This is a genomic window from Blastococcus sp. LR1 (genome assembly GCF_020166105.1).
GTDB lineage: Bacteria > Actinomycetota > Actinomycetes > Mycobacteriales > Geodermatophilaceae > Blastococcus.
The window spans coordinates 56,330-113,746 of record NZ_JAIUJY010000001.1 but is presented as its reverse complement, the minus strand read 5'-3'; the positions used below and the strand labels follow the sequence as shown (position 1 = coordinate 113,746).

Below are 57,417 nucleotides of genomic sequence, written 5' to 3'. Positions count from 1 at the left end.
CCCGGATCTCCTTCGAGCTGGCGGCCAAGCGGCTCTCCGCCGACGTCATCAACTTCTCCGCCAAGGGCAGCAGCGTCTCCAAGGGCGAGAGCCTCAAGGACACCGCGCTGACCTTGGAGGCCATGGGCGCCGACGGCGTCGTCGTCCGGCACTCGGCCTCCGGAGCCCCGCACCGGCTGGCGAACTGGGTGCGCGGCAGCGTCGTGAACGCCGGCGACGGCACCCACGAGCACCCCACCCAGGCCCTGCTGGACGCCTACACGATCCGCCACCGGCTCGGCCGCCTCGAGGGCGTGCGGGTCACGATCGTCGGCGACGTCCTGCACAGCCGCGTCGCCCGTTCCAACGTGCGCCTGCTGCACACCCTGGGCGCGGAGGTCACGCTGGTCGCCCCGCCGACGCTGCTGCCCGTGGGTGTCGGGGCCTGGCCCGCCGAGGTCGGCTACGACCTGGACGCCGTGCTGCCCAAGAGCGACGTCGTGATGATGCTGCGCGTGCAGGCCGAGCGGATGAACGCCTCGTTCTTCCCCAGCGCCCGCGAGTACAGCCGCCGCTACGGGCTGGATGCCCGCCGCATGGGCGCGCTGCCGGACGACGCGATCGTCATGCACCCCGGGCCCATGAACCGCGGGATGGAGATCGCCGCCGAGGTGGCCGACTCCGTCCGCTCCACGATCGTCGAGCAGGTCGCCAACGGCGTCTCGACCCGCATGGCCGTGCTCTACCTGCTGCTCGGAGGCGCTCCCCAGTGACGAACTACCTGATCAAGGGCGCGAAGCCCCTCGGTGGCGACGCCGTCGACATCCTGATCGAGGACGGTCGGATCGCCGCGATCGGCGACTCGCTGTCCGCGACCGGGGCCGAGGTCGTCGAGGCCGCCGGGCTGATCGCGCTGCCGGGCCTGGTCGACCTGCACACCCACCTGCGCGAGCCGGGCCGCGAGGACGCCGAGACCGTGGAGACCGGCTCCCGCGCCGCGGCGCTCGGCGGCTTCACCGCGGTGCACGCCATGGCGAACACCGACCCCGTCGCCGACACCGCCGGCGTCGTCGAGCAGGTGTGGCGGCTGGGCCAGGAGGCCGGTCTGGTCGACGTCGTCCCGGTGGGCGCGGTGACCGTCGGCCTGAAGGGCGAGCGGCTGGCCGAGCTCGGCGCGATGGCCGACTCCGCGGCCCGCGTCCGGGTCTTCTCCGACGACGGGCACTGCGTCTCCGACCCCGCCCTGATGCGCCGGGCGCTGGAGTACGTGAAGGCCTTCGACGGCGTCGTCGCCCAGCACGCCGAGGAGCCGCGGCTCACCGTCGGGGCCCAGATGCACGAGGGCGACCGCTCGGCGAAGCTCGGCCTCACCGGCTGGCCGGCCGCCGCGGAGGAGGCGATCATCGCCCGCGACGTGCTGCTGGCCGAGCACGTCGGCGCGCGGCTGCACGTCTGCCACGTCTCGACCGCCGGCTCGGTGGAGATCCTGCGCTGGGCCAAGTCCCGCGGCGTGCAGGTCACCGCCGAGGTCACCCCGCACCACCTGCTGCTCACCGACGCGTGCGTGGAGGCCCGGGAAGGAGTGGGTGGATACGACCCGGTCTTCAAGGTGAACCCGCCGCTGCGCACGGACGCCGACATCGAGGCGCTCCGGGCCGGCCTGGCCGACGGCACGATCGACGCCGTCGGCACCGACCACGCGCCACACGCGGTGGAGGACAAGGAGAGCGAGTGGGCCTCGGCCCGGCCCGGCATGCTCGGGCTGGAGCAGGCGCTCTCGGTGGTCATCGAGACCATGGTCGAGCCGGGCCGCCTCGACTGGGCCGGTGTCGCCGACCGCATGTCGGTGCGGCCCGCGCAGATCGGCCGCCTCGCCGAGCACGGTCGTCCGATCGCTCCCGGCGAGCCCGCCAACCTGGTGCTCGTCGACCCGGCCGTCCGCTCGACGGTGGACCCCGCGGCGCTGGCCAGCCGCAGCCGCAACAGCCCCTATGCCGGCCGGGATCTCCCCGGCCGGGTGGTCGCGACGTTCCTGCACGGGGCGCCGACCGTTCTGGACGGAAAGGCACAGAAGTGAGTGAGGCTCTGCTCGTCCTCGAGGACGGGCGCACGTTCCGGGGCGAGTCCTACGGCGCTCCCGGGACGACGGTCGGGGAGGCGGTGTTCGCCACCGGCATGACGGGCTACCAGGAGACGCTGACCGATCCCAGCTACGCCGGTCAGATCGTGGCCATGACCGCACCCCACATCGGCAACACCGGGGTGAACGACGAGGACGACGAGAGCCGCCGCATGTGGCCGGCCGGCTTCGTCGTCCGCGACCCCGCCCGCCGCACGTCCAACTGGCGGTCGACCGGCAGCCTGGACGACGAGCTGGTCGCCCAGGGAATCGTCGGCATCAGCGGGATCGACACCCGCGCGCTCACCCGCCACCTGCGCGACCGCGGCGCGATGCGCGCCGGGATCAGCACCGAGCTGGACGCCGAGGCGCTGCTGGCCCGGGTCACCGCCGCAGAGGGCATGACGGGCGCCGACCTCGCGCCCACGGTGAGCACGACCGAGGCCTACGTCGTCCCGGCGGAGGGGGAGAAGCGCTTCACCATCGCCGCCCTCGACCTCGGCATCAAGACCGCCACCCCGCGGCACCTGGCCGCGCTCGGCGTGGAGACCCACGTGCTGCCCTCCACGGCCACCGCCGACGAGCTGCTGGCCGCCGGCCCGGACGGGGTCTTCCTCTCCAACGGCCCGGGCGACCCCGCCGCCGCCGACTACGCCGTCGCCGCGGTCAAGGGCGTCCTCGACGCGCGCCGTCCGCTCTTCGGCATCTGCTTCGGCAACCAGATCCTCGGCCGCGCGCTGGGCCTGGGCACGTACAAGCTGCAGTTCGGCCACCGCGGCCTGAACCAGCCGGTGCTCGACCGGGTCAGCGGCACCGTCCGCGTGACCAGCCACAACCACGGCTTCGCCGTCGACGCGCCGCTCGACCGCCCGACCGACACTCCCTACGGGCAGGTGGAGGTCAGCCACGTCGGGCTCAACGACGACGTCGTCGAGGGGCTGCGCTGCCTCGAGGTACCGGCGTTCAGCGTGCAGTTCCACCCCGAGTCGGCCGCCGGGCCGCACGACGCGGCGCCGCTGTTCCAGCGCTTCGTCGACCTGATGGAAGAGGCCCGCACAGGCGAGGTCCACGCCGGCGGGCCCGCCCCGGTCGTCGAGCACAGCACCGGGGAGAAGAACTGATGCCCAAGCGCACCGACATCCAGCACGTCATGGTCATCGGCTCCGGGCCGATCCTCATCGGCCAGGCCGCCGAGTTCGACTACTCCGGCACCCAGGCCTGCCGCGTCCTGCGCGCCGAGGGCCTGCGGGTCAGCCTGGTCAACAGCAACCCGGCGACGATCATGACCGACCCGGAGATCGCCGACGCGACCTACATCGAGCCGCTGACGCCGGAGTTCGTCGAGAAGGTCATCGCCAAGGAGCGGCCCGACGCGCTGCTGGCCACCCTCGGCGGGCAGACGGCGCTGAACATCGCGATCGGCCTGTACGAGAACGGCGTGCTCGAGAAGTACGGCGTCCAGCTCATCGGCGCCGACGTCGACGCGATCAACCGCGGCGAGGACCGGCAGCTGTTCAAGGACATCGTCCGCTCCATCGGCGCCGACGCCCCCCGCTCGCGGGTCTGCGGCACCGTCGAGGAGGCGCTGGAGACCGCCGCCGAGGTCGGCTACCCGGTCGTCATCCGGCCCAGCTTCACCATGGGCGGCCTCGGCTCCGGCTTCGCCACCGACGAGCCGATGCTGCGCCGCATGGCCTCCCACGGCCTGGCCGACTCCCCGGTCCACACGGTCCTCATCGAGGAGTCGGTGAAGGGCTGGAAGGAGTACGAGCTCGAGCTGATGCGCGACCGCAGCGACAACGTCGTCGTCATCTGCTCGATCGAGAACATCGACGCGATGGGCGTGCACACCGGTGACTCGGTGACCGTCGCCCCGGCGATGACGCTCACCGACGTCGAGTACCAGCGGATGCGCGACGTCGGCATCGCGGTGCTGCGCGAGGTCGGCGTCGACACCGGCGGCTGCAACATCCAGTTCGCCATCAACCCGGCCGACGGCCGCCTCGTCGTCATCGAGATGAACCCGCGGGTCTCCCGGTCGTCGGCGCTGGCGTCGAAGGCCACCGGCTTCCCGATCGCCAAGATCGCCGCGAAGCTCGCCATCGGCTACACCCTCGACGAGATCACCAACGACATCACCGGCGTGACCCCGGCGGCCTTCGAGCCGACGCTGGACTACGTCGTCGTGAAGATCCCGCGGTTCGCCTTCGAGAAGTTCCCCGGGGCCGACCCGCGGCTGACCACGACGATGAAGAGCGTCGGCGAGGTCATGTCGATGGGCCGCAACTTCGCCGAGGCGCTCGGCAAGGCCATGCGGTCCACCGAGACCAAGGCGTCGGGCTTCTGGACGACCGCGCCGGAGACCCGTTCCGCCGAGGAGCTGCTCGAGGCGCTGCGCACCCCGGTCGACGGCCGGCTCTACACCGCCGAGGCCGCGCTGGCCGCCGGCGCCACCGTCGAGCAGGTCGCCGAGGCCAGTGGCTTCGACCCGTGGTTCGTGGACCAGATCGCGCTGGTCCGCGAGATCGGGGACGCCGTCGCCGAGGCGCCGTCGCTCACCCCGGAGCTGCTGCGCCGGGCGAAGCGGCACGGCCTGTCAGACCGGCAGATCGCCGTGCTGCGGCCCGAGCTGGCCGGTGAGGACGGCGTCCGCGCGCTGCGCTGGCGGCTGGGCGTTCGGCCGGTCTACAAGACGGTGGACACCTGCGCCGCCGAGTTCGCCGCCCGGACGCCGTACCACTACTCCTCCTACGACGAGGAGACCGAGGTCCAGCCGCGCGAGAAGGAGGCGGTGCTGATCCTCGGGTCCGGGCCGAACCGGATCGGGCAGGGCATCGAGTTCGACTACTCCTGCGTGCACGCCGTCATGGCGCTGCAGGACGCCGGCTACGAGGCGGTGATGGTCAACTGCAACCCCGAGACCGTCTCCACCGACTACGACACCGCCGACCGGCTCTACTTCGAGCCGCTGACCTTCGAGGACGTCCTCGAGGTGGTCGAGGCCGAGCGCGCGGCCGGCCCCGTCGCCGGGGTCATCTGCACCCTCGGCGGGCAGACGCCGCTGGGCCTGGCGCAGCGGCTCAAGGACGCCGGCGTCCCGGTGCTGGGCACCTCGCCGGAGGCGATCGACGACGCCGAGCACCGCGGCGCCTTCTCCCGCGTGCTCGCCGACACCGGGCTGCTCGCCCCGAAGCACGGCATGGCGACGACGTACTCCGAGGCGCACGAGATCGCGTCGTCCATCGGCTACCCGGTGCTCGTGCGGCCCTCCTACGTGCTCGGGGGGCGCGGCATGGAGATCGTCTACGACGACGCGACGCTCGAGGCCTACATCGCCAAGGCCACCGACGTCAGCGCCGCCCACCCGGTGCTGGTCGACCGGTTCCTGGAGGACGCCGTCGAGATCGACGTCGACGCGCTCTACGACGGCATCGACCTGTACCTGGGCGGGGTCATGGAGCACATCGAGGAGGCCGGCATCCACTCCGGCGACTCGGCGTGCGCGCTGCCGCCGATCACCCTGGGGTCGGCGGACCTGCTCAAGATCCGCGCGGCGACCGAGAAGCTCGCGGCACGGATCGGTGTCCGCGGGCTGATGAACGTCCAGTACGCGATCAAGGACGACATCCTCTACGTCATCGAGGCCAACCCCCGGGCCAGCCGCACGGTGCCGTTCGTCTCCAAGGCGACGGCGGTGCAGCTGGCGAAGGCCGCGGCGCGGATCGCGGTGGGGGAGTCCATCGCCTCGCTGCGGGTCGCCGGGGTGCTGCCGACGACCGGCGACGGCACCGACCTCCCGCCGCACGCGCCGATCGCGGTGAAGGAGGCGGTCCTGCCCTTCAACCGGTTCCGCACCGTCGACGGCTACGGCGTGGACACCGTGCTCTCCCCGGAGATGAAGTCCACCGGCGAGGTCATGGGCCTGGACGCCGAGTTCGGCACCGCGTTCGCCAAGTCGCAGGCCGCCGCCTACGGGTCGCTGCCCACCGAGGGCACGGTCTTCGTGTCGCTGGCCAACCGGGACAAGCGGTCGGCGGTCTTCCCGATCAAGCGGCTCGCCGACCTCGGCTTCACGCTGCTGGCCACGGCCGGCACCGCACAGGTCCTGCGCCGCCACGGCGTCGCCGCGGAGGTCGTCGGCAAGTTCAGCGAGGGGCCGGGGAACATCGTCGAGGCGATCCTGGCCGGCACGGTCGACCTGGTCTTCAACACGCCCTTCGGTGCCCCGGGCAACAGCGGCCCGCGCCTGGACGGCTACGAGATCCGCACCGCCGCGGTCTCCGCCGGCATCCCGTGCATCACGACGGTGCAGGGCATGTCGGCCGCGGTGCAGGGCATCGAGGCGCTCCGCCAGGGCAACATCGGCGTCCGCAGCCTGCAGGAGGTCCACGCGGCGCTCGCCGGACCCCGCCCGTGACCGAGCCGCTGCGGGAAGAGCTCGTCGGCCGGGGTCTGGTCGACGGGCTGCCCGCGGCGTTCCAGGCGGGGGTCACCCGGTTCGGGCGACCCCCGCAGGCGGAGCTGGACCGCCTGACCGCTGACGTCACCGGCCTCGCCGGGCGCCTCGCGTCCGGCGAGGCGGGGGACGGCGACCTGCCACTGCTGACCAGGGTCCTGTACTTCGCCGGGCACGCCGACCTGCTGGCCGTCTCCGGCGTGCCCAGCCCGATGTACGACGTCCTGGGGTCCTTCCGGGAGAACCTGGCCCGCCCGCTCGGCCCCCGGCTGTCCGAGCGGCCGACCACGGAGCGGCGCTGGACGCTGCTCGGCCGCACCATCGGCTTTCCGATCGGGATCCCCGCGTGCGTGCTCAACGGCAGCGAGGCGTGGGTGCGGCACAACGTCGCCAACGGCTGGAACGTGCTGACGTACAAGACCGTCCGCGGCCGCGCCCACCCGCCGAACGAGCAACCCAACTGGGCGTTCGCCGCCCGGGAGACCGCGAGCCTGGCGCCCGGGGCGGCGGCCGATGTCGTCGCAGACCCGTGGGACTGGGTCGCGCCGGGCTCCACCGCGGTGAGCAGCGTCAACTCCTTCGGCGTCCCCTCTCCGGAGCCCGAGGAGTGGATGGCCGACCTCGCGCGGGCCCTGGCGGCCGTGGGCGAGGAGCAGCTGCTCCTGGTCAGCGTGATGGGGGAGGGCGACGACCTCGCGGCGGACTTCGCCCGCACCGCGCGGATGGCGGAGGAGGCCGGAGCGACGGTGGTGGAGCTCAACCTGTCCTGCCCGAACACGCTCAGCACGGCCGGGGTCAAGCCGCCGCTGTGCCTCGACCCCGACGCGACGGTCGCCGTCGTCGAGGCCGTGCGGCGCGAGCTGGACGACCGCACCGCCCTGGTCGCCAAGCTCTCCTGGCTCGACGAGCAGCGCCTGGCCGCGCTCGTGCCGCGGCTGGCCCCGCTGGTCGACGGGATCGCCGGGATCAACACGGTCCAGTCGCGCGTGCGCCGCAGCGACGGCACCCCGACGTTCCCGGGTCGTGAGCTGGCCGGGCTCTCCGGCATCGCGGTGCGCGACCCGGCGCTGGACTTCACCCGGCGGCTGGTCGCGCTGCGGCAGTCCGGCGGCGTGCGCTTCGACGTCCTCGCCATGGGCGGGGTCACCGATCCGGCGTCGTTCGAGGCGCTGTTCGCCGCCGGCGCCGACGCCGTGCAGTCCGCCGCCGGCGCGTTCGCCGACCCGCTCCTCGCGCGGAAGTGCATCACCGAGCTGGGAGAGACCCTGCCCCGAGACCTGGAGAACCCGTGACCGAGCCGTTCGGACAGCGCCTCGCCGACGCCGTGGCGGCCCGCGGGCCGCTGTGCGTCGGCATCGACCCGCACGCGCCGCTGCTGGAGGCCTGGGGGCTCTCCGACGACGCCGACGGGCTGGCGCGGTTCACCGACGCCGTCGTCGACGCCCTCGCCGGCACCGTCGCCGTCCTGAAGCCGCAGCTGGCGTTCTACGAGCGGCACGGCTCGCGCGGGCTCGCCGTCCTCGAGGAGGCGACCGCCCGAGCCCGCGCGGCCGGAGCGCTGGTGCTCCTGGACGCCAAGCGCGGTGACATCGGCTCCACGATGGACGCCTACGCCGACTACCTGCGCCCCGACCACCCGCTCGCGGTCGACGCGATGACGGTCAGCCCCTACCTCGGACCGCGCTCCCTGCAGCCGGCGGTGGACACGGCGCGGCAGTTCGGGGGCGGCCTGTTCGTCCTGGCCCGCACGTCGAACCCCGACGCCGGCACGCTGCAGCACGCGGTGGTGGGGGACCGGTCGGTGGCGCAGGTCGTCGTCGATGCCGTGCGCGGCTGGAACACCCATGACGGGCAGGACCAGGCGAGCCGCTTCGGCCCGACCACCGGCTCCTTCGGCGTGGTCGTCGGCGCGACGCTCTCCGAGCTCGACGTCGACCTGGCCGGTCTGGGCGGGCCGGTGCTGGCCCCGGGTCTGGGGGCGCAGGGCGGGACCGTGAGCGACCTGCGCAGGCTGTTCGGCGCCTCGTCGGCCGTCGTCCCCACCGTCTCCCGCGACGTGCTCGGAGCGGGTCCTGACCGGGCCGCACTGCGTGCCGCGGCCGAGCGCTGGGCCGAGGCGCTCGCCGCCTGAGCACGTCGTCTGCGCTTCTCCTACGGCGTGTCGGATCGTGGGCGTGTCGAGAATTCTGCGCCGACGGAGTGACCTATCCAGTTCCGGTACCGAACCGGGCGAGTTCGTCCCTGAACAGGGTGAATCACGCTGTGTCACTGCCGCTATGGCTTCCGTAGGGACGGCGACACGCCGCACTCGACAGGGTGTCGGCTCGGGGCCTGTGACCTGCGAATTTGCTCAGATCTCACCAGACGGACACGCTGCGGGAAGCACGTTGCACGTCCTCGGTACCAGCGAAAACACGGTCGGCCCCCGGGCCGACGTCGACACGATTGGGTTGCGCCATGCCCCTGCCTGACCTCTCACCTGAACAACGCGCAGCAGCACTGGAGAAGGCCGCCGCCGCCCGCAAGGCCCGCGCCGAGCTGCGCGAGCAGCTCAAGAGCAAGGGCGCGACGGTCGGGGACGTCCTCAAGCAGGGCGAGACCGACGAGGTGATCGGCAAGATGCGCGTCTCCGCCGTCCTGGAGTCCCTGCCGGGAGTCGGCAAGGCCCGGGCTGCGAAGATCATGGAACGCCTGGAGATCTCCCCGACGCGCCGCGTGCGGGGTCTGGGCGCCAACCAGCGCCGTGCGCTGGAGTCCGAGTTCGGCGGCGACCAGGTCGTCTGACCCGGGCCGCCGACGCACGCACGAACCGGGCGAGGACGACGAGTGGTAGCAGGAACACCGGCACGACTGACAGTGCTCTCCGGGCCCTCCGGGGTCGGCAAGGGCACCGTCGTCGCCGAGGTCCGCCGCCGGCACCCGGACGTGTGGGTCTCGGTGTCGGTGACCACCCGCCGTCCCCGCCCCGGTGAGGTGCACGGCGGCCACTACCACTTCCTCACCGACGCCGAGTTCGACCAGCTGATCGCCACCGACGGCCTGCTGGAGTGGGCCGAGTACGCCGGCAACCGGTACGGCACCCCGGTCGCGCCGGTCCGCGAGCAGCTGGCCTCCGGCCGCCCGGCGCTCCTGGAGATCGAGCTGCAGGGCGCCCGTCAGGTCCGGGCCCGCGCCCCGGAGGCGCAGCTGGTCTTCCTGGCCCCGCCGTCGTGGGGCGATCTGGTCAGCCGGCTGGCCGGTCGTGGATCGGAATCGGCCGACGTCCAGTCCGAGCGCCTGCGCATCGCGCAGGCCGAGCTGGACTCCTCCGGGGAGTTCGACGTGGTGGTCGTCAACGACGACGTTTCCCGCGCGGCCGATGAGTTGGTAGGATTGCTGACTGCGCCGTCGCCCGACCTGCACCAGGGGGCCGGCGCTCACGAGTGAGATGGCGGCGGAAGGTCGTCGCCGCCCCGCTCACTCCCGCCGAATTGACTGAGGAGCACGCCCGCCCGTGTCCGGAGTTGCACCCGCCCCCGAGGGCATCACCAACCCCCCGATCGACGAGCTGCTCGAGCGCACCAGCAGCAAGTACGGCCTGGTCATCTTCGCCGCCAAGCGCGCGCGTCAGATCAACGCCTACTACAGCCAGCTCTCCGAGGGCCTGCTCGAGTACGTCGGCCCGCTGGTCGACACCGCTCCGCAGGAGAAGCCCCTCTCGATCGCGCTGCGCGAGATCAACGAGGGCCTGCTGGCCCACACCGCCGGCGAGAACTAGGCCGGCTGCCTCGTCCGAGGCACCCCAGAAGTGATGAGAAGGCGCCCGGCTTGTGCCGGGCGCCTTCTCGTATTGGGAGGATGACGCGGTGAGTCGCATCGTGCTGGGCGTCAGCGGTGGCGTCGCCGCCTACAAGGCCGCGCTGTTGCTGCGCGCGTTCACCGAGGCGGGGCACGACGTCCGCGTCGTCCCCACGCCGAGCGCGCTGCACTTCGTCGGCGCCGCCACCTTCGAGGCGCTGTCGGGCAACCCCGTCAGCACCGACGTCTGGACCGACGTCCCCGAGGTCGCGCACGTTCGGATCGGTCAGCAGGCCGACCTCGTCGTCGTCGCCCCGGCCACGGCCGACCTGCTCGCCCGCGCCGCGATGGGCCGGGCCGACGACCTGCTCACCGCCACGCTCCTCACCGCGCACTGCCCGGTGGTCTTCGTGCCCGCGATGCACACCGAGATGTGGCTGCACCCCGCGACTCAGGACAACGTCGCGACGCTGCGCCGGCGCGGCTCGATCGTGCTGCCACCCGCGGTCGGCCGGCTGACCGGGCCCGACTCCGGTCCGGGCCGGCTGCCCGAGCCCGCGGACATCGCTGCCCTGGCGGCCGTCGTGCTGGAGCACGGCGCCGCTGCGCTCGCCCAGGACCTGACCGGTCGCCGGGTGGTCATCAGCGCCGGCGGCACGCGGGAGCCCCTGGACCCGGTGCGCTACCTGGGCAACCGCTCCTCGGGCAAGCAGGGCTGGTCGCTGGCCCGCGTCGCCGCCGCCCGGGGCGCGGACGTCGTCCTGGTCGCCGCCAACGTCGAGCTCCCCGCGCCCTTCGGCGTCCGCGTCGTGCCGGTCGGCACCGCGGAGGAACTGCGGACGGCGATGCTGGCCGAGGCGGGAGAGGCCGACGTCGTCGTGATGAGCGCCGCGGTCGCCGACTTCCGGCCGGCCGAGGTTGCCGCCACCAAGATGAAGAAGGGGTCGGCGAGCGAGCCGGACTCGGTTCCGCTCGTACGCAACCCCGACGTGCTCGCCGAGCTTGTCGCGAAGCGGCCCACCGGGCAGCTGGTGGTCGGGTTCGCCGCCGAGACCGGCGACGGCGACGGCGGCGTGCTCGACCACGCCCGCGCCAAGCTGGCCCGCAAGGGTTGCGACCTGCTCGTGGTGAACGACGTCTCGGGCGGCCAGGTGTTCGGCCGGAGCGACAACGCGGTCGTCGTGCTGGGCGCCGACGGCTCGGTCACCGAGGTGCCGGAGAGCGGCAAGGACGCCGTCGCCGCCGGGATCTGGACCGCCGTGAGCCCGCTGATCGGCGCCCCGCCGGTGCGCTGACACCACGCCGTCGCACCCGCCGTCGTATCCCGGCGGTAACGTGCGCACCCGGTACGGCCGTTCGCGCCGGACCACCCGACCCACCCCAGCTCCACCCGTGCCCGCCGACACCCCAGGGAGTACCGAGTGCCACGCCGCCTCTTCACGTCCGAGTCGGTGACCGAGGGCCACCCGGACAAGATCGCCGACCAGATCAGCGACGCGATCCTGGACGCCATGCTGACCCAGGACCCGCGCAGCCGGGTCGCGGTCGAGACCCTCATCACCACCGGTCAGGTGCACATCGCCGGCGAGGTGACGACCGGGGGCTACGTCGACATCCCGGCGATCGTCCGCGAGACGGTGCTCGGCATCGGTTACGACTCCTCCCGCAAGGGCTTCGACGGCGCCTCCTGCGGTGTCAGCGTCTCCATCGGCGCGCAGTCGCCCGACATCGCGCAGGGTGTGGACACCGCCTACGAGGCGCGCACCTCCGGCGGCGCCGAGGACGACGCGATCGAGCGCCAGGGCGCCGGTGACCAGGGCCTGATGTTCGGCTACGCCACCGACGAGACCCCCGAGCTGATGCCGCTGCCCATCGCGCTGGCCCACCGGCTCTCCCGGCGGCTCTCCGCGGTGCGCAAGGACGGGTCGGTGCCCTACCTGCGCCCGGACGGCAAGACCCAGGTCACCGTGGTCTACGAGGACGACCGCCCGGTCGCCGTCGACACCGTCGTGGTCTCCTCGCAGCACGCGGAGGACATCTCGATCGAGACGCTGCTGACCCCGGACATCGAGGAGCTCGTGGTCGAGCCCGAGCTCGCCGCCCTCGGCCTGCCCACCACCGGCCACCGGCTGCTGGTGAACCCGACCGGCAAGTTCGTCATCGGCGGCCCGATGGGGGACGCCGGCCTGACCGGCCGCAAGATCATCGTCGACACCTACGGCGGCATGGCCCGCCACGGCGGCGGCGCCTTCTCGGGCAAGGACCCGTCGAAGGTGGACCGCTCCGCGGCGTACGCGATGCGCTGGGTCGCCAAGAACGTCGTCGCCGCGGGGCTCGCCCGCCGGTGCGAGGTGCAGGTCGCCTACGCGATCGGCGCGGCCCACCCGGTCGGCCTGTTCGTCGAGACCTTCGGCACCGGGAAGGTGGCCGACGAGACGCTGCAGAAGGCGATCACCGCGGTGTTCGACCTCCGGCCGGGCGCGATCGTGCGCGACCTGGACCTGCTGCGGCCGATCTACAAGCCGACCGCCGCCTACGGGCACTTCGGCCGCACGGACCTGGACCTCCCCTGGGAGCGCCTGGACCGGGTCGAGGCGCTGCGCGCAGCCGTCTGAGCCGGAACCCGCTGAGCACTCCCGCTCCATCCGACGACCCGGGCCGCCCGATGGTGGCCCGGGTCGTCGTCGACGTGCCGCTGGCGCATCTGGACCGGCCGTTCGACTACGCCGTCCCGGAGAAGTTCGCCGAGCTGGTGCAGCCCGGCTGCCGGGTGCGGGTCCGGTTCCACGGCCGGCTGGTCGACGGCGTGATCTGGGAGCTGGCCGACACCACCGAGTTCGCCGGCACCCTGCAACCGCTGTCGCACGTGCCGTCCGGGGAACCGGTGCTCACCCCGCAGGTGGCCCGCGTGGTCCGGGCGGTCGCCGACCGGTACGCAGGGACGGCCAGCGACGTCCTGCGGCTGGCGCTGCCCCCGCGCCGGGCGGCGGCGGAGAAGCGGGAGGCGCCCACGCCCGAGGCGCTGCCGGAGGCGCCCGACCCCGCCGGCTTCGCCAGCTATCCGGCCGGCGCCGCGCTGCTGGGCGCCCTGGCCGAGGGGAAGCCGGCCCGCGCGGTGTGGACGGCGCTGCCGGGGGAGGACTGGCCCACCCGGCTGGTGGAGCTGTGCCAGGCGGCGCTCTCCGGGCGGCGGGGCGCACTCGTCGTCGTCCCCGATGGCAAGGACCTGGACCGGCTGACCGCCGCGGCCGTGCGGCTGCTGCCCGCGCACTCGTTCACCGTGCTGCGCGCCGACGACGCACCGGAGAAGCGCTACCGCCGGTTCCTCGCCGCGTCGCGCGGCGCCGCCCAGGTGGTGCTGGGCACCCGGGCGGCCATGTTCGCACCGGTGCGCGACCTGGGCCTGGTCGCGATCTGGGACGACGGCGACGACCTGCACGCCGACGACCACGCGCCCTATCCGCATGCCCGCGACGTCCTGGTGCAGCGGGCCTGGCTGGACTCCTGCGCCGCGGTGGTGGCGGGGACCACCCGCAGCGCCGAGGGGGCGGTCCTGGTCGAGTCCGGCTGGGCGCACGAGCTGGTCGCCGACCGTGCGGCCCTGCGCGCGGCGGCCCCCCGGGTGCAGGCGCTGGGTGACGACTTCGAGATGGCCCGCGACCCGGCCGCGCGGTCGGCGCGGTTGCCGTCGCTGGCGCACACCGCCGCACGCAAGGCGCTGGCCGACGGCGCCCCGGTGCTCGTGCAGGTGCCGCGCCGGGGCTACGTGCCGTCGCTCTCCTGCGCGCGCTGCCGTGCGCCCGCCCGGTGCGCGCACTGCGCGGGGCCGCTGGGCATCTCGCCCCGGCCCGGGCCCGGGGGCAGCCGCATCCCCGCCTGCCGCTGGTGCGCCCGGCCCGCCGCCACCTTCGACTGCCCGCACTGCCACGGCACGAAGCTCCGCGCCGCCGTCATCGGGGAGAGCCGCACCGCCGAGGAGCTGGCGCGCGCCTTCCCCGGCGCCATCGTCCGCACGTCCGGGAGCACCACCGGCGTGCTGGCCACAGTGCCCGCGGGGCCGGCGCTCGTCGTCGCCACGCCTGGCGCCGAGCCGGTGGCCGAGGGCGGCTACGGCGCGGCACTGCTGCTCGACTCGTGGGCCCTGCTGGGCCGCGCGGACCTGCGGGCGGGGGAGGAGACCATGCGGCGCTGGCTGAACGCCGCCTCCCTCGTGCGGCCGGCGTCGGCCGGGGGGCAGGTGATCGTGGCCGCGGACGCCGCGCACCCCGTCGTCCAGGCGCTGGTGCGCTGGGACCCGGCCTGGCTGGCCGAGCGCGAGGTCGCCGACCGGCGCGAGCTCGGCTTCCCGCCGGTGACCCGGATCGCCTCGCTCTCGGCGTCACCGGCGGCGCTGGCGGAGTTCCTCGCCGCGCTGCGGCTGCCCGAGCACGCCGACCTGCTCGGCCCGGTGCCCGAGCGGCCGCGGCTCGGGCAGGAGGGGGAGCGGGAGCGCTACCTGGTGCGGGTGCCGCGGACGGAGGGCGCAGCGCTGGCGCACGCGCTCACCGAGGTGCAGGGAGTGCGCAGCGCCAAGAAGGCGCCCGAGCACGTCCGGGTGCAGCTGGACCCGCTCGACCTCGTCTGAGCCGGTTTACGTTGTAAGTGTGCCGGGTGACGTCCCGGGTACGGGCACCGGCGACCCCGAGTCGGGGCGGGCGTCGCGGAGAGCGGCGGCGGCCCCGAGGGGCCTGTCGGGCGACGTGATCATCGAATCCGAGGAGTACCCGAGTGACTGCAGCACGTCCGTCCGAACCAGCCCGACCCGTCGGCGCCACCCCCGTCGGCGGGGGGAACCGGGGAGGCGGACGACGCAGGGGCCTGCTCGTGGGGGCAGCACTGCTGGCGGTCCTGGTCCTCGCCGCGCTGCTGCTCAGCCAGTGCGGTTCCGACGACGCTGACGGGGACCCCGCCTCGTCGACGTCCGGTGGCTCCGGCGACAGCTCCTCGTCCTCGTCCTCGTCTTCCTCCTCGTCCCCGACGGCGGCGTCCCCCTCGACCGGTGGCGGCGAGGCCGCCGATGGGAGCGGCCAGATCGTGACGGCGCAGGGCGAGTCCGTCCTCCCGCTGACCGCCGGCGCGGACGCCGCGGCGGCGCTCGCGGCGCTGTCCGGACAGCCGGTGACCGGTACCGCCGTGCAGGTGCTGTCCGTGCCCGCCGACGAGGGCTTCTGGGTCGGCACGTCGGAGACCGAGCGGGTGTGGGTCCAGCTCACCGGCGAGGCGGGGGAGTCCCCGTACCAGGTCACCGAGGGCGACAGCGTCGACTTCCAGGGCACCGTCGCCGCCCACGCCGCCGGGTTCGCCGCCCAGGTCGGGGTGGACGACGCGGAGGGGGCCGCGATGCTCGACGGCCTGGGGCAGCACCTCGAGGTCGCGAAGTCGGCGGTCACGCTCTCCGAGTGACTTCCGCGCCCGGGCGGCCCACGGCCGCCCGGGCCGGTGCCAGGATCGCGGCCGTGAAGACGATCGGGTTGCTGGGCAGGATGAGTTGGGAGTAGAAGGACCCCGTCCCTCTCACCCCTCGCAGGCTCGGGGCGTGCCTCCGGACGGGGCCGAACCGCTGCGTCCTGCTGTCGGTGGACTTCGCGGAGATCGCACGGCTGCAGGCCGCCGGCGACTGGGTCCGTGCCGGTGAGCTCCTCGCCGCCGATGCCCGTGCGCTGCAGGTCGCCGGTGCCGACCTCGTCATGTTGTGCACCAACACCATGCACGTGGTCGCCGATGCGGTGACCGAGAGGCTGGACGTGCCGTTGCTGCACAGCGGCAACGCCACCGCGTAGGCGATCACCGCGGCGGGTCTCGGCCGGATCGGCCTGCTCGGCACCCGCTACACGACGGAGCAGCCCTTCCTCGTGGAGCGGCTGGAGGCCGCCGGGCTGGAGGTGCTCGTCCCGGACGCGCCCGACCGGGAGCTCGTGCACCGCGTCATCTACGAGGAGCTCGTCCTCGGCGTCGTCCGCGAGGAGTCGCGCACCGCCTACCCCGACGTGGTGGACCGGCTCGTCGCCCGCGGGGCGCAGGGCGTGGTGCTCGGCTGTACCGAGATCGAGCTGCTCCTGGGCCCGGACGACGTCGACGTCCCGACCTTTCCGACGACGGCGCTGCACGTCGCCGCCGCCGTGCGTGCCGCGCTGCCCGAAGCAGGCGGGGCGGCCCCGCCTACCATTGCCGGGTGAGCGTCACCCCCATCCGGCTGTTCGGCGACCCGGTCCTGCACCGTCCCGCCGCCCCGGTCGTCGACTTCGACAAGGAACTGCGGCAGCTGGTCGCGGATCTGACCGACACCATGCACGCCGCCGGCGGAGCCGGTCTGGCCGCACCGCAGATCGGCGTGGGCCTGCGGGTTTTCACGTGGGACGTCGACGGCGAGGTCGGCCACCTGGTCAACCCCGACGTCACGCCGGTCGGCGACGAGTTCCAGGAGGGCCCCGAGGGCTGCCTGTCGATCCCGGACTTCCGGTTCGACTGCCGCCGGCACCTCACCGTCGCCGCGACCGGCTGGAACATGCACGGCGAGCCCATCCGGGTCGAGGGCTCGCACATGCTCGCCCGGGCCGTGCAGCACGAGACCGACCACCTCGACGGCGTGCTGTTCGTCGAACGGCTCGACGCCGAGGCGCGCGCGGCGGCGATGGCCGCGATCCAGGGCGCGGAGTGGGCCGGCATGGGTGCCTGGGTCCCGCGCATCGAAGTGAGCCCCCACTGAGGCTCCTGTTCGCCGGTACGCCGGCGCCCGCCGTCCCTTCGCTCGACGCGCTGCTGGCCTCCGACCACGAGGTGGTCGCCGTCCTCACCCGGCCCGACGCGCGCTCCGGGCGCGGCCGCAAGGTCAGCCGGTCGCCGGTGGCCGAGCGGGCCGACGAGGCCGGCATCCCGGTGCTCCAGCCGCGGTCGCCCCGCGAGCCGGAGTTCCTCGAGCAGCTGGCCGACCTGGCCGTCGACTGCGCCCCCGTGGTCGCCTACGGCGCGCTGGTGCCCCAGGCGGCCCTCGACCTGCCGCGGCACGGCTGGGTCAACCTGCACTTCTCCCTGCTGCCCGCCTGGCGCGGCGCGGCTCCCGTGCAGCACGCGATCATGGCCGGCGACGAGGTCACCGGCGCCTCCACGTTCATGCTGGAGGCGGGGCTGGACACCGGTCCGGTGTTCGGCACCCTGACCGAGGAGATCCGGCCGCGCGACACCGCGGGCGACCTGCTCGAGCGGCTGGCGGTCAGCGGCGCGGCCCTGCTGGTCGCGACGCTGGACGGCATCGCCGCCGGGGCTCTCGAGGCCCAGCCGCAGCCGGGCGACGGGATCAGCCTCGCGCCCAAGGTGGAGACGGCGGACGCGTGGATCGACTGGGCGCTGCCCTCCCACGTGGTCGACCGCCGGGTCCGCGGGGTCACCCCGGCTCCGGGTGCGTGGACGACGTGGCGCGGGGAGCGCCTGCGCGTGGCGCCCGTCGAGCCGGTGTCCGACGGGCCGTCGCCGGCTCCGGGCGAGTTGGTGCTGGACTCCGGCGCGGTCCTCGTCGGCACCGGCCACGGCGCGGTGCGGCTCACCCAGGTGCAGCCGGCCGGCAAGAAGATGCTCGCCGCTGCCGACTGGGCCCGCGGCGCACGCCCGGCACCCGGTGAGAAGGTGGGCGAGTGACCCGCCCGCCGGGCAGGCGCGGTCCGCGTCGGCACCCGGCGACCCGCCGTCCGCAGCTCGACGGCGCGCGGCTGACCGCCTACGACGTGCTCGACGCGGTCTCCTCCCGCGAGGCGTTCGCCAACCTGCTGCTCCCGCAGCTGCTGCGCGAGCGGAAGCTCGACGAGCGCGACGCCGCCTTCACCACCCAGCTGGCCTACGGCGCGCTGCGCGCCCAGGGCACGCTGGACGCGATCCTCACCGGGCTGGTGTCCCGGCCACTGGCGGAGCTCGACCCGCGGGTGCTCGACCTGCTGCGGCTGGGCACCTACCAGCTCATCGACCTGCGGGTGCCGGCGCACGCCGCCGTCGACACCACCGTGGACCTGACCCGCGCCATCGTGGGCCCCGGCCCCGCCGGGCTGGTCAACGCGGTGCTGCGCAAGGTCGCCACCGGTGGGGACCGCGCCGCCTGGCTGGAGACCCTGGCCGCCGAGGGCGACCGGCGGCTGGCGCTGGCCACCGACCACCCGGACTGGATCGTGCAGGCCTGGCGCAACGCCCTGGACGACGAGGGCGAGCTCGAGCCCGCGCTGCTCGCCGACGACCTCGCCCCCGAGGTGCACCTGGTCGCCCGGCGCATGGGCCGCGACGAACTGCTGACCGAGTCCGGCGGTGAGCCCGGCCCGTGGTCGCCCTACGCGGTGCGCCTCGGCGGGGGAGACCCCGGCCGGCTCGCCTCGGTGCGCACCGGCAAGGCCGCGGTCCAGGACGAGGGCAGCCAGCTGGCCGCGCTGCTGCTCACCCGTGCTCCGCTCGACGGGCCCGACACGGCGTGGCTGGACATGTGCGCCGGCCCCGGCGGGAAGTCCGGCCTCCTCGCGGCCACCCGTCCCGAGGGTGTGCGGCTGACCGCCGCGGACCGGGCGCCGCACCGCGCCGACCTGGTCCGCCAGGCGCTGCGCGACGAGCAGGACGTCGAGGTGCTCGCCGCCGACGGCACCCAGCCGCCGTGGGAGCCCGGCTCGTTCGATCGCGTGCTGCTGGACGCCCCGTGCACCGGGCTGGGCGCGCTGCGCCGTCGTCCCGAGGTGCGCTGGCGCCGGACCGCCGAGGACGTCGAGCCGCTGGCGCAGCTGCAGACGGCGCTGCTGGACAGTGCACTGCGGTCGGTCCGCGTCGGCGGCGTCGTCGCCTACGTGACCTGCTCGCCGCACACCGCGGAGACCACCGACGTGGTGGCCGCGGCGGCCGGGCGGGACGACGTCGAGGTGCTGCCGGTCGCGCCGCTGTTCCCGGAGGTGCCTGACATCGCCCGCGGCGACCACGGCCAGCTGTGGCCGCACCGGCACGGCACCGACGCCATGTTCATGGCGCTGCTCCGCCGCACCCGCTGACGCCGCGCCCCTCTCAGCGGAGCAGCCCCGGAAGGTCGAGCACCGCGAACGGGGTGACCCAGAGCATCGCCGACGTCCACCACCACTGGCGGCCCGAGAGGGACGTGGCACGGCGAGCCAGCGCGTTCAGCGGCGCGGCGATCAGCAGGAACAGCATCCAGAGGCCGGCGATCATGACGAAGAAGAGGTAGATCCCGTCGTCGACGAGGGTCGGGTCGATCGAGGCCCATCCGGCCTTCCAGGCGACCGCCCTCCCGGTCAGACAGGTCCAGACGAGCGGGAAGCGGCAGAGCCATCCGAGGCCGACGCCCAAGGCCAGACAGAGTGCCCAGCCGAGCGGGAGCGGGAGCGTCCGTCGCCTGGCACGGGAACTGGGCGCGCCCACGGCCGCGGCATCCATGCGGACATGGAAGCAGGAACGGCGCCCCGCCGAGGTCGACGCGCTTCAGAACGGTGGTGGATCGTCCGCCAGATCGGGTGGCGGTTGCGGTGGCTCGGTCAGCACTCTGAATCCCGGTGGTCGGCTGATCCTCGTGACGCCGGAGGGAGTGATGACGGTGAGCACGCCGTCGTCGCTCATCGTGTGCTGCCAGCCTGGGGCGAAGGTCTTGAGCCGGTGATGCCGTCGGCACAGACAGCAGAGGTTCGCGCAGGAGGTCTCGCCGCCGTCGGCGTGTGCGAGAACGTGGTCGAGGTCGGCCCAGCCGGCGCGAACCGTGCAGCCGGGGTGCCGGCAGGCCCGGTCCCGAGCCTTCACGAAGCGGTACAGCGACGCCGAGGGGCGGTAGCGGTCGACCGGACCGGGTGGGCCCAGCACCGGGCAGGCACAGGCGCCGTCCGGGTGCTCGGGGCAGCCACGGCGGGCCAGCCGCTCGAGCTCCCCGCGGCCGGTGAGGGCCAGCAGCGCGCCGGTGCCGTCGGTGATCGCGATCTCCACGCTTCCGCCGGCCGGCGCCCGCAGGCCCAGGGCGTCGAACTGGGTGAGCAGCTCGCGCAGGTGGGCGGCGGTGATCGGCTCGCCGTCCACCGCGCCGATGGGCGCGGCGGCGCCGGGTGGCGTGAACGCGGCCGGCCGCGGCGCACCGGAGGCGAGGAACGCGCCCGGCGTCAGCGCCGCCAGCGGGGCGACGACCGTCAGGTGGGCGGTGACCGACGGCCGCTCCTGCCAGGGACGCAGGATCAGGTCGGCGACCGCGCCGGTCCGCAACACGCCTAGTGGACGGATGTCGCCGGCGTCCTTCGCGGCGCGGGCGTGCTGGTCGGCCACGTCCCGGCAGGCTCGGGCCTCCGGATGCGGCATCACGACGCGGAACTCGCTCATCCCGTCACCGACCGGGCGGACCGTCACGTCGGCCCCGCGCGCTCGCTGCTCCCGTCGCCGGTCGGCTGCGGCGGCGTCCCGGGCGAGCAGTTCGGCGCGCACCGCCTCGCGGAGCCCGCGCACCGAGAGCTCACCGGCCCGGGGCAGCACCGCCGTCTCCATCTCGGCGATCACCGCCGGATCGGTCTCCCGGCCGGTGGCGGCGACCTCCGCGGCTATCGCGCGGGCCCGGGGCCAGTCCAGCCGCCCCAGCCGCAGCTCATTGAACGTGCCGGGTAGCACCGTGGTGAGGAGCTCGGCCTGATCCAGCAGCGTTACCGCGGCGCTCCGGCTGCAGTTCTGCGCTGCCGCCACCTCGTCAGGCGCGAACTCGCTCACGGTGCCCGACGGTTGGCCGGAGGGGACGGGGCTGCCGGTGGCCAGGTCGAGCACCAGCTCGGCGCGCAAAGCGGCCAGCTGCGCTTCGGCGAACACGATCTGCTGGAGCAGCGCCGCGGCTGCGCCGGCGCTGCGGCGGGCGGGCAACCACGCGCTCAACGGCTCGTCCAGCCGAGGGGCGGGGTCCGGATCCGCCAGCTCCCACGGGGAGGGCATCGGGTCGACCGGCATCACGGTCACCCCGACCGCGAACCCCGGACCCGATGACATATCTGCAGGTTAGGCGGGGGGTACGACAGTTTTCCGGGTGTGACGGGAGGCGCCGACCGGTCGCCCCGCGTACCGACACGGCCGCGTTCGTGGCGCTGCTCCGCCGCACCTGCTGGCGCCTCAGGGCGGCGAGGGTAGTCCGCGAGTCTTGTTGGCAGAGGTTGGCGCGAGGGACGGAGCCAGCAAATGAGACGGACGAAGGAGGGCCGCGGAGAAGCTTCGAGTTAGGGTTTCCTTGAGCTCCAGGGGAGGCGCCTCCTGGCGCGTAAACGCGCCGCCAGGCAAGAAGGAGGCCATGGATGCTCACAGGGTTGCTCGCATCCGCCCGCGAGCTACGAAACCCGCTGACCGTCGGATACTCCGCCGTGTTCTCCTGCTGGATCGTTGCCGGTGAAGAATTAGCCGCCTCGGCGCGTAGCGATCAACTTGGAGCTCGCCTCCTAGTCGCACTCGATTCCATCGGCCCTGTCGCGCAGGTTGCTCTGGTGACGTTCCTTGCTGCGATCGTCGGGTCCGTCCTCTGGAACGCGGGTGTCGCCAGACTGGTCCGATTCCTGGCCGCCGTGAGTCGCCATCCTGATTGGCCCAAATACATCGACGAGGCAAAGGAAGCGGTCCGGGCGTACGAGCAGTACAGGGTCACGACCTATAAGGGGAGTTCTGGCGGCAAGCCGTCGTCCTTCGATAAGGAGCACACGGTTCCGTCACCGCGTTGGGGGGAGTACCTGCACTCGCGCGTGGACGAGCGGGAACGCAAGGCTGCCGAGATGTCCTTTCGTGTGACCTTGGCTGTGGCGCTGGTTCCGATAGCTGTCACGCTCGGCGTCGAGGGTGGGGGTTCCTGGTGGTGGGCCATCGTCGCGGTGCCATTCGTCTGGCTGGATGTCGCCTCGATGAAATACACGACGCTGCGAACAGTTCGCCGCTACGAACTCGAGGACCTAGCACCCAAACTGGAACGTGCGAGAAATAGACTGGCGGAGATGGATGGCTCCGTCAGCCCCGGAGGAGCTTCTCCGCAATCGCGCGCTGAACTGGATAACGACAGGCGCGAGCAGGCTGAAAGGCTGCGAGCGAATGTCAACGAGCTCGAAGCCCGCTTTCAGCAACTGAGCAAAGACGAAACTCGGCGACTGTCACGACTGTTCGCCTTTCTTGAAGGGAAGCCCGCCGACTAAACGCGCTGGACTGGCCCCGTGGTCAGTCGCAGCTCGCCGGACGGGCCGGTCAGACCGGGGGTACGACAGTCTTCGGGCACACGGGGGGTGCCGACCGGTGGGGGCGCGCCCACCGGTCGGCGGCCCTCAGAAGGGGAACTTCCGCTTCGTGTGCTGAACGCTCACCCAGTGGTCGGTGGTGAACTCGTCGATCGCCCACTCGCCACCGAAGCGGCCGAGGCCCGACTCCTTCTCGCCACCGAACGCGGTGTTGTTCTCGTCGTTGAGCGGCGAGTCGTTGACGTGGGTCATGCCGGCCTCGACCCGGAGCGCGAACTGCACGCCGCGCATCGAGTCCTCGGTGAAGACGGCGCTGGACAGGCCGTACTCGGTGTCGTTGGCGATCGCGAGCGCGTCGTCCTCGTCCCGGGCCTTGATGATCGTGACCACGGGCCCGAACATCTCCTGCCGCGCACTGGCGACGTCGTTGGTGCCGAGGAGCACGTGCGGCGGGAGCACCGAGCCGATCGGGCCGGTCGGGTCGCCGCCGAGCAGCTGCTGGGCGCCGTCGGAGAGGGCGTCGGCGATCTTCTCCTGGATCCCCTCGAGCTGCTTGCCGTTGATGATCGGGCCGATCACGGTGTCGGAGTCCTGCGGGTTGCCGGCCTTGAGCGAGCGCGCCCGCTCGACGTAGCGCTCGACGAACTCGTCGTGCACGGACGAGTCCACGATGATCCGGTTGGTGATCATGCAGACCTGGCCCTGGTGGAAGAACTTCCCGAAGATCGCCGCGTCCACCGCGTAGCCGAGGTCGGCGTCGTCCAGGACGACCAGCGGGCCGTTGCCGCCGAGCTCCAGCGACAGTTTCTTCAGGCCCGCCTTCTCGGCGATGCCCTTGCCGACCGGCGTCGAGCCGGTGAAGGAGACGACCCGCGGCGTCGGGTGGGACACGATCGCGTCGCCGATCTCGCTGCCCGATCCGATGACGACCGACAGCAGCCCCTCGGGCAGCCCGGCCTCCTCGTAGATCTTGGCCAGCAGCAGGCCGCCGGTGACCGGGGTGTCGCCCGCCGGCTTGAGGACGACGGCGTTGCCCAGCGCGAGCGCCGGGGCGACGGAGCGGTTGGAGAGGTGCATCGGCACGTTCCACGGGCTGATGACGGCGACGACGCCCACCGGCCGGCGGTAGACGCGGCTCTCCTTGCCCTCGATGTCGGCGGGCAGGATCCTGCCCTCGACGCGGTAGGGGTAGGACGACGCCTCGTGGAAGTCGCGCAGCGTGATGGCGTACTCGAACTCGGCGGCGGGGGCGGCGGCGCCGCTCTCCTTGATGTGCCAGTCGACGACCTCGTCCTTGCGGTCCTCCATGATCCGGGCGGCGCGGCGCATGACGTCGGCGCGCTCGCTCGGGAGGCGGGCGGCCCAGTCGCGCTGGGCTTCCTCGGCCTTCGCGTAGGCCTGGTCGAGGTCATCGGCGTTCGCCAGCCGGATCTCGGTCAGGGTCTCGCCGGTGTACGGGTCGGTGTCGGTGGCGGTCTTCTCGGAGTTGCCCGGCCGCCAGGAGCCGGCGATGGGCATCCGGTCGAAGCCGTCGTAGCGCGGAGGGGTGTCGGAAGCCATGTCTCTGGCGCTACCCGGTCGCGCACAACGGACACGTGACGCCGCCGACCGTGATCAGTGGCGGAAGGAACCCGACGGGGGCCACCTAGACTCGGCAGACGTGTCCCGGGAACCCATGATCGCCCCCAGCCTGCTGTCCGCGGACTTCGCCCGCCTGGCCGAGGAGGTCGCGCGGGTCGCCGACGCCGACTGGCTGCACGTCGACGTCATGGATGCGCACTTCGTGCCGAACCTGACGCTCGGCCTCCCCGTCGTCGAGGCGATCCAGCGGGTGAGCCCGGTGCCGCTGGACTGCCATCTGATGATCGAGGACCCCGAGCGCTGGGCGCCGGGCTACGCCGAGGCCGGCGCCCGCAACGTGACCGTGCACGTCGAGGCCTGCCGCGACGCCCGCGCCGTCGCCCGCGACATCCGCGCCGCCGGTGCCCTCGCCGGTCTGGCGATCAAGCCGGGCACCCCGCTGGAGGACCACCTCGAGCTGCTCCGCGACTTCGACACCCTGCTGGTCATGAGCGTCGAGCCCGGCTTCGGCGGCCAGTCCTTCATCGCCGACGTGCTCCCCAAGGTGCGCGAGGCCCGCCGGCTGGTCGACAGCGGCGAGCTGAAGCTCATCGTCGAGATCGACGGCGGCATCAACGCCGACACCATCGAGCAGGCCGCCGAGGCCGGCGTGGACATGTTCGTGGCCGGCTCCGCCGTCTACGGCGCCCGGGACCCCGCGGCCGCCATCGCCGCACTCCGCGCGCAGGCGGCAGCGGCGCGACCAGCGTGACGGTCTCCGACGCCGAGCTGCGGGGGATGGCCCGGGCCCGGGAGCTCGGGACGTCGGCGCTCGGCACCACCAGCCCGAACCCCGCCGTCGGCGCGGTGGTCCTCGCCGCCGACGGCACGATCGTCGGCGAGGGCGCCACGAACCCGCCGGGTGGCCCGCACGCCGAGGTGGTCGCGCTCGCCCAGGCCGGCGAGCGGGCCCGCGGTGGCACCGCCGTCGTCACCCTGGAGCCGTGCGCGCACACCGGCCGCACCGGCCCGTGCGCCGACGCCCTGCTCGCCGCCGGGATCGCCCGCGTGGTCGTCGCGGTCCCCGAGCCGACCGCGCTGGCCGGCGGGGGAGCGGAGCGCCTGCGCGCCGCCGGGGTCCACGTCGTCGTCGGCGTCGAGCAGGAAGCCGCCGAGCGCGGCGCGCTGGCCGGGTGGCTCACCGGCGTGCGCGAGCAGCGGCCCCACGTCATCTGGAAGGTGGCGGCCACCCTCGACGGGCGGGTCGCCGCCGCCGACGGCAGCAGCCGCTGGATCACCGGCCCCGAGGCGCGCGCCGAGGTGCACCGCATCCGGGCCGGCTGCGACGCCGTCGTCGTCGGCTCGGGGACGGCGCTCACCGACGATCCGCAGCTGACCGTGCGGGACGCCGACGGCCGGAACGCCGACCGGCAGCCGCTGCGCGTCGTCGTCGACCGGTCCGGTCGCCTGCCGGCCACGGCCCGGGTGCTCGACGACGCCGCCCCCACGCTGGTCAGCCGGGCGGAGACGCCGACGGCTCTGCTGGCCGAGCTCTTCGCCCGCGACGTGCGCCGGGTGCTGCTCGAAGGCGGCCCCACGCTGGCCGCGGCCTTCCTGCGCGACGGCCTCGTCGACGAGGTCGTCGTCCACCTCGCACCGAAGCTGCTGGGCGCCGGACCGTCCCTCGTGGGGGACCTGGGAATCACCGGCATCGGCTCGGCGCTGTCCTTCACGGTCGCCGGTCTCACCCCCCTGGGCGGGGACGTGGAGATCCGGCTGCACCCCACCCGGCACACTGGTGGGGGCACCCGCACCAGCGGGGACGCATCGGACGGAGGGAGCTGAGGTGTTCACCGGCATCGTCGAGGAGGTGGGCACCCTGGCGGCCCGGCGGGACCAGGGCGACTCCGCGGTCCTCAGCATCCGCGCGAGCACCGTCCTGACCGACGTCTCGCTGGGCGACTCCATCGCCGTCAACGGCGTCTGCCTCACCGTCACCGGCGTGCAGCCCGACGCCGACGGCACCGGGATCTGGACCACCGACGTCATGGCCGAGACGCTGTCCCGCAGCTCGCTCGGCGCGGTGGCCGAGGGCGCCCCGGTCAACCTGGAGCGCGCGGTCAGCCCGCAGACCCGGCTCGGCGGCCACATGATGCAGGGCCACGTCGACGGCGTCGGCTCGATCGTGTCCCGCACCCCGGCCGAGCACTGGGAGGTCGTCCGCATCGGACTGCCCGCCGGGCTCGGCCGCTACGTCGTCGAGAAGGGCTCCATCGCCGTCGACGGCGTCTCGCTCACCGTCAGCGCGGTCAGTGCCCTGGACGACGCAGTGACATCTGAGACTGGCCACTGGTTCGAGGTCAGCCTCATTCCCACCACCCTCCGCGAGACCACGCTCGGCGCGCGCGCCACGGGGGAGACCGTCAACCTGGAGGTCGACGTGATCGCCAAGTACGTGGAGCGACTGCTGGGAGCCCGCTCGTGAGCGCGCCCGTCACCCGGCTGGACTCCATCGAAGCCGCTCTCGCCGACATCAAGAGCGGCAAGCCGGTCGTCGTGATCGACGACGAGGACCGCGAGAACGAGGGCGACCTCATCTTCGCCTCCGAGCTCGCCACCCCGGAGCTCGTGGCCTTCATGGTCCGGTACACCTCCGGTTACATCTGCGTGGCCGTGTCCGAGGAGGACGCCGACCGGCTCGACCTGCCGCCCATGCACCGGGTGAACCAGGACCGGCACGGCACGGCGTACACGGTGACCGTCGACGCCCGCGAGGGCATCACGACCGGCATCTCCGCCGCCGACCGCGCGCACACGATCCGGACCATCGCCTCGGCCGAGACCACCTCGGCCGACCTCGCCCGCCCCGGGCACGTCGTGCCGCTGCGGGCCCGCGACGGCGGAGTGCTCCGCCGCCCCGGCCACACCGAGGCGTCGGTCGACCTGGCCCTGCTCGCCGGCCTGCGCCCCTCGGGCGTGCTCTGCGAGATCGTCAGCGAGAAGGACCCCATCGGCATGGCGCGGGCCGAGGAGCTGCGCGTCTTCGCCGACGAGCACGACCTCTGCCTGATCTCCATCGCGGACCTCATCGCCTACCGCAAGCGCTTCGACAAGCTGGTCGAGCGCGTCGCCGAGGCGATCGTGCCGCTGGCCCCGGGCACCTTCACCGCCGTCGGCTACCGCAGCTCTTACGACGAGCGCGAGCACGTGGCCTTCGTCTACGGCGAGATCGGCGAGGGCGAGGACGTGCTGGTCCGCGTCCACTCCGAGTGCCTCACCGGCGACGTCTTCGGCTCGCTGCGCTGCGACTGCGGGCCCCAGCTGCAGGCGGCCCTGGCGGCCGTCGCGCAGGAGGGCCGCGGCGTCGTCCTGTACATCCGTGGCCACGAGGGCCGGGGCATCGGCCTGCTGCACAAGCTGCAGGCCTACCAGCTCCAGGACGCCGGCGCGGACACCGTGGACGCCAACCTCGACCTCGGCCTGCCCGCCGACGCCCGCGACTACGGCACCGGCGCGCAGATCCTCGTCGACCTGGGCATCCACACCATGCGGCTGCTGACCAACAACCCGGCCAAGCGCGCCGGGCTGGAGGGCTACGGCCTCAAGGTGCTCGGCCGGGTGCCGCTGCCCAGCCACGTGACGGCGGAGAACCTCGGCTACCTGCGCACCAAGCGCGACCGGATGGGCCACCTGCTCGACATCATCGAGCCGGAGACCGAGTCCGGGCCGGCCGACACCGTGTCCGCGCCGGCCGATGCTCCCGGCGCCACCACCGTCCCCGGCACCGACGTCCCGCTGCGTCAGAACGAGCAGCCGGCATGAGCGGGGCAGGAGCACCCGAGGCACGGCCGGTCGACGCCGCGGGGCTGACCCTCGGCATCGTCGCCACCACCTGGCACGCCGAGATCACCGGCGCGCTGCTGGACCGCGCGCTCGCCGCGGCCGAGGCCTCCGGGATCGCGAAGCCGACCGTCGTCCGTGTGCCGGGCGCGGTCGAGCTGCCCGTCGTCGCGCAGGCGCTGACCGAGCAGCACGACGCCGTCGTCGCCCTCGGTGTCGTCATCCGCGGCGGCACGCCGCACTTCGAGTACGTCTGCGACGCGGTCACCGCAGGGCTCACCCGTGTGGCCCTGGACGCCGGCAAGCCCGTGGGCAACGGCGTCCTCACCACCAACGACGAGCAGCAGGCGCACGACCGCTCCGGCCTGCCCGGCTCGGTGGAGGACAAGGGCTGGGAGGCCACCATCGCCGCGCTGCAGACCGCGATCGTGCTCCGCGAGCTGCGGACGCCCCAGCGGCAGACCGGCTTCTCGATCAGCCCCGCAGGCCAGGAGATCCGTTCGTGAAGACCTTCGACTCCCTCTTCGCCGAGCTGGCCGCCAAGGTGGCCGAGGGCGACCCGGCCTCGGGCACCGTCACCGCCGTGCGCGACGGGGTGCACGCCGCCGGCAAGAAGGTCGTAGAGGAGGCCGCCGAGTCCTGGATGGCCGCCGAGCACGAGGGCGAGGAGCGCACCGCCGAGGAGATCAGCCAGCTCCTCTACCGCGTGCAGGTGCTCATGCTCGCCCGCGGCCTGACCCTCGACGACGTCTACACCCACCTGTAAGCAATCCGAGAACCAGGAGACAACCCCGTGCTGCGCATCGCCGTGCCGAACAAGGGCGTCCTGAGCGAGCCCGCGGCGGAGATGCTCGCCGAGAGCGGGTACCGCCAGCGGCGCAGCACCAAGGACCTCGCGATCTACGACCCGGAGAACGACACCGAGTTCTTCTACCTCCGCCCCCGGGACATCGCCGTCTACGTCGCCGCGGGCACGCTGGACGTCGGCATCACCGGCCGGGACATGCTGCTGGAGACCGCACCCGCCGACGGCGAGGGCCCGGCCGCTGTCGAGGACATGCCCCTGGGCTTCGGGCGCTCGTCGTTCCGCTTCGCCAGCCCGCTGGAGTCGGGGATCGAGAGCGTCGACCAGCTGGCCGGCAAGCGGATCGCCACCGCCTATCCGGTCCTGCTGCAGCGCTACCTCGCCGAGTCCGGCATCAAGGCCGAGGTCGTCAAGCTCGACGGCGCGGTGGAGACCGCCTGCCGGCTGGGCGTCGCCGAAGCTGTCTGCGACGTCGTGGAGACCGGGACGACGCTGCGCGCCGCGGGGCTGCACATCATCGGCGACCCGGTGCTGACCAGCGAGGCCGTGATGGTGCGCCGCGAGGGCGCCGAGGAGATCCCCGCGGTGGCCCAGCTGCGCCGGCGGCTGCGCGGCGTCCTGGTGGCCCGCCAGTACGTGATGCTCGACTACGACTGCCCGAACGACCTGCTCGCCCAGGCCACCGCCATGACGCCGGGCATCGAGGGCCCGACGGTCAGCCCGCTGCAGACCGCCGGCTGGTCCGCGGTCCGCGCGATGGTCGCCAAGGCGGAGACCAACCGGGTCATGGACGAGCTCTGGGAGCTCGGCGCCCGCGCCATCCTGGTCACCAGCATCCACGCCTCGCGGCTGTAGGAGGACCCCGCATGCGCCGTCTGCTTCCGCTCGTCGTGCTGCCCCTGCTGCTGCTGGGCGCCTGCGGTTCGCAGCCGGCTGACGACGCGGACGAGCCGGCCGCCGGCTCGTCCGCGGATCCGGGCACCACGACCGGCATCGAGCAGACGCAGAACGACCTGCGCATCGACGTCGACCGGGGCGACGGCTCGCCGCCGGAGTCCTGGACGCTGGTCTGCGCCGGCTTCGTCGAGGGCACGCACCCGCAGGCCCAGGCGGCCTGCGACCACCTCGCGGGCATGACCGAGCCGTTCGCCCCGCTGGCCGACGACCTCATGTGCACCGAGCAGTACGGCGGCGACCAGACGGCCCGGATCACCGGCCGGTGGGCAGGGCAGGCGGTCGAGCTGGACCTGTCCCGCCGCGACGGCTGCCGCATCTCCCAGTGGGATTCGTTCGGCCCGGTGCTGCCCATCCCCGTGGGGGTCGGCCAGCCGTCGGGCTGAGCGGGGTCAGCGCACCCGGGTGGTGCGCTCCACGAGGTCGATGGCCGTGCACAGCCCCAGCGCGGTCGCCCGCCCGCTCGTCGCGCCGCCGTCCAGCAGCCGGTCGACGGCGGGAGCCAGCGGGCGCTCGCCCACCAGACCGCGCAGGACCGCCGCGTACTCGGCGCTGACCCGGCCCGCCGCCGCGTGCCGGAGCAGCGCCGCGGACAGCTCGCTGGTGCGCCCGGCAGCCAGTGAGCAGACACCGGCGGCGAACCGCTCCGCGGCCGGGTGACCGAGCAGGACGAGCCCGGCCACGGTGCCGGCCATGACGTCGTCACCGGCCGGGGTCACGCCGGGACCCGAGCCGATCAGGCGGGTCGCGGTGCGGAGGGCGGCCTCGAGGTCGGCCCGCCGGACGGCGCCACGCAGGGCGGCGAGAGGACCGCCAGGACCGGTCGGGAGGCCCGGGAGCGTGAACGAGCTGTGCGGGACGCCCTCGCCGTACAGGGTGTTGCGGAGCTGCCGGACCCCCTCCGGGAGCAGCGCCGGCCGGCCACCGGGCAGCCGGGGCCGCGGGTCCCACCACGCCGCGGCGCTGACCACCAGGTCGCCGACGACGATCCGGCCGCCGCCGACCTCGGCGCGGGCACCGGCGGCCAGGGCGACCAGCGGCCGCCCGTTGCCGGGCCGGAAGAGCACGCAGCCGAGGGGGAGCCGGGTGGCGTCGCTGGTGAGGATGCCGACGACGTCGCCGGTCGCGCGCTCCCCGACCACCTGCAGGTAGACGGCGGTGGGCGAGCTGAGCAGCACGCGCGCCTGCCGCACGGGCCCGCGCAGCAGGGCGGCGACGCCGGTGCTGGCGGCGGCGGGCACCGCGGCGCAGCCCTTCGCGGGCCGCGCGGTCCGCGCCGCGGCCTGGGCGGAGTGCCGGGGGAGCGGGATGGTCGGCACGCCTGCGCGCGCCGCCCGGCCCCGCAGCGCGGCTCCGTCACTCCTGTCGCTCCGGACTGTGGTGTCGTCGATCGCGCGCATCTCGGCCTCTCCCCGGCGAGGACGGAGGGGGCCGGTGGATCGACTCCCTGCCGCTGGATCCGGCTGCCCGTACGGAGGGTGCGCGCGGCTCCAGAGGAAGCGCATACCATCCAGCGGGCGGGCCGAACGGGTCGAACCTAAGCGGCGCGTCGCACGCCCTCTTATGGCGGATCTCGCCAAGAATGGGTCTCGGCGTCCAGGGACACCTGACATGATCCCGCGGTGTGGCACCCTGGATGACGACCGGAAGGAAATGCTTCGTGACCCAGAGTGACGCTTCGATGGTTGCCTCTACGCGCGGTAATGGAACCCTGCCGTTCCGTCGCAACTGGGCTGTCGACGAGTCGCCGCGGCTGGAGAGCCGGGACGAGCGCACCAGCTGGCAGCAGCGCCTGGGGCTGAGCGTCCAGGAGGCACTGGAGCTCCCGGCCCTCGCCGGCACGAATGTCGCGGCCGGATCGGCCGGCCTCGCCCGCGTCGTCCGCCACATGGTCGTCGACGACCCCGCGGAGCCGCTGGCCGCCGCCGCCCCCGACGTCCTGGTCGTCCTGGGCGCCCGGCTCCCGCCGGCAGATCCGGCCAGCTGCCGGGCCCTGGTGGAGCGACTGGACCTCCTCGGCACGGCCGCCCTGGCGTTCCGGCGCACCGACGGCCCGCCGCCGCTGCCCGCCGAGGTGCTCGCCGAGGCCGACCGCCGCGGCCTGCCGATCCTCGCGCTGCCGCAGAGCGCCCGGCTGGACGAGGTGGTCTCGGCGGTGCTCGGCACCGTGGTGGCCAAGCAGGGCGAGGCGCTGGCCCTGTCCTCGCGCATGGACGACGCGTTCACCGAGGTCGCGCTCACCGGCGGCGGCCTCGCGGAGGTCGCCCACCGGCTGGCGGTGATCCTCGACGGCGCCGCCGTCCTGGGCCTGGGGCCGGATCGCGAGATCGTCACCAGCGCCGGCCCGGTGGCGGACGTCGAGGAGATCAGCGACTGGCTCTGGCTGCTCGACGCCGCGGCCGATGACGCGCTCGCCGAGCTCACCCCGTCCCGCCGGCTCTCCGGCGTGCGGGCCGACCAGACGGTGGTCACCCCGGCCGACGTGCTCGCCGACGCCGACCTGTCCCCGGCCGACGGCATCCTGCTCGTGCCCGGCCACCACCAGCTGCCCGGCGGCCTGGGTGAGTACGCGGTCGCGCCGATCATGGCCGGGGACCAGCGGCACGGCTGGCTGGTCGCGGTGCACCGGACCGGCGCGATGATGGTCGGCGCCGGCGGTGTGCTGGAGCGAGCCGCAGTCATCGCCGCGCTGTCGGTGATCCGCCTGCAGGCGGTCCACTCGGTGGAGCTGCGCTTCCAGGGCGACCTGGTGCGCCGGCTCGTCGGTGGAGCCGTCGGCCACCCCGAGCGGACCCTGGCCCACACCCGTTCCTTCGGCTGGCGGCTGGAGGGCACGGTCGCGGTCCTGGTCACCGCCACCGAGATCGCCCCCGAGGCCGCCGCCGACCCGACCCGCGCCCTCGACGTCCTCGACCGGCTGGCCGACGGATGGCGCGCGGCCCTGGAGTCCGAGGTCGCGGGTGCCGCGGTCGCCGGCCTGGCGACCGAGATCGTCACGCTGCTGCCGCTGGACGGCCGTACCCCCGAGGAGCTGTCGGCGATGGTCGCGGCGGTGACCTCCCGGGTCAACGGCCGGCTGCGCCGGATGGGCCGGCTCCTGGGTACCGGCATCGGCCGCCCCGCGGCATCCCTCGCGGAGATCTCGGAGGCGCACCGGCAGGCGCAGCGCGCCCTGGGCGTCGGGCAGGAGATCCACGGCGGCTCGGTCACGCACTTCGACCAGCTGGGCGTCTTCCGGCTGCTCTCGCTCATCCCCGACAGCAGCGAGCTGCGGTCCTACGTCGACGAGGTGCTCGGCCCGCTGGCCGACGCCGTCGACGCGGACTCCGCCGACCTGCGGGAGACGCTGCGGGTCCTGCTGGAGACCAACCTCAACGTCGCGGAGTCGGCCCGCCGGCTGCACTTCCACTACAACACGATGCGCTACCGGATCGGCAAGCTGGAGCGGATGCTCGGCCCGTTCACCACCGACCCGAACCTGCGGCTGAACCTGCTGCTGGCCCTGCACGCCGCGCGCATGCGTGGGCTGGACCAGCCGCATCGTCCGCCGCTGGAGGCCGGGCTCGGGCTGTCCGACGACGGCTTCGACTCGCTGGTGTGACCGTCGCCGTCGACGCGCTCGTCGCGCGGATGACGGCACTGGCCGGGGAGCTGGAGCGGTCAGGGGATCCGGCTCGCCACTTCCTCGGCACGTACCTGCGCACCACGCGGGCGGTGGCGGCCGCGCTCGACCACGGCCGCTTCGAGGACCCCGAGTGGGTGTCGCGCTGGGACGTCGACTTCGCCGACCGCTACCTCGACGCGCTGGCCGCTCACCGCGCCGATCCGGCGTCGGCGCCGGCCCCGTGGCGGCGGGCCTTCGGCGCCGATCCGCAGCTGCGCCCCGAGGGGCACGTGCTGCTCGGCATGAACGCGCACATCAACTACGACCTCCCGCGGTCCCTGATGGCGGTGATCCCGCCCGGGGACTTCGCCGACGCTGAGTTGCTCGCCCGCCGGCACCGGGACCACGGGCGGATCGACGGCATACTCGCCCGCCGGGTGGGCGAGGAGGACCTCGCGCTGCGCCGGGCCGGTGGCACCCGCACCGTCCTGGACCGGCTGCTCACCCCGGCCAACCGGCTGGCCGCCGTCGTCTTCCTCCGGGAGTCGCGCCGCCGGGTGTGGGTCAACACCGGCGTGCTCCATGCCGCGCGGCTGGCAGGGCCCGCCGCCTCCGCCGCCCGGGTCGCCCAGCTGGAGACGGCGAGCGCCGCCCGGGTGGCCGACCTGCTGCGTCCCGGGCCGGTGCTGCTGCGGCTGGCCGTGCACGGCTTCGGCGTCGTCCTCCCGGCTCCGGACGGCGGACCCGGCTGATCGCAGGCAGGGTGGACGGCGAGCGCCGCACGGAGCGGCGCGGGAGGAGATCCGCATGAGCGAGGCCCAGCCCCTGTCCGGCAAGGTCGCCCTGGTGACCGGTGCGTCGTCCGGCATCGGCGAGGCGACCGCCCTCGCGCTGGCCGCGGCCGGCGCCTCCGTCGCCATCGGCGCCCGGCGCAAGGACCGGCTGGAGGAGCTCGCCACGCGGCTGCGGGACGACGGCGCCACGGTCCTGCCCCTCGACCTCGACGTCACCGACGAGCAGTCCTGCGCCGACGCCGTCCGCCGGACCCGGGACGAGCTGGGCGGCCTCGACATCCTCGTCAACAACGCCGGCGTGATGCTGCTGGGAACCATCGTGGGCGCCGACCCCGAGGACTGGCGGCGGATGCTCTCCACCAACGTCCTCGGCGTGCTCTACATGACGCACGCCGCTCTCGACGGGATGGTCGAGCAGGGCAGCGGCGACATCGTGAACATGTCCAGCGTCGCCGGGCGGACCGCCCGCAAGGGAGCCGGCGTCTACAACGCCAGCAAGTGGGCGGTGAACGCCTTCAGCGAGTCGCTGCGCCAGGAGGTCACCGGGCGCGGGGTGCGGATCGGCCTGGTCGAGCCGGGCGCGGTGAGCACGGAGCTCACCGACCACATCACCCAGCCCGACGCCAAGGCCGCCTCGCAGAAGATGTACACGGACATGCGGGCGCTGGAGGCCGACGACATCGCCCGCGCCGTCGTCTACGTCGTCTCCCAGCCGGCGCACGTCGCGGTCAACGAGGTGCTGGTGCGACCCACCGACCAGGAGCGCTGACAAGGGACATCCGGAACGGCAGACTGCGGGCGTGGACGTACTCGTCACCGGTGCCACCGGCCGGCTGGGCCGCAGTCTCGTACCTCGTCTCTCGGAGGCCGGGCACACCGTCCGGTCGATGTCCCGGCGCGGGACCGGTCCCGGCGGGGTCCGGGGGGACCTCGCCACCGGGTTCGACCTGGTGAACGCGCTCGCCGGCGCCGAGGTGGTCGTGCACGCGGCCACCGATCCGCGGGGCAACCCGTGGGAGGTCGACGTCGCCGGTGCCCGGCGGCTGGTGGAGGCGGTGGACCGCGACCGCCTCCGGCACCTGGTCCACGTGTCCATCGTCGGCATCGACCGCATCCCGATGAACTACTACCGCGCCAAGTACGCCGCCGAGCAGGTGCTGCTGGCCTCGGGGCTGCCGCTGACGCTGGTGCGCATCACCCAGTTCCACGAGTTCGCCGACGAGCTGCTGGAGACCACCCGGCGCGGTCCGCTGCTGCCGGTCCCGATGGGCTGGCAGGTGTCGCCGGTCGACGTCGACGACGCGGCCGCGCACCTGGTCACCGTCGCCGGCGCGCAGCCCAGCGGGGGAGTGGTGGAGTTCGCCGGCCCCGAGGAGCACTCGATGGCCGACCTCGCCCGCGCCTGGGCCGCCGTCCGGGCACCGAACGCGCGGGTGATCTCGACGCCGGTCCCCGGACGCCTGGGGGCGGCGATGCGGGACGGCGCGGCAGTGCCTGCCCGTGGCGGGCGGGGGAGTCGGACCTGGGCGCAGTACCTGGCCGACTCGCCGCCGCCGGGCTGACGGTCGCGGCGTTCCTGCCATCCTGCGAGGCAGGACGGACAGCCGCGCGCCCGGTCCGGTAGACGCCGGAGAACCGTCGTCCTCCGCGCCTACAGTCCGCTGGTGACCTCGCCCCGGACCGCCGTCGCCGATCCCCGCACGCTCCTCGCCGTCGTCGTGACGGTGCTGGCATGGGCGTCGGCGTTCATCGGGATCCGTGCGGTGGGGGAGGACCTCTCGCCCGGTGCGCTGGCGCTCGGTCGGCTGCTCGTCGGCACGCTGGTCCTGGGGCTGCTCGTCGCCCGGGCCGGCTGGGTGCGGCCGACCCGTGCGGACTGGCGCCTGCTCGCGGTGTGCGGGGTGGGCTGGTTCGGCGTCTACAACGTGGCGCTCAACGCGGCCGAGCAGCACCTCGACGCCGGGACGACGGCGATGCTGGTCAACATCGGTCCGATCCTGATCGCGCTGTTCGCCGGGCTGTGGCTGGGCGAGGGCTTTCCGCGGCGGCTGGTCATCGGCATCGGGATCGCCTTCGGTGGCGTGCTGCTCATCGGTCTGGCCACCCGCAGTGCGGACGCGGACCTGGTCGGAGTGCTGCTGTGCCTGGTCGCGGCGCTCACCTACGCCATCGGCGTCGTGGCCCAGAAGCCGCTGCTGGGCCGGCTGCCCGGGCTGCAGGTCACGTTCACCGCATGCGCCATCGGAACGATCTGCTGCCTGCCCTGGACCGGGGTGCTCGTCGGCGAACTGGGCCGCGCGCCCGCGTCGTCGGTGGCCGGAATGGTCTACCTGGGCGTCGTGCCCACCGCCCTGGCCTTCAGCACCTGGGCCTACGCCCTGCGCCGCATGGACGCCGGACGGCTCGGCGTCACGACGTACGTGGTGCCGCCACTGGTGATCGGATTCGGCTGGCTGCTGCTGGACGAGGCGCCGCCGGCCCTGGCGCTGGTCGGTGGTGCTGTCTGCCTGGTGGGCGTGGCGGTGTCCCGCACGCGCAGCCGCCGTCCCTCGCGTGCGGCGGAGACGGTGGCCGGCTGACCGTCCGGTGTGCGCGGGGCGGCCGGCATGGGGTAGGCACGGACCGGGGACGGCCGTACGGGTCGGCCCCGGGGCCGCCGGGAGGGGACGTCGTGGAGCAGCAGGACTGGACGCGGGTGGTGGACGCCGCCACGCGGGCGCCGTCGATCCACAACACGCAGCCGTGGCGGTTCGTCGCCCGGCCGGAAACGCTGGAGCTGCACCTCGACGAGGCACGGTCCCTACCGGTCCTGGACCCCACCGGCCGCCAGCAGGTCATCAGCTGCGGCATCGCGCTGGAGTTCGCGGTCGTCGCGCTGGCCGCTCAGGGGTGGGGCGCCGAGGTCGAGCTGCTGCCCGCCGGTGGAGCGCTCGGCGCCGTCCGGCTCACCGGCCCGGCTCCCGCCACCGACGAGGCCCGGTCGCTCGCGGACGCGATCCGGCGTCGGCACACGGTTCGCACCCCGTTCGCCCGTCAGGCCGTCCCCGAGGGGCTGATCGAGCGGTTGCAGGCCGAGGCGGAGGAGTTCGGCACCTGGCTGAAGCCGATCACGCGCTCGGAGGAGGAGGTCGCCACCGTCTTCCTCATCTCCCGTGCCGAGGAGATGGAGCAGGGTGACCCCGCCTACCTGGCCGAGCTGGAGAGCTGGCTGCGCACCGATCCCGGCGCCGAGGACGGCGTCCCGGTGGGGGCCCTGCCCGAGGGTGACCCGTCGGAGCGCGCGTCGAACTGGCTGATCCGGGACTTCGTGGCCGGCCAGCGCGAGCCGCACGCCTTCCGTGCCGCCGGGGACCCCGATGCCCCGCCGCCCGAGGTGGAGCGGCCCGCCGTCGTGCTCATGGGCACCGACGGCGACGACCGCGCAGCCTGGCTCTCGTCCGGCCGGGCGCTGGGGCGGGTGCTGCTGAGGCTGACCGACGCCGGCCTGGTCGCATCCCCGCTCACCCAGGCGCTCGACTGGCCGGCGACGCGTACGCGCATGCAGGCGCGGCTGTCGCTGGTGGGGCACCCGCAGATGCTGCTGCGCCTGGGCTATCCCCAGGAGGGCCCGGACGCCGTGGTCAGCGGCCGACGGCCGGTGGCGGACGTGCTCCGTCTCGAGGCCCCGGGCGTCGAGGGTGGGGGCTGACGGGGACCTCAGTCGCGCCGGGACGGGGCCCACGGGTCGTCGGGGTCGATGTCGGCGCGGTCGTCGTCCTGTGATCGGCGGGCGGCGGCCTCGAGGGCGGCGTCGCGCACCCGGGCCTGCTCGGCGCGGCGGAGCTCCTGCTCGGCGCGCTCGGCCTGCAGCGACGCCGACGACGTCGGCTCGTCGGTCCGGCCGGACGTCCAGCCGAGCACCGCGCCGGTCAGCGCGAGCGCGATCGGCAGCGGATAGGCCGCCACTCGTTCGGTGCCGCCCTCGCCCAGGTAGCCGACGACGCCGGTGAGGAAGAAGATCGTCGCCGCGGTGGCCACGATGCCCAGCAGCACCACGACGGTTCCGAGGAGTTCCGAGCGCGGGCGCACGGCGTAGGCGAGGGCGATCAGGCCGACCCCGCCACCCACGAAGTAGGCGACCGCGCCGATGGCGTGCATCGTGCCGTTGCCGTCGAGGGGGAAGACCCCGACGAGCAGGGTGCCGAGCGCCGCCGCGCCCAGCAGCATCGGCGCCACCCGGCCCGCTGCTCCGCGCAGGGCGGGACGCAGCAGCAGGGCGCCGCCCAGGATCAGCGCGGCCTGGACCACGAACGAGGCGTTCATCAGCTGGCGACCGGCGGAGTCCGCGGCCCCGAGGGCGCTGATGACGTCGTCGACGCGGGAGTACGGCGCGTCGTAGCGGACCTGCGCGAGCGCCTCCAACACGAAGAACTGGAGGGTCAGCAGCCAGAGGAGGGCGCCCCAGCGGAGGCGGGCGGAAGTCACGGGCGTCATGGTCGCAAACCGTCCTGGGGAACCCGGGACAGGACGGCGGCGTACTGCTCGGCGGTCAGCCACGAGGGGTTGCTGCCGGCCGGCATGCGGATTACCTCGGCGTCCCGGAACGCGGGATCGGCGGTCAGTTCGGCCCGCGGAAGCGGCTCGGCCAGCAAGCGGAGCCGGACCGGGACCGCGGGCTGCCCGGTCCGCTCCTCGACCTCCCCGGCGACGGCTCCGATCGCGTGCACGCCGGGCCGGTCGCGGCCGCTGACCCAGAGGACGCAGGGCCGGCCGGGAGTCATCAGCGCCAGCCGGTAGGAGTGCCGCACGCACCGCTCGACCAGGAGCTCCTCGCCGGGCGACCACGTCGGGGCGAGGAGCTCCGGGACGGCTGCCGACTTGAGCAGCCAGCAGGCGACGTCCTCGGACGTCAGCCGGGGCCTCGTCAGTCGGAGCCCCGTCAGTCGGTGGCCGAGTGCTGGTCGGCGCCGGCCGGGTTCGCATCGTCGGAGCCGACGGCCTGGCGCTCCTGCTCGGTGCGGTGCTCGAGCGCCTCGTCGCCGAGGTGGGGGTCCTTGGCGTGCTCCTGGCGGTCGCGCGGCGCCTGCTCCTGCGGCGTGATGACGTCGTCGAGGGTGGGGCGGTCCTGGGGGTCGGTCACGGTGTCGTCCTCCGTCGGTCGGGAAGGGGTCGCAGCACCCATAGCCCACGGTCACTGGGGCTAACCGGGATGACGATCACCGTGGCTCCAGCCGGGCTGCGGGGAGCCAGGCCTCCACCAGCGCCGGGCCCTGCGGGCGAGGCACGGTGTAGACCACACGCCCCTCCCAGCCCGCGTCCCGCCGTCGCCATTCCACGAGCAGACCGGGCCAGATCCCGGGCGTCTCCGGGGGATCGCGCACCCAGCAGTGCCGCCCCTCCTCTCTGACGGTGTCGGGGACGGAGGGCGGCTCGACGGTGATGCCGGAGCTCGCCGCGCGGTCGCCCAGCGAGCGTCCCGATCTCCCTCGGTTCATGCCTCCGGCCACACCCGAGTCTCGCACGGTCGTCGAACACACGTTCGATACCGGCCCCACATCACCTCTGGCGGGCCAACCCCAGCCGTCACAGCCGCCACAGTCGCCACACTGACCGCCCCGGGTCGTTCCGCTGCGCTTAACGTTCCCGACGTCAGGGGGCAATCCCGTACCCGTCGAATACGTGGTGTCCCTCAGAAGATCCAAGGAGTTCCCTGAATGACCCTCCCCTCTGCTCGGAAGGCCCTCGCGGCCGGTCTGGGCTTCACCACGCTCACCGCCGTGCTGGTCGCCGGCGCCCCGAGCGCCGGAGCCGCCCCCGAGCGGAAGCCCGCCGGGCCACCCCCGGTCGAACTGCAGCTCTTGGCCCTCAACGACTTCCACGGTCAGCTCGAACCGCCGGCGTCGACCAGCTCCTCGAGCAGGCTGCCCGGCGAGACCGGAGCATTCGGTGGAGTCGAGTACCTCGCCACGCAGGTGCGGGCCCTCGAGGCGGAGAGCAAGAAGCAGAACACGCTCACCGTCGCTGCCGGCGACCTCATCGGCGCCACCCCGCTGCTCTCGGCCGCCTTCCACGACGAGCCGGCGATCGAGGCGCTCAACCGCATCGGCCTCGACTACGCCAGCGTGGGGAACCACGAGTTCGACGAGGGCTCGCACGAGTTGCTGCGCATTCAGCACGGCGGATGCCATGAGGACGGCTGTGCCGACCCCGACCGGCCGTTCGAGGGCGCCGACTTCCAGTACCTCTCCGCCAACGCCTTCTCCGAAGAGGGCGGCGTGGACGACACGCTCCTGCCGCCGTACGCCATCCACAAGGTGCAGGGCATCGACGTCGGTTTCATCGGCATGACCCTCGAGGGCACGCCGGGCATCGTGACCCCGTCCGGTGTCGCGGGTCTCGACTTCGCCGACGAGGCGGACACCGCCAACCGGTACGCAGCGGAGCTGAAGGCCCAGGGCGTCGAGGCGATCGTCGTGCTGATGCACGAGGGCGGCACGCAGACCGGCGCCGGCATCGGCGTCGACACCTGCGTGGGCATGGGCGGCCCGGTCACCGAGATCGTCCCGCGGATGTCTGACGCCATCGACGTCGTCGTGACCGGCCACACGCACCAGGCCTACAACTGCACGATCGACGGTCGCCTCGTCACGAGCGCGAGCTCCGCCGGCCGCCTGGTCACCGACATCGACCTGACGCTGGACCGTCGCACCGGTGACGTCCTGACCGCGAAGGCGGACAACGTGCCCGTGTCGCAGGGCCTGCCCAAGGACCCGGTGCAGACCGGGCTCATCGCCTACTACCGCGAGCTGCTGGGCCCGATCGCCTCGCAGATCGTCGGTCAGGCGACCGCCACGCTCAGCACGGCGCGGGAGACCCTGTACACGTACCCCGGGCCCCCCGCGGCCGACGGCAAGCCGACCACGGTCACCGTCCTCGGTGAGTCGCCGCTGGGCAACTTGATCGCCGACGCGCAGCTGGCGGCGACGGACGACGACGCCGACCTGGCCTTCATGAACCCGGGTGGGGTGCGGGCCGACATCCCGGCCGGTGAGATCACCTACGAGGAGGCCTTCACCACGCAGCCGTTCGGCAACTACCTGACGACGGTCTCGCTGACCGGCGCGCAGATCCAGTGCGTGCTCGAGCAGCAGTTCGTCAACGGCACGGTCCTCCAGCCGGCGGGGATCACCTACGCGGTCGACCCGAAGGGCACCACGGGTACGGCGAAGGACCCGTGCCAGGGGACCCGCGTGCCGGACGACTCGGTCCGCATCGGGGACGCTCCGGTCGACCCGGCGGCGTCGTACCGGGTCACGGTGAACAACTTCCTCGCCGACGGCGGGGACCGGTTCTCCCTCTTCGCCACGGGCACCAACCGCACCGATGTGGTCTCGCCGGAGGACGACCTGGCGGCCTTGATCGAGTACCTCGACCCGGAGGTCCCGACCTCCCCGCCGGCGACCGACCGGATCTCGGTCCGGCAGTAGCCGCTGACGACCCGAGGGGCCCGTCCCTCCACCTGGAGGGGCGGGCCCCTCGCTGTCCTGTCGCAGTCGCCCGTCCTCGCACCGCAGTCCCAACCGTCCGGAAAGGACGTCTTCGTGATCGTTCGCACTGACGGCAGGCGCGTGCTCGCGCGCCGCGCCGCTCTCGGCACCCTCGCCGCCTCCGTGGCCGTGGTGGGCCTGCCCGCCTTCGCCCACGCGGCCGCGCCGACCACCCCGTTCATCTCCGAGATCCACTACGACAACGCAGGTGGCGACGTCGACGAGTTCGTCGAGGTGCAGTTGCCGGCGGGTGCGAGCTCCTCGGGCCTCGCCGTCGTCCTCTACAACGGCAGCGACAGGGCGCCGTACGCCACGCTGACCCTGCCGGCAGTGACCGCGCCCGCGGACCGTGCCGCTGCGGTGGTCGTCGCGGGGCCGTCCAGCGGCATCCAGAACGGTGCGCCCGACGGCCTGGCACTCGTCCGCGGCACCGAGGTGCTGGAATTCCTCTCCTACGAGGGCACGATGACCGCCGTCAGCGGCGCCGCGGCCGGTCGGACCAGCACCGACATCGGCGTGGCCGAGGCCGGCACCGAGACGCCCGGGCAGTCGCTGTCGCGCGTCTACGACGCCGCGCGGGACGCCCTCGTGTGGTCCGGTCCGGCCGCGGCGACCAAGGGCGCGGTGAACGGCGCGTCCGGCACGCCGCCGGAGCCCGAGCTGGCGCCCGTCTGCGAGGTCGCACCCACCCACGAGATCGGCGCGGTGCAGGGCGCCGGCCCGGCCACGCCGCTGGCCGGGCGGACCGTCACCGTCCGCGGCGTCGTCGTGGGTGACGTCGAGGGCCTCTCCGGCTTCTACCTCCAGGACGCCGACGGGGACGGGGACGCGGCCACCTCTGACGGCGTCTTCGTGTTCAGCCCGGTGGCCGTCGACCTCGGCGACAGCGTCGCCGTGCGCGGCCAGGTCCAGGAGTTCGGCGGCCAGACGCAGATCAGCTCCCGCACCGATGTCGAGGTCTGCGCCGACGGCTCGGTCGCGGACCTGCCGGCGGCAGCGCCGCTGGACCTGCCGGCCGACGAGGAGGCCCGCGAGCGGCTCGAGGGCATGCGGGTGGCCCCGGCCGACACGCTGACCGTCAGCGAGATCTTCGACCTGACCTCGTACGGCGAGCTGACCCTCTCCGAGGGCGGCCTCCTGGTGCAGCCGACCGAGCTCGCCCGCCCCGGCACCCCCGAGGCGGAGGCGATCGCCACGGCCAACATGCTGCGCCGGATCGTGCTCGACGACGGCGTCAGCGCCCGGGTCACCACGACGACCCGCCCCTACCTGTCGCCGGCCACCCCGGTCCGGGTCGGTGACCGCCTGGGCTTCACCTCCCCGCTCGTCCTCGGCTACGGCTTCAACGCGTGGCGGCTGCAGCCGGCCGACGGCACCGCCGAGGGCACCTTCGCGCCGCAGAACACCCGGCCGGCCGCTCCGGCACCGGTCGGCGGCGACGTCCAGGTCGGCGCGTTCAACGTGCTGAACTACTTCCTCACCCTGGAGGAGGACGGCGGGCGCGGCGCGGTGACGACCGCGGCCTTCGAGCGTCAGGCCGGCAAGATCGTCCCGGCGATCCGGGCGCTGGACGCCGACGTGGTGACCCTCATGGAGATCGAGGACACCGATTCCACGGGCTACAGCCCGGGCAACGCCGACAAGGCGCTGGAGGACCTGGTGGGCCGGCTGAACGCGGCCGCGGGCGGCGACGAGTGGAGCTACGTCCCGATGCCGACGGAGCTCTACGCCGTCGACCGCGACGTCATCCGCAGCGCGATCATCTACAAGAACGACGTCGTCCAGCCGGTGGGCCCCTCCGTCGGCCTGGTGGACGAGACGGTCTGGGGCAACGCCCGCGAGCCGCAGGCGCAGACCTTCGCCAAGGACGGCGACGCCTTCACGGTGGTGGCCAACCACTTCAAGTCCAAGGGCTCCGGCAGCGGTGCGGACAACGCCGACCAGGGCGATGGCCAGGGTGCGTCCAACGGTGACCGCGTGCGCCAGGCCCGCTCGCTGGCCACGTTCACCGAGGAGCTGCGGGCCTCCACCGGGGAGCAGGACGTGGTCCTGCTGGGCGACTTCAACGCCTACACCCAAGAGGACCCCATCGAGGTGCTGCGCGAGGCCGGGTACGTCGACCTGGGCGAGGAGTTCGACCCGGGCCGGTACAGCTACGTGTACGACGACATGTCGGGCTCGCTGGACCACGCGCTGGCCACCACCGCGCTGACGCGCAAGGTCACCGGCGTCGCGCACTGGAACATCAACTCGGTGGAGTCCTTCGCCTACCAGTACACCGGTGACCCGGCGCTGTACGCCGCGAACCCGTACCGGTCCAGCGACCACGACCCGCTGGTGCTCGGCATCGACCTGGAGGAGCGCTGCCAGGGTCTCGTGCCGACCATCCGCGGCACCGAGGGGGACGACGTCCTCACCGGCACCAACGGGCGCGACGTGATCATGGGCCTCGGTGGCGACGACGTCATCACCGGCGGCAACGGGGACGACGTCATCTGCGGTGGCGCCGGGAACGACCGGATCGCCGGGGACAACGGGAACGACGTCCTCTCCGGTGGCTTCGGCACCGACGTCCTGGACGGCGGCAACGGGGCCGACACGCTCATCGGTGGTCCGGGCACCGACGTCCTGAACCAGGGACGCGGCACCGGTGCCACCGAGCAGGACGGCGCCGAGTCCTGACCTGACCCGGCCCGGCCCGGACGCGCACCGGCGCGGCATCCCTCGGGGGATGCCGCGCCGGTGTCGTTCCTGTGTCAGCCCGGGCCGACGCCCTCGGCGAGGGTGCGGGCCACCGTCTGCAGCAGCGGGTGCCCGGGCAGGTCCTCCACGAGGACCGGCAGCGGCAGCGACCAGTTGGGCCGCTCGTTCGCGCCCGGCATGTTCGGCCGCCGCTGCTCGCCGACGGCGTCGTCCAGGGTGACCGACAGCAGCAGCGACGGCGCCGTCGCCAGCAGCGCGTGCGCCTGCTCCACCGCCTGCTCGACCGTGGCGTCGTCGGAGAGCCCGGGCAGGTGCTCGAGCAGCGAGTTGCGCCCCCGCTCCAGCTCCTCGTCGGTGCCCGTGCCGTACTCGCGCTGCTCGTCGACGTCGGCCTCGGTCCACAGCCCCGCCACGGTGGGCAGGTCGTGGGTGGTGATGGCGGCCATCGCCTCGGCCGGCCAGTGCACCGGGGCGTCGTCCTCGAACCACAGCAGCCGGTAGGAGAGCACGCCGTGCTCGGCCATCGCCTCGCGCACGCCGTCCTCGACGGTGCCGAGGTCCTCGCCGACCACCAGTGCCTGCGCCCGGTGGCTCTCCAGCGCGACGATGTCCAGCAGGTCCTCGGCGGGGTAGCGCACGTAGGCGCCGTCGGCGGCGCTGCCGTCGACCGGCACCCACCACAGGCGGAACAGGCCCATGACGTGGTCGATCCGCAGCCCCCCGGCGCCGGCCATGGTGGCGCGGATCGACTGGATGAACGGCTCGTAGTCGGCGTCGCGCAGCCGCCACGGGATCAGCGGCGGGGAGCCCCAGTCCTGCCCGGCGGAGTTGAACGCGTCCGGCGGGGCGCCGACGCTGACGCCGTCGGCGAGCACGTCCTGCCAGGCCCAGGCGTCGGCCCCGCCGCCGGCGAAGCCGATCGGCAGGTCCTGGATGACGGTCAGGTCGCCGGTCGCCGCGGTGAACTGCAGGTCCAGTGCCCACTGCAGCCAGGCGTGGAAGGCGACGACGGCGCCGTGCTGCTCCTGGTAGGCGGCCAGCGCGGATCCGCCCGGACGGCGCAGCTCCTCGGGCCAGGTGTGCCAGTCGGCGCCGTGCTCCTCGGTGATCGCAGCCCAGGTCGCCCAGTCCTGCAGCGTCGAGCCCTGCTCGTCCCGCCAGCGGGCGAACGCCTCGCCGCCGCCGTGGGCGAGGAAGATCCGCATCAGCACCTCGCGCTTGCGGGCCCAGATCGCGTCCCGGTCGATCAGCGGGCCCTCGGAGAGCGCGCGGCCGGCGTCCTCCTCGACGTCGACCTTGTCGGCGCCGGGCACCTCGCTGATCCGCAGGTAGATCGGATTCAGGAAGCGGCGGGTGGCGGGCAGGTAGGGGCTGGCCTCCTGCTGCTCGATCGGGGCGACGGCATGCAGCGGGTTGATCAGCACGAAGCCCGCGCCCTGGTTCTCGGCCATCCGGCGGATGCTGCGCAGGTCGGCGAGGTCGCCGATGCCCCAGCTGTCCCGGCTGCGGGTGGCGTAGAGCTGCACCGCCCAGCCCCACGTGCGGTCCTCGGGCAGCCAGCAGCGGCCGGGGGAGACGATCAGCCGGCGGCGCCGGCCCTCGGGGGACTGCAGCCAGTGGTAGCCGAGCGGGAAGTCGGGCGGCAGGTGGCCGTCGATGTGCCGGACCTCGCCGTCCTCGCAGACGATGTCGGCCTCGTCGACCTCCAGCGCGTCACCGGGTCGGGCCACGATCGGCGCCCGTTCCTCGAGGTCGGCGGGTGGTTCGCCGATGATCTCCCGCAGCGTGTCGATGGTCTTCTGGGCTACCTGGTGCTCCTCGTCGAGCGCGTCGAGCCAGCTCGCATCGATTCCCCAGTCGTCGGTCGTCGGCTTCGGTGTCACCGGTCGATCCTCTCCGGACCGGCGACAGCCCGCAGTGTCAGTCCCGCGGCCGCGCGCGTGACGTCGCTCGCGTCGTCGCCGGCGCGGCCGCCGGGTCCTCCGGCCACGGGTGCCGCGGATAGCGGCCGCGGAGCTCGCTGCGGACGGCGGGGTAGCCGGTGATCCAGAAGCCGGCGAGGTCGGCGGTGGTGGCGACGACGCGCCGGGCGGGGGAGAGCAGCTGCAGCCGCAGCGGACGGCCGGCCACCCGTGGGGCGTCCGCCCAGCCGAACACCTCCTGCACGCGGACGGACAGCGTGGGGACGTCCGGATCGGTGTAGTCCACCGCGATGCGGGATCCGGTCGGGACGGCCACCCGCTCGGGGACGACGTCGTCGAGCTGCCCGGCGACCTGCCACGGCACGAGCGCCCGCAGCGCGGCGACGACGTCCAGCCGGCGGAGATCCGCCCGGCTGCGGGCGCCGGAGACGTCGATCGCGGCGAGCAGGGCGTCGTCGTCCACAGCGGGCCACGGCTCGCCGAGTCCGGCGTGCGCGGCCGCCAGCCGGGCCCGCAGCCCCCGGGCGGCGGGCGTCCAGTTCAGCAGGTCGAGCCCCTCGACGCGCAGGCCCTCGGCGACCGCGGCCGCCACCGCGCCAGGGTCGGCGGCCCGTGCCGGGCGCTCGGCCAGGACGACCGCGCCGAGGCGGTCCACCCGGGCGCTTCGCACGTCGCCGTCCCGCCAGGACACCTCGTCACGGTCGGAGTGCAGCGCGCCCCCGGCCTCCAGGGCGGTCGCCTCGTCGATCGCGACCGCGGCCCGCACCCGGGCGTCCCGGCGTCCCGGAGCCCGGTCGGCGACGGCGACCGCCAGCCACGGAGCGCCGGTCAGCGACGTCCCGGGCGCGAGTTCGGCGCCGGTGCCGCCGGCCATCAGGTAGGTGGTGCTGCCCGGGCGGCGGCGGGCGAGCCGCTCGGGATGGGCGAGGCCGACGACGAGCCCGGCGGCGGTGTCGTCGGCCAGACGGGGGGCCGGAGCGTCGGGGACGGCCCGTTCCAGGCGGGCGACCTCCTCGCGCCAGCGGGCGGTCGCGCCGCGGTCGGTGCCGGCGCGGAGGGCGCGCCAGACGGCGGCCAGGTCGTCGCTGCGCATCGGCAGGTCGGCGGAGAGGAGGGCGACCACCTCGGCGGCCCGGCGCCGGCCCACGAGCGGGGCGCCGTCGAGAAGAGCCCGGGCCGGCCGCGGATGGACGCCGACCGCTGTCAGGGCCCGGCCGCGATCGGTCACCCGGCCGTCGCCGTCCAGCGCGCCGAGCGCCTGCAGCGTCTGGGCGGCGACCTGGAGAGCCGCCGCCGGCGGCCGGTCGAGCAGGTTCAGACCCTCACCGCCGGGTGCTCCCCAGCAGGCCAGTTCCAGGACGAACGCGGTGAGGTCGGCCGTGGCCACCTCCGGCTCCTCGTGCGCGGGCAGCCGGTCCTGCTCGGCGGAGGTCCAGCAGCGGTAGACCGCGCCCGGGCCTTCGCGCCCGGCGCGGCCGGCCCGCTGGGTGACCGCGGCCCGCGACGCCCGGACCGTGACCAGCGAGCCCAGGCCGCGGGCCAGGTCGGCGCGGGGTACCCGTGCGAGCCCGGCGTCCACGACGGTCCGGACGCCGGGCACCGTCAGGCTGCTCTCCGCGAGTGCCGTGGCGAGCACGACCCGGCGTCGCGGGCCGGAGCGCAGCGCGGCGTCCTGCGCGGCGCCCGGCAGTCGCCCGTGCAGGGGCAGGACGTCGGCGTCGAGCCCGCTCAGCTGGCCGGTCACGGTGCCGATCTCGCCGGCTCCGGGGAGGAAGACCAGCACGTCGCCTTCACGCTCGGCCAGGGATCGGCGGACGGTCGCGGCGACGTGCCCGAGCAGGCGTGGGTCGACCCGGAGGCCGTGCGGCGGATCGACCGGGGTGGTCGGCGGGGACCACACGACGTCGACGTCGTGCAGCACGCCGGCCGCCTCGACGATCGGCGCGGGCTTCCCGTCCGTGCCGAGCAGCGCGGCCAGCCGCTCCGCCTGGGCGGTCGCCGACATGGCGAGCAGTCGCAGGTCAGGGCGTAGGGCGCCGCGGACGTCGAGGCAGAAGGCGAGGGCCAGGTCGGTGTCCAGGTGCCGCTCGTGGCACTCGTCGAGGACCACGGCGTCCACCCCGGCCAGCTCGGGGTCCGCCTGCAGCCGACGCACCAGCAGCCCGGTGGTGACCACCTCGATCCGGGTGGCCGCGCTGCGGCGGCTGTCGCCGCGGACGCTGTACCCGACGCGGCCGCCGACCTCCTCGCCCAGCAGGGCGGCCATCCGGCGGGCGGCGGCGCGCGCGGCGACCCGGCGCGGCTCGGCGACGACGATCCGTCCGGGCAGCGTGCCCGCCAGCGCGAGCGGGACGAGCGTCGTCTTCCCGGTGCCCGGCGGTGCGACCAGCACCGCGGAGCCGGCCGACGCCAATGCCTCGGCCAGCGCGGGCAGCGTGGCGCGCACCGGCAGGTCGGTCCCCGGCGTTCCGGGCGGTGGCAGCACGCGTCCAGTGTGGAGGGCGCCGTCGGGCCGCTCGGCCGGCGGGCGGCAGCGGGTACGGCTAGAAGAGTGGCGGGTCGTCTTCCGGTCCGGTGGCCGGTCGCGTTGTTCGCGGTCGCCGCAGGAGTTCCAGGGTCCCCAACGGTCCCGGTGACCCTTGCTCCGGTGGTTTCGCCGGCTCCGGCAGTCCTGGCGGTGGTCTGCGCAGGCCGGGTGGGCGGGTGGTGCGGGTGATCCCGGACGGGGTGGTGACGTGCAGGGTGCCATCGGGGTCCAGAACGAAGCGCCAGCCGCGGGCGAAGGTCTTGAGCCGGTGGTGCGAGCGACACAAGCAGCACAGGTTGGTGCAGGTGGTGGCGCCGTCGCAGGCGTGCGGAACGACGTGGTCCAGGTCGGTCCAGCCGACGCGCTGCCCGCAGTTCGGCATCCGGCAGGCGCGGTCCCGGGTCCTGACGAAGCGTTCCTGCCGCTCGGTGTGCGCGTAGGCCCCGGTAGCCGGTGGGGCGGCGAGCACCGGGCAGCCGCAACCGCCCGCGGGGTGCTGCGGGCAGCCCTTCTTCGCCAGGCGCAGCAGTTCGGCGACGGTGGTGGTGGCCAGCAGCCGCCCGTCGGCGTCGGTGACCGCGAAGGTCAGCCCGCCGGCCGGGGGGTCGGACAGGCCGAGCGCGGCGATCCGGGTGAGCAGTTCGCGCACGTGCGCAGCCGTGATGACCAGGCCGTTCACCCACCCCGCCTCTGCCGAGGCCCCGGTGAGGGAGTCCAGGGTGGTGGTGATGGTCAGGTGCGCGGTGGCCGGCGGCTGGTCGGCCCCGCCGGGGCGACGCAGCAGCAGAGAGAACAGCTCGGTGCGGAGCTGGGCGACGGGGCGGTCGTCGCCGTCGGCCTTGGCCATCCGGGCGAGGGCATCGATCATCGCGTAGCCCTCGGCGGCCTCGTCCGCGGGCAGGTCGGCGCCGAGCGTGGCCATCCCGTCCTGGCCGGGCTGCAGGAACACGTCGGCCGACTTCTTCGCCCGCTGCCGGCGTTCCTCTGCGGCCGCGGCATCCAGGGAGAGCAGGAGTTCCAGCGCCCGGGCCCGCAGCCGCGCCACGGACAGATCGACCGCCTCGGGCAGCAGTTGCGACTCGATCACCCGCGCCAGCTCGACCGACGTGTGGGCGAGCACGTCGGCCAGCGCCGCGGCCCGCGCCACGTCGAGCTCGCCCGAGGACAGGGCGGCGAAGGTGGCGGGCAGCTTCTCCCGCCACACCCGTGCGCGGGAGTGCAGGTGGTCGGCGGTGCCGCGGCCGCGGTTGAGCACCAGCGCCAGCTCCCCGGTGAAGAACTCGCTCACCCCCTCCGGATCCTCTCCGTCCGCCCACCGGGGGGAGCGGGCTCCCGGGCAGCCCGGCCTCGGATCGAACTCGTCGCCGGTCAGCTCGGCCATCCGCAGAACCAGCTCCGCCTCGTAGGCAGCGGCCATCGCCTGCCGCCGCTGGTGGCGTACCAGCTCCGCGGCGGCCTGCTCCTGCGAAAGCAGCCCCACCGGCAGCGCCGATGGGCTGACCGGCTGGTCCAGCGACCAGTCGACCAGCACGCCCTCGACAGTCGAGGCGCCGGAGATGCGGGGCATGCCTGCACGCTAGGACGGGGGTACGACATTTCCGCAGGTACAGCCCGGTGTGCGATGGCCCGGGAGGAGGATGGCGGAGTGACCTCCGCCGTCCTGGGCTTCGCCGTCGTCGCCGCGGCGCTCACCGTCACCCCCGGCCTGGACACCGCGCTCGTGCTGCGCGCAGCCCTCACCCGGAGCCGCCGGGAGGCCGCCGCCACGGCGGCGGGCATCGTCGCCGGGCTGTTCGTGTGGGGCGCCGCGGCGGCGGCCGGGATCTCGGCGCTGCTGACGGCGTCGGAGCTGGCCTACGAGGTGCTGCGCTGGGCAGGGGCCGCGTACCTGGTCTGGTTCGGCGTCCGGCTGATCGCGCGCGCGGTGCGGGGGCACGCCGACCCGCTCGATGCGGGCGGAGCAGGGTCGTCGTCGGCCTGGCGGGCGGCGCGCGCGGGCCTGGCCACGAACCTGCTCAACCCGAAGGTCGGCGTCTTCTACGTGGCGCTGCTCCCGCAGTTCCTGCCCGCCGGCAGCGACCCGCTGCTGACCGGGCTGCTGCTGGCCGGCGTGCACGCCGCGCTCTCCACGATCTGGTTCGCCGGGCTCGTCCTGCTCGCCTCGGCGCTGAGCCGAGAGCTGCGGCGACCGGCGGTCACGCGGGCGATCGACGGCCTCACCGGCCTGACCCTCGTCGGCTTCGGCGTCCGCCTGGCGGTTGCTGCCCGCTGAGGTCCGGGTAGCCAGGCCCGCCCGACCTCGGTAGGCATGGCGGATGCCGGTTCTCGGATTTCACAACTCGCACGAGCAGATCCACCCCGCCGAGCTGCTGAGAGCCGTGCAGCACGCCGAGGAGGTGGGCTTCACCGCGGCGATGTGCTCCGACCACCTGGAGCCGTGGAGCGAGCGGCAGGGGGAGTCCGGGTTCGCCTGGTCGTGGCTGGGCGCGGCCCTGGCGACGACGAACCTGCCGTTCGGCGCGGTCAACGCGCCTGGACAGCGCTACCACCCGGTGATCGTCGCGCAGGCGATCGCGACCCTCGGCTCGATGTTCCCCGGCCGCTTCTGGGTCGCGCTGGGCTCGGGCGAGGCGATGAACGAGCACGTCACCGGGCACGTGTGGCCGCGCAAGGAGCTGCGCGACGCCCGGCTGCGGGAGTGCGTCGACGTCATCCGCGCGCTGCTGGCGGGCGAGGAGGTCAGCCACGAGGGGCTGGTCACCGTCGACCGCGCCCGCATCTGGACGCTGCCCGAGCAGCAGCCGGCCCTGATCGGCCCCGCGGTCACCGCGGCCACCGCCCGCCGGCACGCCGAGTGGGCCGACGGGCTGGTGACGATCAACCAGCCGCACGAGACGCTGCGCGAGGTGGTCGCGGCCTACCGCGACGCCGGGGGCCAGGGGACGCTGACCATCCAGGTGCACGTGAGCTGGGACCCCGACCCGGAGAAGGCCATGGCGATCGCCCACGACCAGTGGCGCAGCAACGTCTTCCCGCCGCCGCTGTGCTGGGACCTCGACACGACGAAGTCCTTCGACCAGGCCAGCACGCACGTGACCCCCGAGGCGGTGGGCGAGGCGGTACGCGTCTCCAGCGACCTCGGTCAGCACGCCGCCTGGCTGGCCGAGTACGCGGACCTCGGATTCGACCAGATCTACCTGCACCACGTCGGCAAGGAGCAGCGGCCGTTCCTCGACGCGTTCGGGGAGCACGTGCTCCCGCAGCTCGACGTCAGCGCCCCGGCGCCGGCGGTCGCGGTCCACCCGCGCCGCCCGGAGCAGACGCCCCAGCCGGCGATCCTGCCGTGAGGATCACCGACACCGCGGACCTGTGGTGGAAGAACGCCGTCGTCTACTGCCTCGACGTCGAGACCTACATGGACTGGAACGGCGACGGCATCGGCGACCTCCCGGGCCTGGCGCAGCGCATCGACCACCTCGCCGACCTCGGCGTCACCTGCCTGTGGCTGATGCCCTTCTATCCGACCGCCGAGCGCGACGACGGCTACGACATCACCGACTTCTACGGCGTGGACCCGCGGCTGGGCACGCACGGCGACCTGGTCGAGGTGATCCGCACGGCCAACGACCGGGGCATGCGGGTGATCGCCGACCTCGTCGTCAACCACACCTCGCGCAAGCACCCGTGGTTCCGCTCGGCCGAGGCGTCGAAGGACTCGCCGTACCGGGACTTCTACGTCTGGCGCTCCGATCCGCCGCCGGACACGTCGGCGGAGGTCGTCTTCCCCGACCAGGAGGACAGCATCTGGACGCTGTCGGAGCCGACGGGGGAGTGGTACCTCCACCGCTTCTACAAGGAGCAGCCCGACCTCGACGTCACCAATCCCCGGGTGCGCGACGAGATCGCCAAGATCATGGGGTTCTGGCTGCAGGTCGGGCTGTCGGGCTTCCGCGTCGACGCCGTCCCCTTCCTGCTGGAGACCGACGGGACCGACGACGGCGCCTTTCCCGAGCCGCACCGGTACCTGGCCGCGCTGCGGTCGCTGGTGGGCCGGCGGTCGGGCAGCGGCATCCTGCTGGGCGAGGTGAACCTGCCGTACGAGCAGCAGCTGGAGTTCTTCGGCGGTGCCGACGGCGACGAGCTGACCATGCAGTTCGACTTCATCGGCATGCAGCAGCTCTACCTCTCCCTCGCCCGCGGCGACGCCGGGCCGCTGGCGTCCGCGCTCACCTCGCGGCCGACGCTGAACCCCGATTCGCAGTGGGCGACGTTCGTGCGCAACCACGACGAGCTGACCCTGGACAAGCTCTCCGACGACGAGCGGGCCGAGGTCTTCGCCGCGTTCGGCCCCGAGGAGCGCATGCAGGTCTACGGCCGTGGGCTGCGGCGCCGGCTCCCACCGATGCTGGACGGCGATCCGCGGCGGGTGCGGATGGTCTACAGCCTGTTGTTCTCGCTGCCCGGCACGCCGGTGCTCTTCTACGGCGAGGAGATCGGGATGGGGGAGGACCTCGACGCCGAGGGGCGGCTCGCCGTCCGGACGCCGATGCAGTGGACGTCCGGGCGCAACGGCGGCTTCTCGACGGCGCAGCCGCGGAAGCTGCCCGGGCCGGTCGTGTCGGGTGGCTTCGCGCCGGAGTTCGTCAACGTCGAGGACCAGCGGCACGACCCCGACTCGCTGCTCACCTTCCTGAAGCGGCTGATCCGCCGGTACCGGGAGTCGCCGGAGCTGGGCTGGGGGTCGTTCACGGTGCTCGACCAGCCGCACGCCTCGGTGCTGGCGCACGTGTGCAGCTGGGACGACGGCGCGCTGGTGGCGCTGCACAACCTCGGGCCGGAGCCGCTCGTCGTGCCGCTGACGCTGGAGGACTGCACCGCCGACCACCGGCTGGTCGACCTGCTGCAGCAGGGCAGCACGCCGGTGAGCGACAAGGGGACGGCGGAGATCGCGCTCGAGGGCTACGGCTACCGCTGGTTGCGGGTCGTCGCCGCCGACAGCCGGCGGCTGGTGTGACCTGGAGCGTTGCCCGGCGCGGCATCACGCAGCGTGCGCACCCCGCCGGGGCGGCGTCCCGGACCGCCGGGAGAGGTGCGCCTAGCGTGGCGGGCGAGGTGATCAAGTCATGAGTGAACGCAACGGAAGCACGTCCACCGGTCCCGGGACCGCCGAGATCCCGGTGGTCCGCCCGGTGGGGACACCCCCGCCGCCTCCCGCGGAGACGGCGGTGACCCCGGCCCCGGCCGCCCCGCCCGCGGCAGCTCCTGCTGCAGACGGTGACCTGCCGCCCGAGGTGCACGGGACCTCCCCGGTCACCGTGCGCCCGGCACCCCGGATGCCGCGCCGCGGACCGCTGACCGTCATGGGTCCCTGGGCGCCCGTGGCCGGTGGCCTTCTCGGCCTGGTGGTGGGCGCCATCGTGGCCGCGATCCTGGGCGGTGTGGCCGAGAGCTTCGAGCAGCGGCTGGCGCTGGTCTTCGTCGTCCTCGGGCTCGGCGTCATGGGCACGGCCGGCACGCTGCTGGCCGACGAGGTGCGCATCGTGCGGCAGCGGTCCCGCGACGCCGGCGTCCGCCCGCAGTGGGTGGAGGCGACCGCGGACCTGGTGAACGGGCTGACCCCCGCGCGGCTGCTGATGCTGATCGGCGTCGTCGTCCTGGTGCTCGCCGCCTACGTCGGCCGGTAGCTGCACGCCCTGAGCCCGTTCCGGCGTTCCGCGCCGGAACGGGCTCAGAACCAGGCCTGGATCCCCAGGTGGACGGCCAGGCCCAGACCGGCGACGGCGATGACCGTCCGGAGCCCCGCCTGCGGCGCCCGGCGCACGACGGCCGGGCCCATCCGCCCGCCGACCAGGCAGCCGATGGCCAGGGGCAGCACCGCCGACCAGGCCACCGACGCGAAGAGGACGTAGCCCAGAGCGGCGACGGCGTTGGCCACCCCGAGGATCACGTTCTTCATGGCGTTGCCGCGGGGGAGGCCCTCGCCGGTGCTCAACAGGTACATCGCCAGCATCAGGACGCCGGCGGCGGCGCCGAAGTAGCCGCCGTAGATGGCGACGACGAAGGTGCCGAGCGGCAGCCACCAGGGGTCTCCGGCGCCCGGTCGGTGCCGGGTGCCGTCGCCCGCGAGCTCGCGCGGGGGCCGCTGCACGAGGATCGCCGCCGAGGCCCCGGCGATGAGGACGGGGACGATCTTCTCGAACGCCTCCGACGGGGTGAGGAGCAGCAGCACCGCGCCGGCCACGCCGCCGAGCACGGCGGCCACCGCGAGGGGCAGCAGCCGCCGTCCCTGGCCCTTCAGCTCGGGCCGCGAGGCGCTCACCGAGCCGACGCTGTTGAGCACCAGCGCCACCGAGTTGGAGACGTTCGCGGTGACCGGCGGGATGCCGGTGGCCAGCAGCGCCGGATAGCTCACCAGCGAGGCGAGCCCGGCGATGCTGCCGGTGAGGCCGGCGCCGACTCCGGCGACCAGGAGGAAGACGAACTCGAGGACGGTCATCGGCTCAGCAGCACCCCGATCGCGAGGATGCCCAGGATGACGATCGCCGTCCGCAGCACCGTCTCCGGCAGGCGGCGGCCGTAGCGCGAACTGACGTAGCCGCCGACGAGCGAACCGGCGGCCAGCAGTCCCGCCGCCGTCCAGTCCACCCGGTCGGTGGCGACGACGACGTAGGCGCCGGCGGCGACGGCGTTCACGGTCAGCGTCAGCACGTTCTTGATCGCGTTGAGCCGCTGCAGGGACTCGGGCAGCAGCAGTCCGAACAGCCCGATCTGCAGGACGCCCTGGCTGGCGGCGAAGTAGCCGCCGTAGGTGCCGGTCAGATAGGCGCTGCCGAACAGGCCGGCCATGCGGCCCCGGCCGATGCGGACGTCGGCTTCCGCGCCCGACCGGCGGCGGGCGAGGAACCGCTGGAGCAGCGGCTGGACGGCGACCAGGACGACGGCGAGGGCGATGAGCGCCGGCACGACGGCCTCGAAGGTCGACGCCGGGAGGTGCAGGAGCAGGAACGCGCCGGTCAGCCCGCCGAGTACGGAGGCCGGGATCAGGCTGAGCAGCAGCCGGCGCTGTCCGCGCAGTTCCTCGCGGTAGCCGATCGAGCTCGTCAGGTTGCCCGCGACCAGTCCGAGCGAGTTGCTGATCGTGGCCGGCACCGGCGGCAGCCCCACGGACAGCAGGACGGGGAAGGACACCAGGGTCCCCGAGCCGACGACGGCGTTGATCCCGCCCGCCGCGAGACCGGCGGCCAGGACCGCCACCATCTCCCAGCCGGTCATGCGCTCATCGCCGTCGAGCCTGTCACGGGCCGGGCGGGACGGCGCCGGCCGGGGGAGGAGCTAGCGCTGCTGCCGTCGGGCGACGACGACGAGCACGACCAGCACGAGGAGCAGCGGTGCCCAGCCCGGGAGTCCGAGGGGGCCCAGGATCAGCTGGGCGACGAACAGGATGAGCTGGAAGGCGACGAAGAAGCCGACCAGCATGACGACCAGGAAGAGCCCGGGTCGCTCGGCCTGCAGTTGGCGCAGGTAGTTCATTGCCCCTCCTCGGGTCTCGATCGGTCGTTCATCGGATGCATCGGCAGCAGAAGCCTTTGCCTGGAGCCGACGGTCTTCCCAACTCATCCCCGGGGGCAGGCGTTCCCGGTCAGGTCGAGGCTGTCACCCCGTCGAGGGGGTCAGCGGCGTGCGGTCGGCGCGGACGTCCCGCGTCACTCCGACGTGCGCCGCCGCATCTCCTCCTGCACCAACTCGCGGTTGTGCCGCCATAGCTTCCGCCCCTTGGTGGAGCGCCCCATGCCGGGGGCGTCTGCGCGCGCCTCCCCCTCCCGAGCCTGCTGGAGTCGCGACCGCAGCTCGCTTCCTCGATCCTCCGGTCGCGTCCAGGTGGTCGGGTCCGCCGGAAGGGGAGGCGTTCCCGGTCAGGCCTGGACCGTCGCCCCGTCGAGGGGGTGGGCGGCGAGCGGTTGGCATGCACCGAACGGACCTTGTCGGATCCGGGGCGCCTGGTCAGACCGTCCTCGCCGCCGCGCACCTCCCGCGCGCACACGCTCCGGGAGGCGCGTGCGGCGCAGGGAGCGGCTTCAGGGACACCCACGGAGTGGCCGCAGCTGAGCCGTCGGGGCCGCCGCCCCGCCATCGGCCTGGCCAGGTGACTTCAGCCTTCTAGGGTGCTCGCGTGCACATTCGTCTCGGCCGCCTGGTGCTGCGCACCTATCGGTCATACGTCATGTGGTTGCCGTCCGGGTACAAGGAGCCCTCCATCGTCTACCTGGTCGAAACGCACGACGAGGAAGAGGGGCGCTCGTACCAGTTGGGCGGCTTCACAACGGAGCGGGAGGCGCAGGCCTGCATCAGGAAGCTGGAGTCCGAGGGGTGGACTGGCCTCGATACCAACATCGTCACGGTGCACGAACGGCTCACAGACTGGCAGTGGAACCGATAGCCCGGATCGTGTCCCTGACAGGCGCGGCATGGCATCGGTAGGGCTGAGACGTGCATGGAGGGAGAGTCGATGCCCTATACCGTCATCCGGTGAGCACGACACCCGAGACCATCGCCTCCGCTTGGGACGAGGTTGTCTACGACTGCGGCTGCCCGGACGTGTACTACTGCCCGACCGGTGG

Annotated in this window: 52 protein-coding genes and 1 pseudogene (1 of these 53 running past the window's edge); 39 read left to right on the top strand and 14 right to left on the bottom strand. The window is 73.9% G+C overall.

Translation table 11 applies throughout. The features are described 5' to 3' along the window. From LBW97_RS00555 to LBW97_RS00475, 17 genes and pseudogenes are all read left to right on the top strand, one after another. Positions 1-752, top strand: the 3' portion of a protein-coding gene (locus tag LBW97_RS00555; protein WP_224497458.1) for an aspartate carbamoyltransferase catalytic subunit. 169 nt of this gene lie to the left of the window's left edge; only the last 752 of its 921 coding nucleotides appear in the window; its start codon lies off the left edge, out of view; it ends in the stop codon at positions 750-752. Continuing rightward, positions 749-2,056, top strand: coding sequence for a dihydroorotase (locus LBW97_RS00550; protein ID WP_224497457.1), 1,308 nt, complete (start codon positions 749-751; stop codon positions 2,054-2,056). The genes LBW97_RS00555 and LBW97_RS00550 overlap by 4 nt, the downstream gene beginning before the upstream one ends. Then, the gene (carA, locus tag LBW97_RS00545) at positions 2,053-3,219 is read left to right on the top strand and encodes a glutamine-hydrolyzing carbamoyl-phosphate synthase small subunit (protein ID WP_224497456.1); all 1,167 of its coding nucleotides are present in this window, start codon (positions 2,053-2,055) and stop codon (positions 3,217-3,219) included. Before LBW97_RS00550 ends, carA begins: the two co-directional genes overlap by 4 nt. Next, entirely contained in the window at positions 3,219-6,515 is a 3,297-nt protein-coding gene (gene carB / locus LBW97_RS00540) for a carbamoyl-phosphate synthase large subunit (RefSeq protein ID WP_224497455.1), read from the top strand. Before carA ends, carB begins: the two co-directional genes overlap by 1 nt. Next, positions 6,512-7,846 carry a dihydroorotate oxidase gene (locus tag LBW97_RS00535; RefSeq protein WP_224497454.1) on the top strand — a complete coding sequence of 445 codons (1,335 nt, stop codon included), beginning with the start codon at positions 6,512-6,514 and terminating at the stop codon, positions 7,844-7,846. Before carB ends, LBW97_RS00535 begins: the two co-directional genes overlap by 4 nt. Beyond that, the gene (gene pyrF, locus LBW97_RS00530) at positions 7,843-8,685 is read left to right on the top strand and encodes an orotidine-5'-phosphate decarboxylase (protein WP_224497453.1); all 843 of its coding nucleotides are present in this window, start codon (positions 7,843-7,845) and stop codon (positions 8,683-8,685) included. The genes LBW97_RS00535 and pyrF overlap by 4 nt, the downstream gene beginning before the upstream one ends. A 326-nt stretch (positions 8,686-9,011) precedes the next feature. After that, on the top strand, positions 9,012-9,338 hold the full coding sequence (mihF, locus tag LBW97_RS00525) for an integration host factor, actinobacterial type (RefSeq protein ID WP_224497452.1): 327 nt from the start codon (positions 9,012-9,014) through the stop codon (positions 9,336-9,338). Between the two features lie 72 nt (positions 9,339-9,410). Further along, a complete protein-coding gene (gene gmk, locus LBW97_RS00520; RefSeq protein ID WP_308010385.1) occupies positions 9,411-9,980 on the top strand; it encodes a guanylate kinase in 570 nt (189 codons plus the stop codon). A 67-nt stretch (positions 9,981-10,047) separates the two neighbouring features. Then, positions 10,048-10,311 carry a DNA-directed RNA polymerase subunit omega gene (rpoZ, locus tag LBW97_RS00515; RefSeq protein WP_014376157.1) on the top strand — a complete coding sequence of 88 codons (264 nt, stop codon included), beginning with the start codon at positions 10,048-10,050 and terminating at the stop codon, positions 10,309-10,311. An 88-nt stretch (positions 10,312-10,399) separates the two neighbouring features. Then, a complete protein-coding gene (coaBC, locus tag LBW97_RS00510; protein WP_224497450.1) occupies positions 10,400-11,626 on the top strand; it encodes a bifunctional phosphopantothenoylcysteine decarboxylase/phosphopantothenate--cysteine ligase CoaBC in 1,227 nt (408 codons plus the stop codon). Between the two features lie 126 nt (positions 11,627-11,752). Continuing rightward, positions 11,753-12,946 carry a methionine adenosyltransferase gene (gene metK, locus LBW97_RS00505; protein WP_224497449.1) on the top strand — a complete coding sequence of 398 codons (1,194 nt, stop codon included), beginning with the start codon at positions 11,753-11,755 and terminating at the stop codon, positions 12,944-12,946. Between the two features lie 50 nt (positions 12,947-12,996). Continuing rightward, the gene (locus LBW97_RS00500; RefSeq protein ID WP_224497448.1) at positions 12,997-14,955 is read left to right on the top strand and encodes a primosomal protein N'; all 1,959 of its coding nucleotides are present in this window, start codon (positions 12,997-12,999) and stop codon (positions 14,953-14,955) included. 239 nt (positions 14,956-15,194) lie between these two features. Continuing rightward, complete coding sequence (locus LBW97_RS00495; RefSeq protein WP_224497447.1) at positions 15,195-15,773, top strand: hypothetical protein; 579 nt, start codon at positions 15,195-15,197, stop codon at positions 15,771-15,773. A 146-nt stretch (positions 15,774-15,919) separates the two neighbouring features. Further along, positions 15,920-16,546: pseudogene (locus tag LBW97_RS00490) on the top strand (aspartate/glutamate racemase family protein); the annotation flags it as partial. Further along, positions 16,543-17,076, top strand: coding sequence for a peptide deformylase (gene def, locus LBW97_RS00485; RefSeq protein WP_224497446.1), 534 nt, complete (start codon positions 16,543-16,545; stop codon positions 17,074-17,076). The pseudogene LBW97_RS00490 and the gene def, both read left to right, overlap by 4 nt. Continuing rightward, the gene (gene fmt / locus LBW97_RS00480; protein ID WP_224497445.1) at positions 17,025-18,002 is read left to right on the top strand and encodes a methionyl-tRNA formyltransferase; all 978 of its coding nucleotides are present in this window, start codon (positions 17,025-17,027) and stop codon (positions 18,000-18,002) included. The genes def and fmt overlap by 52 nt, the downstream gene beginning before the upstream one ends. Further along, on the top strand, positions 17,999-19,378 hold the full coding sequence (locus LBW97_RS00475) for an RsmB/NOP family class I SAM-dependent RNA methyltransferase (RefSeq protein ID WP_224497444.1): 1,380 nt from the start codon (positions 17,999-18,001) through the stop codon (positions 19,376-19,378). The genes fmt and LBW97_RS00475 overlap by 4 nt, the downstream gene beginning before the upstream one ends. Positions 19,379-19,391: 13 nt before the next feature. Here LBW97_RS00475 and LBW97_RS00470 read toward each other — a convergent pair whose 3' ends face one another. Both LBW97_RS00470 and LBW97_RS00465 read right to left on the bottom strand, forming a co-directional pair. Continuing rightward, positions 19,392-19,691, bottom strand: a complete 300-nt coding sequence (locus LBW97_RS00470; RefSeq protein WP_224497443.1) for a hypothetical protein — start codon at positions 19,689-19,691, stop codon at positions 19,392-19,394. Between the two features lie 132 nt (positions 19,692-19,823). Next, positions 19,824-21,347 carry an HNH endonuclease signature motif containing protein gene (locus LBW97_RS00465; RefSeq protein ID WP_224497442.1) on the bottom strand — a complete coding sequence of 508 codons (1,524 nt, stop codon included), beginning with the start codon at positions 21,345-21,347 and terminating at the stop codon, positions 19,824-19,826. Positions 21,348-21,646: 299 nt separating this feature from the next. Between LBW97_RS00465 and LBW97_RS00460 the strand changes: the two genes are divergently transcribed. After that, positions 21,647-22,525 (top strand): hypothetical protein, encoded by an 879-nt coding sequence (locus tag LBW97_RS00460; RefSeq protein ID WP_224497441.1) that lies wholly within the window; start codon positions 21,647-21,649, stop codon positions 22,523-22,525. 126 nt (positions 22,526-22,651) lie between these two features. On the opposite strand, the gene LBW97_RS00455 is transcribed toward LBW97_RS00460, so the two are convergent. Further along, entirely contained in the window at positions 22,652-24,124 is a 1,473-nt protein-coding gene (locus LBW97_RS00455) for an aldehyde dehydrogenase family protein (RefSeq protein WP_224497440.1), read from the bottom strand. A 100-nt stretch (positions 24,125-24,224) separates the two neighbouring features. Between LBW97_RS00455 and rpe the strand changes: the two genes are divergently transcribed. The 8 genes from rpe to LBW97_RS00415 are packed head-to-tail and all read left to right on the top strand — an operon-like array spanning position 24,225 to position 30,109. Next, the gene (gene rpe / locus LBW97_RS00450) at positions 24,225-24,896 is read left to right on the top strand and encodes a ribulose-phosphate 3-epimerase (protein WP_224497439.1); all 672 of its coding nucleotides are present in this window, start codon (positions 24,225-24,227) and stop codon (positions 24,894-24,896) included. Then, entirely contained in the window at positions 24,893-25,969 is a 1,077-nt protein-coding gene (gene ribD / locus LBW97_RS00445) for a bifunctional diaminohydroxyphosphoribosylaminopyrimidine deaminase/5-amino-6-(5-phosphoribosylamino)uracil reductase RibD (protein WP_224497438.1), read from the top strand. Before rpe ends, ribD begins: the two co-directional genes overlap by 4 nt. Position 25,970: 1 nt before the next feature. Then, positions 25,971-26,609: a riboflavin synthase gene (locus LBW97_RS00440; protein WP_224497437.1), complete on the top strand. Its 639-nt coding sequence runs from the start codon at positions 25,971-25,973 to the stop codon at positions 26,607-26,609. Next, complete coding sequence (locus LBW97_RS00435) at positions 26,606-27,946, top strand: bifunctional 3,4-dihydroxy-2-butanone-4-phosphate synthase/GTP cyclohydrolase II (RefSeq protein WP_224497436.1); 1,341 nt, start codon at positions 26,606-26,608, stop codon at positions 27,944-27,946. Before LBW97_RS00440 ends, LBW97_RS00435 begins: the two co-directional genes overlap by 4 nt. Next, on the top strand, positions 27,943-28,470 hold the full coding sequence (gene ribH, locus LBW97_RS00430) for a 6,7-dimethyl-8-ribityllumazine synthase (protein ID WP_224497435.1): 528 nt from the start codon (positions 27,943-27,945) through the stop codon (positions 28,468-28,470). Before LBW97_RS00435 ends, ribH begins: the two co-directional genes overlap by 4 nt. Then, complete coding sequence (locus tag LBW97_RS00425; protein ID WP_224497434.1) at positions 28,467-28,730, top strand: phosphoribosyl-ATP diphosphatase; 264 nt, start codon at positions 28,467-28,469, stop codon at positions 28,728-28,730. Before ribH ends, LBW97_RS00425 begins: the two co-directional genes overlap by 4 nt. Before the next feature lie 27 nt (positions 28,731-28,757). Further along, positions 28,758-29,624 carry an ATP phosphoribosyltransferase gene (gene hisG, locus LBW97_RS00420; protein WP_224497433.1) on the top strand — a complete coding sequence of 289 codons (867 nt, stop codon included), beginning with the start codon at positions 28,758-28,760 and terminating at the stop codon, positions 29,622-29,624. Between the two features lie 11 nt (positions 29,625-29,635). Beyond that, positions 29,636-30,109, top strand: a complete 474-nt coding sequence (locus LBW97_RS00415) for an SSI family serine proteinase inhibitor (RefSeq protein WP_224497432.1) — start codon at positions 29,636-29,638, stop codon at positions 30,107-30,109. A 6-nt stretch (positions 30,110-30,115) separates the two neighbouring features. On the opposite strand, the gene LBW97_RS00410 is transcribed toward LBW97_RS00415, so the two are convergent. After that, on the bottom strand, positions 30,116-31,123 hold the full coding sequence (locus LBW97_RS00410) for a DUF2877 domain-containing protein (protein ID WP_224497431.1): 1,008 nt from the start codon (positions 31,121-31,123) through the stop codon (positions 30,116-30,118). Between the two features lie 281 nt (positions 31,124-31,404). Here LBW97_RS00410 and LBW97_RS00405 point away from each other — a divergent pair, with 281 nt between their 5' ends. The 6 genes from LBW97_RS00405 to LBW97_RS00380 all read left to right on the top strand — a co-directional run bounded on the left by LBW97_RS00405 (position 31,405) and on the right by LBW97_RS00380 (position 37,809). Next, positions 31,405-33,324 (top strand): helix-turn-helix domain-containing protein, encoded by a 1,920-nt coding sequence (locus tag LBW97_RS00405; RefSeq protein ID WP_224497430.1) that lies wholly within the window; start codon positions 31,405-31,407, stop codon positions 33,322-33,324. Beyond that, entirely contained in the window at positions 33,321-34,079 is a 759-nt protein-coding gene (locus LBW97_RS00400; RefSeq protein WP_224497429.1) for a DUF5995 family protein, read from the top strand. The genes LBW97_RS00405 and LBW97_RS00400 overlap by 4 nt, the downstream gene beginning before the upstream one ends. Positions 34,080-34,134: 55 nt before the next feature. Further along, on the top strand, positions 34,135-34,890 hold the full coding sequence (locus LBW97_RS00395) for an SDR family NAD(P)-dependent oxidoreductase (protein WP_224497428.1): 756 nt from the start codon (positions 34,135-34,137) through the stop codon (positions 34,888-34,890). Positions 34,891-34,921: 31 nt separating this feature from the next. Further along, positions 34,922-35,683 carry an SDR family oxidoreductase gene (locus tag LBW97_RS00390; protein WP_224497427.1) on the top strand — a complete coding sequence of 254 codons (762 nt, stop codon included), beginning with the start codon at positions 34,922-34,924 and terminating at the stop codon, positions 35,681-35,683. Positions 35,684-35,785: 102 nt separating this feature from the next. After that, complete coding sequence (locus tag LBW97_RS00385) at positions 35,786-36,700, top strand: DMT family transporter (RefSeq protein WP_224497426.1); 915 nt, start codon at positions 35,786-35,788, stop codon at positions 36,698-36,700. A gap of 92 nt (positions 36,701-36,792) precedes the next feature. Continuing rightward, the gene (locus LBW97_RS00380; RefSeq protein ID WP_224497425.1) at positions 36,793-37,809 is read left to right on the top strand and encodes a hypothetical protein; all 1,017 of its coding nucleotides are present in this window, start codon (positions 36,793-36,795) and stop codon (positions 37,807-37,809) included. 8 nt (positions 37,810-37,817) lie between these two features. Here LBW97_RS00380 and LBW97_RS00375 read toward each other — a convergent pair whose 3' ends face one another. From LBW97_RS00375 to LBW97_RS00360, 4 genes are all read right to left on the bottom strand, one after another. Then, positions 37,818-38,594, bottom strand: a complete 777-nt coding sequence (locus LBW97_RS00375; RefSeq protein ID WP_224497424.1) for a DUF998 domain-containing protein — start codon at positions 38,592-38,594, stop codon at positions 37,818-37,820. Further along, positions 38,591-38,908 carry a hypothetical protein gene (locus LBW97_RS00370; protein WP_224497423.1) on the bottom strand — a complete coding sequence of 106 codons (318 nt, stop codon included), beginning with the start codon at positions 38,906-38,908 and terminating at the stop codon, positions 38,591-38,593. Before LBW97_RS00370 ends, LBW97_RS00375 begins: the two co-directional genes overlap by 4 nt. A 131-nt stretch (positions 38,909-39,039) precedes the next feature. Next, entirely contained in the window at positions 39,040-39,240 is a 201-nt protein-coding gene (locus LBW97_RS00365) for a hypothetical protein (RefSeq protein WP_224497422.1), read from the bottom strand. 76 nt (positions 39,241-39,316) lie between these two features. Then, complete coding sequence (locus LBW97_RS00360; protein WP_224497421.1) at positions 39,317-39,595, bottom strand: hypothetical protein; 279 nt, start codon at positions 39,593-39,595, stop codon at positions 39,317-39,319. Positions 39,596-39,814: 219 nt separating this feature from the next. On the opposite strand from LBW97_RS00360, the gene LBW97_RS00355 reads away from it, so the two are divergent. Together LBW97_RS00355 and LBW97_RS00350 are read left to right on the top strand one after the other, a co-directional pair. After that, positions 39,815-41,587 carry a bifunctional UDP-sugar hydrolase/5'-nucleotidase gene (locus LBW97_RS00355; RefSeq protein ID WP_224497420.1) on the top strand — a complete coding sequence of 591 codons (1,773 nt, stop codon included), beginning with the start codon at positions 39,815-39,817 and terminating at the stop codon, positions 41,585-41,587. 114 nt (positions 41,588-41,701) lie between these two features. After that, entirely contained in the window at positions 41,702-44,329 is a 2,628-nt protein-coding gene (locus LBW97_RS00350; RefSeq protein ID WP_224497419.1) for an ExeM/NucH family extracellular endonuclease, read from the top strand. Positions 44,330-44,403: 74 nt separating this feature from the next. On the opposite strand, the gene malQ is transcribed toward LBW97_RS00350, so the two are convergent. From malQ to LBW97_RS00335, 3 genes are read right to left on the bottom strand one after another with little or no spacing between them, the layout of a single operon-like run. Continuing rightward, on the bottom strand, positions 44,404-46,233 hold the full coding sequence (gene malQ, locus LBW97_RS00345; RefSeq protein WP_224497418.1) for a 4-alpha-glucanotransferase: 1,830 nt from the start codon (positions 46,231-46,233) through the stop codon (positions 44,404-44,406). A gap of 37 nt (positions 46,234-46,270) precedes the next feature. Continuing rightward, entirely contained in the window at positions 46,271-48,757 is a 2,487-nt protein-coding gene (gene hrpB / locus LBW97_RS00340; RefSeq protein ID WP_224497417.1) for an ATP-dependent helicase HrpB, read from the bottom strand. Positions 48,758-48,815: 58 nt separating this feature from the next. Continuing rightward, positions 48,816-50,366 (bottom strand): HNH endonuclease signature motif containing protein, encoded by a 1,551-nt coding sequence (locus tag LBW97_RS00335; RefSeq protein WP_224497416.1) that lies wholly within the window; start codon positions 50,364-50,366, stop codon positions 48,816-48,818. A 78-nt stretch (positions 50,367-50,444) separates the two neighbouring features. Here LBW97_RS00335 and LBW97_RS00330 point away from each other — a divergent pair, with 78 nt between their 5' ends. The 4 genes from LBW97_RS00330 (at position 50,445) to LBW97_RS00315 (ending at position 54,483) form a co-directional block, all read left to right on the top strand. Further along, entirely contained in the window at positions 50,445-51,071 is a 627-nt protein-coding gene (locus LBW97_RS00330; RefSeq protein WP_224497415.1) for a LysE family translocator, read from the top strand. Between the two features lie 43 nt (positions 51,072-51,114). Continuing rightward, complete coding sequence (locus LBW97_RS00325; RefSeq protein WP_224497414.1) at positions 51,115-52,146, top strand: TIGR03885 family FMN-dependent LLM class oxidoreductase; 1,032 nt, start codon at positions 51,115-51,117, stop codon at positions 52,144-52,146. Continuing rightward, positions 52,143-53,813: an alpha-amylase family protein gene (locus LBW97_RS00320; RefSeq protein WP_224497413.1), complete on the top strand. Its 1,671-nt coding sequence runs from the start codon at positions 52,143-52,145 to the stop codon at positions 53,811-53,813. Before LBW97_RS00325 ends, LBW97_RS00320 begins: the two co-directional genes overlap by 4 nt. A gap of 109 nt (positions 53,814-53,922) precedes the next feature. Continuing rightward, positions 53,923-54,483: a hypothetical protein gene (locus tag LBW97_RS00315; protein ID WP_224497412.1), complete on the top strand. Its 561-nt coding sequence runs from the start codon at positions 53,923-53,925 to the stop codon at positions 54,481-54,483. A 44-nt stretch (positions 54,484-54,527) separates the two neighbouring features. On the opposite strand, the gene LBW97_RS00310 is transcribed toward LBW97_RS00315, so the two are convergent. The 3 genes from LBW97_RS00310 to LBW97_RS00300 are packed head-to-tail and all read right to left on the bottom strand — an operon-like array spanning position 54,528 to position 56,329. Then, the gene (locus LBW97_RS00310; protein ID WP_224497411.1) at positions 54,528-55,295 is read right to left on the bottom strand and encodes a sulfite exporter TauE/SafE family protein; all 768 of its coding nucleotides are present in this window, start codon (positions 55,293-55,295) and stop codon (positions 54,528-54,530) included. Continuing rightward, complete coding sequence (locus tag LBW97_RS00305; RefSeq protein ID WP_224497410.1) at positions 55,292-56,071, bottom strand: sulfite exporter TauE/SafE family protein; 780 nt, start codon at positions 56,069-56,071, stop codon at positions 55,292-55,294. The genes LBW97_RS00310 and LBW97_RS00305 overlap by 4 nt, the downstream gene beginning before the upstream one ends. 60 nt (positions 56,072-56,131) lie before the next feature. Then, positions 56,132-56,329, bottom strand: a complete 198-nt coding sequence (locus LBW97_RS00300) for a hypothetical protein (protein WP_224497409.1) — start codon at positions 56,327-56,329, stop codon at positions 56,132-56,134. Positions 56,330-56,969: 640 nt separating this feature from the next. Here LBW97_RS00300 and LBW97_RS00295 point away from each other — a divergent pair. Beyond that, positions 56,970-57,236, top strand: a complete 267-nt coding sequence (locus LBW97_RS00295; protein ID WP_224497408.1) for a hypothetical protein — start codon at positions 56,970-56,972, stop codon at positions 57,234-57,236. The last annotated feature ends 181 nt before the right edge of the window (positions 57,237-57,417 follow it).

Excerpts from the sequence above, each read along its gene's own strand:
- LBW97_RS00355 (WP_224497420.1), top strand. The coding sequence starts at position 39,815 with ATGACCCTCCCCTCTGCTCGGAAGGCCCTCGCGGCCGGTCTGGGCTTC.
- LBW97_RS00360 (WP_224497421.1), bottom strand. The coding sequence starts at position 39,595 with ATGAACCGAGGGAGATCGGGACGCTCGCTGGGCGACCGCGCGGCGAGC.
- LBW97_RS00325 (WP_224497414.1), top strand. The coding sequence starts at position 51,115 with ATGCCGGTTCTCGGATTTCACAACTCGCACGAGCAGATCCACCCCGCC.
- carB (WP_224497455.1), top strand. The coding sequence starts at position 3,219 with ATGCCCAAGCGCACCGACATCCAGCACGTCATGGTCATCGGCTCCGGG.
- LBW97_RS00455 (WP_224497440.1), bottom strand. The coding sequence starts at position 24,124 with ATGGCTTCCGACACCCCTCCGCGCTACGACGGCTTCGACCGGATGCCC.
- LBW97_RS00315 (WP_224497412.1), top strand. The coding sequence starts at position 53,923 with ATGAGTGAACGCAACGGAAGCACGTCCACCGGTCCCGGGACCGCCGAG.
- LBW97_RS00305 (WP_224497410.1), bottom strand. The coding sequence starts at position 56,071 with ATGACCGGCTGGGAGATGGTGGCGGTCCTGGCCGCCGGTCTCGCGGCG.
- mihF (WP_224497452.1), top strand. The coding sequence starts at position 9,012 with ATGCCCCTGCCTGACCTCTCACCTGAACAACGCGCAGCAGCACTGGAG.
- LBW97_RS00460 (WP_224497441.1), top strand. The coding sequence starts at position 21,647 with ATGCTCACAGGGTTGCTCGCATCCGCCCGCGAGCTACGAAACCCGCTG.
- LBW97_RS00300 (WP_224497409.1), bottom strand. The coding sequence starts at position 56,329 with ATGAACTACCTGCGCCAACTGCAGGCCGAGCGACCCGGGCTCTTCCTG.
- LBW97_RS00465 (WP_224497442.1), bottom strand. The coding sequence starts at position 21,347 with ATGTCATCGGGTCCGGGGTTCGCGGTCGGGGTGACCGTGATGCCGGTC.
- ribH (WP_224497435.1), top strand. The coding sequence starts at position 27,943 with ATGAGCGGGGCAGGAGCACCCGAGGCACGGCCGGTCGACGCCGCGGGG.
- LBW97_RS00415 (WP_224497432.1), top strand. The coding sequence starts at position 29,636 with ATGCGCCGTCTGCTTCCGCTCGTCGTGCTGCCCCTGCTGCTGCTGGGC.
- LBW97_RS00500 (WP_224497448.1), top strand. The coding sequence starts at position 12,997 with ATGGTGGCCCGGGTCGTCGTCGACGTGCCGCTGGCGCATCTGGACCGG.
- LBW97_RS00405 (WP_224497430.1), top strand. The coding sequence starts at position 31,405 with ATGGTTGCCTCTACGCGCGGTAATGGAACCCTGCCGTTCCGTCGCAAC.
- LBW97_RS00310 (WP_224497411.1), bottom strand. The coding sequence starts at position 55,295 with ATGACCGTCCTCGAGTTCGTCTTCCTCCTGGTCGCCGGAGTCGGCGCC.
- LBW97_RS00335 (WP_224497416.1), bottom strand. The coding sequence starts at position 50,366 with ATGCCCCGCATCTCCGGCGCCTCGACTGTCGAGGGCGTGCTGGTCGAC.
- LBW97_RS00395 (WP_224497428.1), top strand. The coding sequence starts at position 34,135 with ATGAGCGAGGCCCAGCCCCTGTCCGGCAAGGTCGCCCTGGTGACCGGT.
- LBW97_RS00410 (WP_224497431.1), bottom strand. The coding sequence starts at position 31,123 with ATGCGCGCGATCGACGACACCACAGTCCGGAGCGACAGGAGTGACGGA.
- LBW97_RS00375 (WP_224497424.1), bottom strand. The coding sequence starts at position 38,594 with ATGACGCCCGTGACTTCCGCCCGCCTCCGCTGGGGCGCCCTCCTCTGG.